This is a genomic window from Parasaccharibacter sp. TMW 2.1888, assembly GCF_023167265.1.
Taxonomy (GTDB): Bacteria; Pseudomonadota; Alphaproteobacteria; order Acetobacterales; family Acetobacteraceae; genus Bombella; species Bombella apis.
The window spans coordinates 1,825,888-1,883,044 of sequence record NZ_CP030979.1 but is presented as its reverse complement, the minus strand read 5'-3'; the positions used below and the strand labels follow the sequence as shown (position 1 = coordinate 1,883,044).

Below are 57,157 nucleotides of genomic sequence, written 5' to 3'. Positions count from 1 at the left end.
GGCCGACGTCTGGAGCGGGCCGGAACCAGTGCCAGAGGACAGGTTCTGGCAGATGGTCTCACGTCCATGGCCAGCGACAGTCCCGGCAATGCCGAGAGCCTGCTGACCATCCATGAGGTCCAGAACGCCAGAGACGAGCTTGACCGTACCATGGCCGGGCATGGTGCGGAGCCTGATGAAACCATGTCTCAGGCTCCCCTGCGGGACAGGGTTGCTGATGACCTCTCCCGGCTCCAGCAGAGCCATGCTGATACGCTGGATGAGGCGGCCCTGTATGAGCGTCCCGATGATGAGCCGGAGCAGCCAGACGCTGCTGCGCCCCAGCCTGCCATGCCGACCGGGAGGCCGCCACAAGCCGCCGACGATGCCGATGAAGCTGCACGGGCAGCAGACATCACCCTCACGCCGGAAGAGCATGCCCATGCCACGGAGGCCATCCTGTCCGGCCTGCACCCAGATGCCGCCATGGAGGATGCACTGCGGGTGTCCCGCCATACCACATGGGAGCGGTATGCGGACATGCTGGACCATGGCCGTGCCACCCACATGGAGCGCATCGGGGCCACGCAGGAGCTTCTCCATGCCCTCACCCGCCAGCGTCTGGGCCTCTATGCCCAGCATCTTGATTCAGGCCTTGAAGGGCTGGACCTCTATGATCTTGCTGGGTCCATCCTGAAGAAGGACAGCCCGGAAGACGCCGTGGAGCAGGCCCTGCGCCTCATCGAGGCAGAACGGGGAAAAGGCCACGAAGCCAGCTGGCAGGGCCATGTGGAAGAGGCCTATCAGGATGCAAGGCGGCGGCTCGATGCCATCCAGCAGGATGCGGCAGAAGCCATCATGAGAAACCTCCATGGTCATGAAGATCATGAGGTCACGCAGAGCCGTGCCGGTCTTGCAGCCCAGAGGGAGGACGCCCCCGATCCAGAGACTGGACATGGAATCACAGAAGCACAGTCCTATTCCGACCAGATCGACCGGCAGCTTGCCGCCCTGGGCGATCAGATCAGTCCCGAAGAGCTGGCAGAGATCCGCCGTGAAAAGGATCTCTCCGATGGCAATGCCGATGCCCTCACCTCCGCCGCCGCCTGCCTTACAAGGAAAGCCCCATGACCCACGAGAACCCGTGCTACAACGAAGCCGAGAAAGCCGCTGGCCGTGAAATGTCCAAGGCAGAGCTTGACGAGATGTTCGGGCGGCTGGAGAAGGAAGCCGGACGCTACATGAAGCAGGGCCTGTCCCCACGGGAGGCACTGGAAAAGGCCGGTGCCCGCCTAGCCGATGAGGAGCGTCTGGCTGCCATCATAGAGGCCAATTCCCGCAAGAAGAACCTCATCGTCCGGGCTGCCCTGCGCCGCCGCATCGTGCCCGGCGATGAAGCAGCATCCCTTGAAGGCATCCTTGCCGGGAAGCAGACCGGGGAGAATGGCGCCGCCCTCTCTGTGGATGCCAGCAGCCACGCCCGCACTGCCCAGCTTCTCGGCCCTCTCATGCATGATCTGGACAAGGCAGGCGTCTTCAAGGCGCTGCTGGAGCGTGATGAACAGTTTGATGCCGATGTGGCCCGTGAGATGTGGCGGCTTGATGACCCGGAAGCCGGGGAACCAACAGGCAACAGGCTGGCTGCCGAGGCCGCCCGCATCCTGTCCGGCTATCAGGACACCGTGCGTCTGATGCAGAACAGGCAGGGCGCATGGATTGGCAAGGCCGACCATTACGTCACCCGCCAGAGCCATGACATGTGGAAGATACGGGGCGACGGATCGGACAGGGCCTACCAGAACTGGCAGGATACCATCCTGCCCCTGCTGGATGACCGTACCTTCGAGATGATGCCCGCCAGGCAGTCGAAGGAAGATTTCCTCCGCAATGTCTGGCTTAACCTCTCCACCGGTGAGCATGATAACGCCAACGGGCGGGACTGGCTTTCCGGCTTCAAAGGAACATCCAACAAAGCCAAGAAGGTCAGCCAGAACCGTGTGCTGCACTTCAGGGATGCTGATGGCTGGCTGGCCTATAACAGGAAGTTTGGCCAGGGCCATGTGGTGGACAGCATCTTCAAGGGCCTCATCAACGGGGCACGCAACGCTGCCGTGATGGGCGATCTGGGCACGAACCCTGAGAACATGTTCCGCAGCATGATCGAGGAAAGCGTGCAGGCCGCCCGTGAGAGGGCTGATGCCAAAATGGTTGATAAGCTCCGCCGGTTGGAAAGAGGTGCCTTGATGGACGTCGTGACAGGCCGGGCCAGACAGCCGGCCAACAAAACGGTTGAAACCATCGGGGCCTACGCCCATGCGTGGAACCAGATTACGAAACTGGGCGGCGTGATGATCTCCTCCCTGCCCGATCTGGCCATCAATGCCGCCGTGCTGAGACACAATGGCGTCCCGCTGCTGGAAAGCTACTGGAACAGCCTGAAAGCCCTTGCTCCGGGCCTGAGCAGCAAAAACCCGGCAGAGCGCAAAGAGATCGCCCGGCTGCTGGGTGTGGGGCTGCAGGGGCATCTTGGATCCGTCATGAGCCGCTTTTCCGCCAATGATGCCCCTCTGGGAAAGATGAGCGACCTCATCAACAAATTCTACCGCATCAACGGGCTGCAATACTGGACGGACAGCCTGTCCGAGGGCATAGGCCTGATGCTCTCCCACAATCTGGGGCGGAATGCCGGTCTGTCCCATGAGGCCCTTGATGGAAAGCTGCGGGCCAGCCTGCAACGCTTCGGCATCACCAGGCCAGAATGGGACGTGATGCGGCAGGCCGTGCGGACAGCCGCTGGAGAAGACCATATCCTGCCCAGCGAGATGGGCCGCCTGTCTGACGATGCCGTGGCTCCCCTCCTCGAGAAAGGACAGACAGCCGATGACGTGCGGGACAGCCTGACCCGAAAGCTCTATGCCTACATCACCGACCAGACCCGGGAGGGCATGACGGAACCCGATGTCCGCACGCAGGCGACCTTCCGGGGCATCAGCAACCGGCTGGATGACGTTAACCCGCTGCTCGGACAGGCCGCACGGCTTATGCTCCAGTTCAAGAGCTTCCCGGCCTCACATATCCGCCGCTTCCATCAGCGTGAGGTGAAACGCAACGGGATGGACCTGCCCGGCATCATCCACATGATCGCCGCCACGACCGTGCTGGGCTACGTCGCCATGCAGGCCAAGGCCATTCTGGCCGGGAAAGAACCACGGGATGCAGGCGATGTCCGCACATGGATGTCGGCCATGGCCCAGGGCGGGGGTGCCGGGATTTATGGTGACTTCCTTTTCGGCCAGATGAGCCGCATGGGGAACACGGTGCTGGAAACACTGGCGGGGCCAACCATTTCCGACATCACGAAACTGGCCGGGATATTCACCGCCACCCGTGACGAGCTGATAGGTAGTCCAGATGCCGAGAAGGCCAGCACCTATCTGGCCGATCTTGTCCGTTTTGCCTCCGGGCAGATACCGTTCGGCAATCTTCCAGGCATCAATGCAGCCCTGAAATATGGCGTGATCTACCGCCTGCAGGACATGATAAATCCCGGCTACACGGCCCGTTATGAAAAGCTTGTCCAGCGCAGTCAGGGGCAGGGCTTCCTCATATCGCCAACATGGAGCCCCTATGGGCGCTGAAGACACGCCCGAATTACAAACGCATGATGATCTGTCCGTCATGATGATGGAGATGGACATTCATGCGCTTCACACTAGCACTTCTTGCATCCCTGATGGCTGGAACGGCTTTTGCAGACAGCATTGCCGTTCCCCCTGCCCAGCACGGGATTTTTGATGGCGGCCAGCTCCCACCGGCGGCTCGGGGTATCATGACATTTGGAGCATCTGGTGGGGTAAGCCTGACAGCCCGCCCCTATTCCGCCCTGCCTCTTTCGGTACCAGTTGGCACGGCCTTCTTCTGCACGGATTGCGCCGGGACGGGTCAGCCCGTCTTCTTCAATGGAAGTGCATGGGTGGATGCCTCCGGGACTGGAGCGAAACATCCATGAATGACCAGTATCTGACCCGTGCCGAAGGGCTGGAGATCAAGAAGGACATTCGAGAGATCGAGACGGATATGGCCGTTGTCAAGGACAGGCAGGCCAGCCAGCAGCAGATGCTGGAACAGATACTGTCCCAGGTCAGGCACGGCAACTCATGGCGCAGCATGTTCATTGCCGGTGGGTCAGGAGCGGGAGGGATTATCCTCGCCATCATCATGAAGATTTTCCACATCGGAGGGTAAAACCCATGGAAGTACGGGGTATCCGAAACAACAATCCGGGCAATCTGAACTATGTCGGACAGGCCGGGGCGCATCTCGAAAAGGGCGTTCATCCACGCTTTGCCGTGTTCGCCACACCTGAAGCCGGGCTGATGGCCCTGCGAGGCCAGCTGCTGCGCTACAACCAGAGGGATGGTCTGGACACGGTGGCGGGCATCATCGGCAAATGGGCGCCTCCCAGCGAGAACGACACGGCCAGCTACATTGAAGGCGTGTCCCATGCCCTCGGCGTCACACCGGACCAGAAGCTCGGACCCTTCACGCCACATCTCGTGGCGGGTCTGATGAGGGCCATCATTCTCATGGAAAACGGGAAAAATCCCTATGGCCCGCTGGTCGACAGGGTGGCCGGAGTGCAGGAGGCCGCAGCATGAAGCCCCTGCACTGGCTGCGCCAGCCGACAACGCTTCAGGGCCTGTCCCTCATCATTGCCGGTCTGGCCGGAGCAAGAACAGGAGCGCTGAGCAGCGGCCTGGCCACAACCCTCATCGGGGCTGCCATCCCGCTGCTGCTGCCAGACAACAGCACGGCACGGGCCATCGCCTCAGCTGCCATTCCAACCGCCGTTGATGCTCTGGAAAAGAGCGCCATGGCCGGGAAGGAGCCTCACAAGCCGGGTTGACTGAACCCGGCCATCCCATCCCTCACAGAAAAGGAAATCACAATGTCTGACACCAACACTGCCTCTTCCGTCATTGACGGCCTGTTCTCCCTCATCGAGGGCGCAATGGGCGACAGCGAGAGCGTGAAAACCAAAACACGGCTGCATCTGGCCTCCACCATTCTTGGCGGTATCTCCGATGAAGCCGCCTCTCTTCTGGCAGACCGCTTTGACACCTCCGCCCTCTTCGCTGGCATCAGCCGTGTCGAGAGCGGCCTGAGCGAAGTGGAAGGGGGCATCCATGATGTGCTGGCTGCTCTGAAAGAGAAGAAGCCTGTGCCGAATGCGGCGCAGGTCAGTTCTGCAGCATGATGTATGTCTATGCTGGGCTGGGGGTGGCGGCAATCGCCGCCCTCACCCTGTTTGGCTGGGTTCTGTACCGGGCTGGCCGCAACGCCGCCCGTGTACGGTCTGAACAGCAGAACGTGACTGAGGCCAATGCCCAGAACGCCACCATGGCCCGCATGAACGAGGCCGCAGCCAGTGCGCCACAGACGGATGACGAGCTGCTGGCAAAGCTGAGGGACGGAAAGGAGGGCCAGTGATGCAGAAGGAAAGTCCGCTCTGGTTATACGTCCCCTGCACTCTGGTTCTGGCCTGTGGCATCGCCCTGCTGGGAGGATGCAGCGAGGTCCGCATCCGCCAGCAATGCCTCAACCTGCGGACGCCCACAGTTGAGCAGCAGCAGGGAGCCTATGCCGAGCTTATCGCCCACCCTGAACTGAAAAACCTCCGTATTCAGGTGGCTGATCTCGATTATGCCCTGCGGGAAAATGCGGCCTGCTGGGGGAAAAATCCCTGAAAACGCTGTGTCAGTTTTGTGCCAATTCTCATGACGACTCGCACGTTTTTACGGTCACTCATGAACGATGACGAACGACGCAGCTGCCGCTACTAACGGTCAAAAACGGCAGTTTTCCGGGAAAGCCATGGTGGATGCGACAGGGATTGAACCTGTGACCCCTGCCGTGTGAAGGCAGTGCTCTACCGCTGAGCTACGCATCCGTCTCTTTGGATGAGCGCTTTATACCGCTCTCCCCCGGCGCTTGCAAGAGCAATAAGGGAGAACGGTACAGATTATTTCAATAACCCTCTCAAAAACCAAACATGTGATCCAGAGAGAAGCTCCCAACGCCATTCTCCAGCCCATGATACCCGAACAGACGGCAGGTCAGGTCCCGTATGAGAACATACCCCCCCTCTCCTGCCTTCTGTAACAGCTCCGCATCAAAAAGCTCATGAGGCTTCAGAAGCCAGGAACCGGAAGGCTGAATACTGATGGTCTCCTGCGCCACTTCAGCCCCATTGGCAGCGTGAAGATGCAGACAGGTCCTGGAAGGCTGACGCCCATCCCGCAGGGACGTGGGATAGATCAGATGGCAGAAGCTTTTCAGGGTAACACCATCAAGCTGCTGCCCCAGCTTCAGGAACAGCCGGGTGGTCAGGCCCGGCGGTGGGCCTGCATAGGACTGCGGCTCATTCCGCCACGTCATCATGGTGTTGAAAATATGTCCGCCAAAACTGGTTTCAGCGGCATGATCTGTCCCGATATGGCGATAACGCATCAGCGCATGAGGCCAGCCATCTCCCTCCCCCCCATCACGGAAATCATAGACCAGCTCCGCATGACCGGGCTGATTCATCAGTTCATGCAGGGCCACGGCTCCCTGATGATTCCGGGGCAGATTACCCAGAAAATGACTGCCACAGCTCTGGCCTGCTTCATCAAACAGATCCAGCCTCATCGGCAGGCTCTCCAGGGCTTCCGACATGGGGGTCGGCTGGACGAAACTCGTATAGATGGCCGGGTCCGGCACCGGAAAAGGCAGAACGAAACCACGCCCAAGCAACGGGGACATCGTGCGGATTGCCGGGTCCGGCAGCAGGTCGGCACGCTCAACATTCATATGGGCAATACGGGTCCGGCCCCTCTGCACAACCTCGTAGCGGGGCCGCACCAGATGCTGCCCGGAACGAAGTTCAAGCTGGGCTGGCCATTCCAGATCAGGAAACAACGCTCCCACATCAACAGCGACCGTCTCATAAGGTCCGATAACCTGCCTTACCGCACGATGCTCTTCCTCGCCCATCGGGTTCAGCGTGATCGCCCCTGACGGAATGGCCGTGCCATGACTGTTCTGTATCCAGAGGCGGACCGTCTCCTCGTCGTCTGGAGCTGGCAATGTGGCAAAGCGCATGGAAGGCCAGGCATTGGCATCATGGGTAACAGACAGGCTGGGATCACCATTCCGGCCAAAACTGTCCAGCGCATATTTCACGACATCATGGCCTTTCGCCCCGATGACATGAATGAAAAGCTGTCCAACAAAATCTGGCAGGCCAAACTGTTTCTTCACCGTGCGGCTGTCAATCACTACACCCGCATCAGCCTCTTCCACCTCCTCAAACCATTCAGCCAGAACGTGACCAGTAACATCAAAGAGCCGCAACCAATAGCGGATTGTTTCTGCACCATAATTCGACCAATAATTCGCCGTAACCAGCCTGGTGCTGAACTGTTCAGTTTCCCGGAAAAAGGCAAAATTGGTCGCAAAATTGCATTTGTCCAGATAAGGCCGCCGGTAAGGCAGAAATTTATCCGGCAACCGTGCATCCCCCAGAGTATGAAGAGGCTTCCCCCCGAGAAATCCCCCAAGACGGGACCGCATCTTGGTATCATCAAAAGACAGGGCCAGGACCGCATCCGCATCAATCTCGGCAATGTGGACGACAGCCTTTTTCTGCCCGCCAAATCCATCAGGCTGCCCGACCTGCTCGCTATCATGCGTCAGGATGACGGAAGGCTGAAGAGCAGGATACAGCCCGCATACTGTCGGCAGGTACCCCTCCGGGTCATAAACGGCAAGAGAGCAGTGCTGAAGCGTCTGCTCCAGCTCTTTCATTCCCTCTACAACCAGAGGGTGAGACAAAGCCTTATAAAGGACGTTCCCCCCCTGCGGGCCAAATGTCTTGATATCCAGCATTGGGTCATCCTTCCTGATTAAACTGAATACGGCGATGTATTTCTTCTGCTGCCAGAGAAGTATCGTCAAGTCTTTTACAAGGAGAAAACGAAACGTTTCTTAAAGAAGACTGCACACGTCCCTCTTTTTCAAGTATCTCGACGAACCTCTCAAGCCTTGAAGACCGACCCTTCAATGGCAGAATACAGACAGGGCGATCCGTCGCCACTGCTTCGGAGATCATGGATACACTATCCTGCGTCACAGCCAGAGCATCAGCGCAGGCCAGCAGTCCCATATAAGGATTCTCATTCCCTTTTCCTTCCATCACGACACCCCCCAGAGGCATCAGGCGCTCCCGCAGCACCTCCAAAGCCTGCCGTGATGTCCGTCTGGATGGTGTCAGCACGCAGCGAACACCAGTTACCTGCATGAAACCGGCCAGCTTCTCCGACAGGACCGCAGCTTCGGCCTCTTCCAACCTGTACCGCCCATTGGAGCCACCCAGAAGCACCCCCAACACCTTTTCTGCCCCTGCCCGGACACGATCCTTCCACAGCTTGCCAGCTTCTTCCAGACGGGCCGGTGTAACATCATGCATGGCTGTACGGACTGAAAGCACATTCGGCCCCTCAAGCCGGTCATGCTGACTGACCACGACAAGAGCAAAGGGGGAGAGTTTCGCTCGTGGGTGCTGTATCTGCACTACTGGCAGACCGTACCGTTTTCCGAGAGCCGCCCCGGCCACGCCGCCCTTTCCACCCACGCTGATGATGAGACGGGTTGCAGAAGAAAGGCTGAATGGGGCAAAAAGACCCAGAGAATGCGGCCAGAAACGGACGGACAGACATGAGACCAGCCTTCCCCTGTTGGTGATGACAGGATGGAACTCCCACGAAAAACCCGTCCGCTCTGCCAGCCCTCGCCCCTGGGATCTCATTCCGGCGAAATCTTCAGCTATGATGGCTGCATGCATTCCTGATCTCCTGCGGGTATGGTCCCGTGCATCACATCGACATCCCTCTTCTGGCAAGAACAGCATTCATGACACAAACAGATTTTACAGACCTCGGCCTTTCAGACGAGCTGGCACAGGCCGCCCGGAAAGCAGGCATGGCCAGACCAACCCCCATACAGCAGCAGGGCATCCCCCCCCTTCTGGCGGGGCGTGACGTTCTCCTGCCCGGCCAGACCGGCACAGGCAAGACGGCAGCTTTCGTCCTGCCCGCCCTCCAGAAACTGGCCAGCCTCAAGCAGGACGGAACTGCCGGGTCCATTCCACGGGTCCTGATCCTAGAGCCAACCCGTGACCTCGCCATGCAGACAGCCGGGGTCTGCCGTCAGCTGGGCCGTCAACTTCCCCTTCGCACGCGTGTCATCTGTGGCGGCGTGCCCCGTGACCAGCAGGCACGCTCACTGGAACAGGGAGCCGACATCATCGTCGCCACGCATGGCCGTCTTCTGGACTTCGTGGAGAAAGGTGAACTGTCACTGGAACACATCATCTATCTGGTGCTGGATGAAGCCGACCGTCTTCTGGATGAAGAATTCTCCGCCAGCATGACGGCTCTCGTGCCCTACATCGCCGATCGGCCCCAGACCATCTTCTGTTCCGCCACGCTGCCGGAACCTGTCATGGCACTGGCAAAACAGGTTACGAAAGACCCCGTGCGGGTGGAACCCGGCGAGGAAGAGGTCACGCCACGGCGCATCCGCCAGCAGGCCCTGTTCATCACCGAGGCGCAGAAAGACACCCTGCTCCTGACACTTCTGGAACGGTCAGGAGCACAGGTAAAAGACGGAACGGGTCGAAGCATCATCTTCACGAAGACGAAGCAGAAAGCCGATTCCGTCGCAAAACTCCTGAGAAAAACCGGATACAGGGCCATTGCCCTGCATGGCGGGCAGACGCAGGGAGACCGCAAAAAGACTCTGGACCGCTACCAGAATCAGACCGGGTCCATCCTCGTGACAACGGACATTGCCGCCCGCGGACTTGATATTGACGACATCCAGCTCGTCGTGAACATGGACCTGCCCCAGACGCCAGAACTCTACATTCACCGCATCGGCCGGACAGCCCGTGCGGGAAAGCAGGGGCGGGCCGTCACGTTCGCCACGCTGGAAGAACGGACCCGCCTGCGGGATATTGAGAAGCACATCCAGTACCGCATCCGCATCATCACGACGGAAACGCTATAGAACGGCCTTCCTGCCGGGGGCTGACTTGCACGCCCTCCCCCGGCAGAACTGAACATGATCAGGCAGACGCACGATCATAGATCGGGAAGCGAGCACACAGCTCCTTCACATCCTTGCGGATACGCTCGAAGGTAGCGTCATCATTCTCATCAGCGCTCAGCACGGCATCAATCATGCGAGCCACCTGACGGAACTCTGCCTCACCGAAACCACGGGCCGTGGCGGCCGGGCTGCCCAAACGCACGCCAGAGGTGACGAACGGCTTTTCAGGATCGAACGGCACGGCATTCTTGTTGGCGGTGATACCAGCACGTTCCATAAGGGCCTCGGCCTTCTTGCCGGTCACCTTCTTGGGACGCAGGTCCACCAGCACAAGATGAGTATCCGTACCACCCGTCACGATATCGAACCCACATTTCAGCAGCTCGTCAGCCAGCGCACGGGCATTCGCCTGCACACGCTGCTGATATTCCTTGAACTCACCCTGTAGGGCCTCACCGAAGGCTACAGCCTTACCGGCGATGACGTGCATCAATGGGCCACCCTGGAGACCAGGGAACACCGCAGAGTTGATCTTCTTGGCAATATCCGCATCGTTGGTCATGATGATACCACCACGGGGGCCACGCAGCGTCTTGTGTGTCGTGGAAGTCGTGATATCAGCGTGAGGAACCGGGCTGGGATAGAGGCCAGCCGCCACAAGCCCGGCGAAATGGGCCATGTCCACCATCAGATAGGCACCGACCTCATCAGCAATCTTGCGGAAACGGGGGAAGTCGATCACGCGGGGATAGGCCGAGCTGCCCGCCACGATGATGCGGGGTTTGTGCTCACGGGCCAGACGCTCCATCTCCTCGTAATCAAGCAGGCCGTCCTCGCCACGCACACCGTACTGCACAGCCTTGAACCATTTGCCGGAATAGTTCGGGGCGGCACCGTGGGTCAGGTGGCCACCGGCGGCAAGGCTCATGCCGAGTATGGTGTCACCCGGCCTTGCCAGTGCCATGAAGGCCGCCTGATTGGCATTGGCACCGGAATGGGGCTGGACATTGACGAATTCAGCACCGAAAAGTTTTTTCAGACGGTCGATGGCAAGATTCTCGACCTTGTCCACATCAACGCAGCCACCATAATAGCGGCGACCCGGCAGACCCTCGGCATATTTGTTGGTCAGGACGGACCCCTGAGCCTCCATTACGGCGAAAGACGCCATGTTCTCAGAAGCGATCAGCTCGATGCCATCCTGCTGGCGTTCAAGCTCGGCATTCAGGATCGCACTGACTTCATGATCCCTCTCCTTGAGGGGGGCATGAAAGAAAGAATGCAGACCGGCCTGATTGGTGCTTTTGGACATTGTCATCCATCTCCCGCAAAAAAACTCTTTTCTTTCTATAGGCGCGAGAGCTAAGCGCGTCTATCGTCGCAGGTTAATTACGTTTAAAAAATGCGAGAGACCCACCAATGACCTTGCCCTTCTGGCAGACCAAACAAGTCCCCCCTCCAGAAAGTCAGAACAGTGGACTGAAAAGGGTGTTCGGCCCCTGGCGTCTCATCGCCATGGGTGTTGGCGTCACCGTTGGCACGGGTCTCTTTTCCCTTACAGGCGTTGCTGCCGGACAGAATGCCGGCCCGGCAGTCATCATCTCTTTCCTCATCGCCGCCATCGCCGCCAGCTTCGCTGGGCTCTGCTATGCCGAGCTGGCCGGGATGCTGCCCTCCGGCGGGTCCGCCTATGCCTACGCCTACGCCGGACTGGGTGAAATTGTCGCCTGGATCATCGGCTGGGACCTGATTCTGGAATATACGGTCGGGGCGGCGGCCGTCGCCTCCAGTGCTTCGGGCTACATCGCCTCCCTGCTGAAGGGATGGAACATCATCATTGACCCGAGACTGCTTGCACCACCAATGACGGATGTCGTCATGCCGGATGGTCACACCGCCCATGCGTGGTGCAACGCACCGGGAATGTTGCTTCTCTTCATCATCACCCTGATGCTGATGCGGGGCACAAACTTCTCCGTCCGTCTCAACTCGCTGGTCGTGCTGGTAAAGATTCTCGTCATCGTCGGCCTGATCATCGTCTGCACGCCTTTTGTCGATACCAGCAATTTCCACCCCTTCATCCCGGCCAATACGGGGAAATTCGGAGAATTCGGGATCAGCGGCATCATGCGGGCTGCTGGCATGGCCTTTTTTGCCTATGTGGGCATCGACATCGTGTCCACCGCCGCACAGGATACGAAGAACCCCCAGCGCAACATGCCGATCGGCATTCTGGGGAGCCTGCTGACCTGTGCTGTCATCTATGTCGTTTTCTCCACCATCCTTCTTGGTGTGGTGGACTATCGTGCCCTCGCCCATGACCCCAGCCCCGTTGCCACGGCCATGGACAAGATTCATATGCCATGGATGGCCGTGCTGGTGAAAATCGGCATCACCTTCGGTTTCATCTCCGTGCTGTTCGGCCTGCTCATCGGGCAGAGCCGGATTGCCATGAACATGGCCGATGACGGCCTTCTGCCCCCCTTCCTTGCCAGACTGCACAAAGGCACCAGCACGCCCTGGACGGCCCATATCATCACTGCGGCAACGGCCGCCGTGCTGACGGGCTGCGTCCCCATCGCCACGTTGGGGGAGATGACCTCCATCGGCACCCTGCTCGCCTTCGTCATCGTCTGTGCCGGCGTGACGGCCCTGCGCTTCCGGGCACCGGAGGCACCACGCAGCTTCCAGGTGCCGGGCGGGCCGTTCGCCGTGCCTCTGCTGGGGATCATTTCCTGCGGGATCGTCATGGGATCCATGAGCCCGCTCACATGGATGCGTCTGATCCTCTGGCTGGCAGTCGGCTTCTGCGTCTATTTCGCTTATGGCATCAGGAAAAGTAGACTACGCAATAATTCTACAAAACAGGGTGGAAATTTATAATATTCTTCCATAGATAGAGAGATTACCCTGGATGCGGTTCCCCGCAAAGGATACCGCATCCGGGGCAGACCAGAAACGACCGGACATGAGATCTTCTTCCCCATGATGTCATCCCTGTGGCGCAAAAAGGCCATCACCTCTTCCACTCCTCCATCCACCGGACTGAAGCGCATCTTCGGGACGTGGCAGCTCATCGCCATTGGAGTGGGTGTAACCATAGGGGCCGGTCTTTTTTCCCTCACAGGTGTGGCAGCAGGACTTTATGCCGGCCCGGCCATTCCGCTCGCCTTCCTCATCGCTGCAGTTGCCGCCAGCTTTGCCGGTCTCTGCTATGCCGAACTGGCAGGCATGATCCCCTCTGGCGGATCGGCCTACTCCTACGCCTATGCCGCCCTCGGTGAATTCGTTGCCTGGGTCATCGGGTGGGACCTGATCCTTGAATATACCGTCAGCACGGCGGCCGTTGCCTCCAGCTGGTCCGGCTACATGACCTCCTTCCTCCGGGATTGGGGCATTGTCATCGATCCACGGCTCCTGAACCCGCCCATGACGCTGGTTGAACTGCCCGACGGCCACAAGGCCCATGCGTGGTTCAATGCTCCCTGCCTGTTCATCCTCTGGCTGGTCACCATCATGCTGACACGGGGCATGAAAGAATCCTCCTGGATGAATGCGCTCATCGTGGGCATCAAAATCTGCGTGCTGGTCGGCCTGACCGTTGCCTGCATCCCCTATGTCCAACTGGCCCATTTTCATCCCTTCATCCCCCCCAACGGAGGACATTATGGGGATTTTGGCTTCAGTGGTGTCATGCGGGCAGCCGGGATGGCCTTTCTCGCCTATATCGGGTTCGACATCGTCTCCACGGCGGCGCAGGACACAAAGAACCCCCAGCGTTCCATGCCCTTCGCCATCCTGGGCAGCCAGATCATCTGTGCAACCGTCTATGTCATCGTATCGGCCGTGCTGGTTGGCGTGGTGGACTACCACCACTTCGCCCATGACCCCAGCCCCGTGGCTACCGTCATGGATGTCGTCAACATCCCGTGGCTCAGCCTGCTCATCAAAGGCGGCATCTGTCTGGGCTATGTGTCTGTCGTCTATGGCCTGCTGATGGGCCAGAGCCGCATCCTGATGAGCATGTCCCAGGATGGCCTGCTGCCCACCTTCTTCCGCCGGATGCACCCGAAAAGCCATACGCCGGTGCCCAGCCACATGCTCAGCTTCCTTGTCAGTGGCGTACTGGCCTGCTGCCTGCCCATCAATGTGCTGGCCAACATGGCATCCATCGGAACCCTGACAGCCTTCGTGATTGTCTGCGCAGGTGTCATCGCCCTGCGTTTCACATCTCCCGATGCGCCCCGCACCTTTCGCCTGCCCGGAGGGCCGCTTCTGATCCCCTGCCTGGGCATCATCTCCTGCGGCAGTGTCATGCTCTCCATGAGCCTGATCACATGGATGCGTCTAATTATCTGGTTGGTCATTGGTGCTGTCATCTATTTCGCTTATAGCATACGGCACAGTCATCTCAGGACGAACGGCTGAACGGCCGTCCTCCTGTTCTGGACGACACCGAAACATCGTGGAGCAAAGTACATGAGACGGCCTTTCTGGCGTACCAAACCAATATCCCAGGCGGCAGCCCCCGAAACAGGGCTACATCGTGTACTGGGGCCGTGGCAGCTGATTGCCCTGGGTGTTGGTGTCACTGTCGGTGCTGGCCTGTTCTCCATGACGGGCGTGGCCGCAGGGCAGTATGCCGGCCCTGCCGTGACGCTTTCCTTCATGATCGCCGCCATTGCCTGCGCTTTTGCCGGTCTCTGCTATGCCGAACTCGCCGGAATGATTCCCGAGGCCGGGTCCGCCTACACCTACGCCTATACCTCCATGGGGGAAGGTATCGCCTGGATCATCGGCTGGGATCTTATCCTAGAATATACAGTAAACGCTTCCACGGTAGCAGCCAGCTGGTCAGGCTATTTTGCCAGCCTGATGCATGAAATCGGCATTTCGCTGGATCCCCGCCTGCTGGCCCCTACCGGTGCCTCCATCATGACGTCGGACGGGCAGTTCGTCCGCGCCTGGTTCAATGCTCCTGCCGTCTTCATCATCTGCGCCGTCACCTGCCTGCTGATGTGTGGCACCAGGGGCTCCAGCAAGATCAACATGGCCATCGTGGCTCTCAAGCTGCTGATTATCGGAAGCGTGACGGTCATCTGCCTGCCACACATCAGCGCTGCCAACCTGCACCCTTTCATTCCGGCCAATACAGGGCAGTTCGGACAGTTCGGCGCAAGTGGCGTAATGCGGGCTGCGGGGCTCATTTTCTTCGCCTATATCGGTTTTGATATTGTCTCCACAGCGGCGCAGGACAGCCACAACCCCCAGCGCAACATCCCCCTGAGCGTATTGGGCAGCCTGGTGCTGGCCGCCGTCATCTACGCCATTTTTTCCTTCGTGATTGTCGGTGTCGTCAATTACCGGGCCATGCTGCATGACCCCAACCCGGTCGCCACGGTCCTGCACAGCCTGCATATCCCCTGGTTCTCTGCCCTGATAACCTTCGGCATAGCCTTGGGGTATATCTCCGTCATCTATGGGCTGCTCATGGGCCAAAGCCGCATCTGTCTCTCCATGGCCAGAGACGGCCTTCTTCCCTCCCTCTTCGAAACCCTGAACAGACGCAGCCGGACACCGTGGTCCTCACATATTATCACAGCCGTGGTGGCGAGCATTCTGGCAGCCTGCCTGCCCATCGACATCCTTGGCAAGATGACCTCCATCGGGACACTGCTCGCCTTCATCATTGTCTGTTTCGGTGTAATGGTCCTGCGCCTCCGTCAACCGAATGCAGTGCGTCGCTTCAAGACACCGGGGGGGCCATTCCTCGTCCCCATCCTCGGTATCCTGTCCTGCGGAACCGTCATGCTTTCCATGGACATCATGACATGGATCAGGCTGGCCCTCTGGCTCTTGGTCGGCCTTGGAATCTACGCCGTTTATGGTCTGCACCGCAGCCGCCTCAAACATACACACCACTGAAAGCCACCATCTCCTCCATGAAGCCACCCTCCTGCGAGGGTGGCTTTTTTTAAGGGGTCTGGTCATACGGGATTTCAACAGGCATCATGCCTGCATGATGATACATTCTTTTCCTCACACCCGCCTGCGTCGCAATCGTCACGACGACGCCACACGCCGCCTTGTCAGCGAAACACACCTGCATGTCGATAATCTGATCTGGCCAATTTTTGTCTGTGAGGGCGAAAAACAGCGTCAGAAAGTACAGGCCATGCCGGGCGTGGAACGTGTGAGTCTCGATCTGCTAGCGGAGCATGTCCGCCCCGCTGTCGAGCTGGGCATACCAGCTGTCGCTCTCTTCCCCGTCACGCCCATGGAAAAACGTGACGAGATGGGAACGGAAGCCCTGAACCCCAGCAACCTGATGTGCCGTGCTGCCCGGATACTGAAAGCCGCCTATCCCGGGCTTGCTCTCGTCGGGGATGTGGCTCTGGACCCCTACACCTCCCACGGGCATGATGGCCTAGTACGGGATGGACAGATTCTGAATGATGAGTCCGTTGAGGTTCTTCGCAAACAGGCCCTCAACCAGGCAGAGGCCGGCATCGACATCATTGCTCCCTCCGACATGATGGATGGGCGCGTCCGGGCCATCCGCTCCACGCTGGATGAAAATGGGTACCAGACAACCCGCATCATGGCCTATGCAGCCAAGTATGCATCTGCATTCTACGGTCCGTTCCGCAACGCTCTGGGCTCCGATGCCCTGCTCGGCGGAGACAAGAAAAGCTACCAGATGGACCCCGCCAATAGTGATGAAGCCCTGCGCGAAGTTGCCATGGACCTTGCAGAAGGGGCCGACATGATCATGGTCAAACCAGGGATGCCTTATCTGGACATCATCCGCCGGGTGCGTGACAGTTTTGCCGCACCGACATTCGCCTACCAGGTCTCCGGTGAATATTCCATGATCATGGCCGCCATTGAGAATGGCTGGCTGGACCGTGAGAAGACCATTCTGGAAAGTCTCATGGCCTTCCGTCGTGCCGGCTGCCACGGCATCCTCACCTATTTTGCTGTCGAAGCAGCCCGTCTGCTGCGTGCCCGCTAAACCATCTTCTCTCACCCCGCCTCCTCACCGCAGGAAGCGGGGTAGCTTGGCCTATCAGGCAGGTAAACAGGCTGAAGATGCTGCTGCAGAATTTCTGGCCAGACAAGGGTATACCCCCTTGGCAAGAAGGCTACGAACTCCCTGCGGAGAAATCGACCTCCTTGTCGCCAATAATGAGTGGCTTCTTGCCATTGAGGTCAAGCAACGCACAACCCTGAGCGAAGCCCGGTACGCTCTTTCGCCCCAACAGAGCCAACGCCTGCTCCGGGCTTTTGCCTTCATTCTCGAGACAAGACCAGACTGGCAGCGCCCCAATACCCGGCTGGATGTGCTGGTCATCGATAAGACGGGACGCATTGAACAGATAGAGGATGCCCTCCGTCTATACTGACCACTTCATCCGAACAAAAAGAAACCCCACAAAGGCCAATTCAGCCTGCGGGGTTTCCCATTTTCATGCTCACAGGGAGACAGGCTCACCCGCGGCGATGATGCGTATTCCGCTGATGCCTGCTGACAACATGGCCATGGAAAGCCACGGTCCGGACAGCAACAGCCCGATGATAATGTGAAGCGGCCAGACGGGGCGGCACAGCGCCACGTGCATGGAACGCTGCCCGACGGGCAACCGTCACATGATGAAAGGCCGATGGCGGGGCGATGAGCGCACTGAATGTCAGCTTGCTCGCCTCATGCTCTGTCAGGATACGATCTGCATGGGCAGAAGAAGCAGACGCCAGCCCCACAAACCCCAGAAGCCCAAAAAGAACCCCTCCCTTAAGGGATTTCACCATGTCATCAACCCTCCACCTTTACCCCAAGCCGCTACAACAGGGATGGACCTCATTCTACAAATAATGGGTAACTCTAATCACAACAGGATGAAGAAAGCAACGTTGGAAGCCTACGCTGACCTTTATTTAATGAGGACTACCCTGCTCTGAAATCAGTCCCCGTTTTTCAGCAGGCCCTTCTCTGCCAGAAGGCTCTCCAGCTCACCGCTCTGGTACATGTCCGTCACGATGTCACACCCGCCAATGAACTCACCCTTCACATAAAGCTGTGGAATTGTCGGCCACTGGGAAAAATCCTTGATACCCTGACGCATCTCCGGACTTTCCAGCACATTCTCCGTTTCAAAATCCACACCCACATGGGTAAGAATCTGCACAACACGAGCAGAGAACCCACATTGCGGAAACTGCTTGTCGCCCTTCATGAAGAGCATGACGGGATTCTTGTCCACCAGGGACTGGATGGTCTGAAAAACAGCCTCATTCATTTGATCATGTCCTCTCGATCAACCAGGAATACGTGTCTTGACGGCCAGAGCATGAAGCTCTGTTCCGACACGGTCCCCGAAAGCTTCATAAACCAGCTTGTGCTGCTTTACCCGTGGCACACCACGAAATGCCTCGCTGACGACCTCACAGGCAAAATGGTCGCCATCACCTGCGAGGTCTTCAACCACAATCTCGGCATCAGGAAAAGCAGCCCGGAGGGTCTTCTCTATCTCTTCTGCTGTCATCATGGTCGAAGCCTCCTTACTCTTCGTTTCCTCAGGATATTTCATCCAGATGCACGACCGGAGCATCCTCCTCTTTCTGCCCCATGAAACGGGGGAAGAAAGAGGCATGCTGCTTACGGAGATGTTCAACCGATACCGCCATGACGCCATCAAGCTTCAACACATCACCGCCGATACGGCCCAAGCGGGATACCGGTACACCAGCCGCCTGTGCAGCCTCCAGCACTGCATCAGCCTGCTTCGTGGCCAATACATACCGGGCCTGATCCTCAGCAAACCAGTAGACATGCTCCGCCAGTCCGGCCGGTCCTTTTTCAAGGATGCATCCCCTGTCACCTGCCATGGCCATCTCAGCCAAAGCAACGATCAGACCGCCGTCTGACACATCATGACAGGCTTCGACAAGACCTTTCTGGATCTGCTCACGCACGAAGTCGCCATTGCGCCGCTCTGCCGTAAAATCAACAGCCGGCGGGGCCCCTTCCTCACGACCCAGGATTTCCTTCAGCCAGATGGACTGACCCAGCTCCCCCCTGGTCTCACCAACCAGAAGAAGCTCACCGTCCTGCGGCATGGCCAGACCAACGGCCTTCCGGACATCATCCAGAACACCGACACCACCAATCACAGGAGCTGGCTGAATGGCCGTCACCGAACCATCATCACCACGGGTCTCATTATACAGGGAGACATTGCCGCTGACGACCGGGAAGTCCAGAGCACGCCCCGCATCGCCAATCCCTTTCACAGCCTCGACGAACTGCGCCATGATACGTGGATTTTCCGGGCTGGCAAAATTGAGATTGTCCGTCATGGCCAATGGTGTGGCACCTGTGGCTGTCAGGTTCCGCCACACTTCCAGCACGGCCTGAGCTCCCCCAACATACGGATCAGCCTGACCGTACCGTGGTGTGCAGTCGGTCGTCATGGCCAGAGCACGGTCAGTCCCTTCCACCCGGACGATGGCCGCATCAGCCCCACCAGGACGCTGGACAGTCTGCCCGCCCACGCCGCTGTCATACTGGTTCCATATCCAGGCACGGGAGGCCCCATTGGCACCCGCCAGAAGGCGGCAGAGTCCTGCCTCTATTCCACATGGATCAGCAGGCGCCACCAGAGCAGGCTGCCGTTCATACACCACCGTAGGCCGGTCATAGATCGGAGCCTCATCGGCCAGCGGACCGAGAGGAATATCCGCTTCAACCTTTCCATTATGCCGCACGATGATGCGTCCACTGTCAGTCAGCTTTCCGACAATGGCAAAATCCAGTTCCCACTTCTCGAAAATCCGGCGAGCTTCTTCCGTTCTGTCAGGACGCAGCACCATGAGCATGCGTTCCTGACTCTCGGAAAGCATCATCTCATAGGCATGCATGTTGGGCTCACGCTGCGGGACATGATCCAGCTCCAGATCAATCCCGACACCACCCTTGCTGGCCATTTCCACGGCAGATGAAGTCAGGCCCGCTGCCCCCATGTCCTGAATGGAAATCACCGCATCGGTGGCCATCAGCTCCAGACACGCCTCCAGCAGAAGTTTCTCGGTGAAGGGGTCCCCCACCTGCACGGTCGGACGTTTGGAGCTTGATTCGGAATCAAACTCCGCTGAAGACATGGTGGCACCATGAATCCCGTCACGCCCCGTCTTGGAGCCGACATAAACAACAGGATTACCCACACCTGCCGCAGCTGAAAGGAAGATACGGTCCTGCCGGGCAATCCCGACCGTCATCGCATTGACCAGCGGATTGCAGTTATAGGAAGAATGGAAGTTCACCTCACCGCCAACGGTCGGTACCCCCATGCAGTTGCCATAACCACCAATACCGCGCACGACACCATCCACCACACGCTTGGTATCCTTGTGGGAGGCATCACCAAAGCGCAGGGCATTCAGGTTGGCTATGGGGCGGGCCCCCATGGTGAACACATCACGCAGGATACCACCAACACCCGTTGCGGCTCCCTGATAGGGTTCAATGAATGACGGATGATTGTGACTTTCCATCTTGAAGACGGCGGCCAAGCCTTCTCCAATATCAATCACACCGGCATTCTCACCCGGACCGTGGATGACCCATGGAGCCTTGGTGGGCAATGTCTTGAGGTGAAGACGGGATGACTTGTAGGAACAGTGCTCCGACCACATGACGGAGAAAATGCCAAGCTCTGTCAGGCTCGGCGTCCGTCCCATGATGTTCAGCACCGTCTCATATTCGTCATCTTTCAGGCCGAAAGAGCGTGCAAGCTCGATATCAACAGGTGCTGCTGTCATCAGCCCAGTGCCTCCATGATCCCGTTAAAGAGCGGCAAGCCGTCCGTGCCGCCAAGGATCTCCTCTGTCAGATTTTCAGGGTGCGGCATGAGACCACAGACACGGCGGTTCTCACTCAGCACACCGGCAATGGACCGGGCACTGCCATTCATGTTTACGTGCTCGTCCCCGTCCTTCACCTGCCCCTCTGCGGTGCAGTAACGGAAAGCGACACGGCCTTCTCCCTCCAGACGGTCCAACACGTCTGGCGCAGCCGTGTAGTTGCCGTCCCCATGGGCCATGGGTGCACGGAAAACATCACCATGCTTCCAGCCAGACGTGAAGATGCTGTCACGGCCTTCAACCTTCAGGTGACAGTCCTGCGAGAGGAAGCGCATCCCCGCATTACGCAGGAGCGCCCCCGGCAACATCTGGGCTTCCGTCAGAATCTGGAAACCATTGCAGACACCAAGGACATAACCACCCTTCTCGGCGAACTGGCGCACGGCTTTCATGATCGGTGAATGAGCCCCCATGGCACCGCTACGGAGATAGTCCCCAAAGCTGAACCCACCGGGGAGGACGATCAGGTCAAACCCTTCGACACTATCCTGCTGATGCCAGAGCATCTGAGGTGTCCGGCCGGATACCACCCGGAAGGCCTGAGCCATGTCGCGCTCCCGATTGGTGCCCGGAAAAACGACGATACCTGTTTTCATTGACTGTCTACTGTCCTCTACTGAGCCGCTGGTGCCGAGGCGATGGGCCGTATCGTGGAAGAGCACGGATAGTTGTCATGCAGGGCCCGGTAGATGCCACGCCCGGCGGGTTCGTTCATGGCATCTTCATGACCAGCATACCACCCGACAACCAAAGCCCGGAGCTGGGCTCCCCGGATTTCCTTCGGGACACAGAAAGCCACCGGTGTATGGACTCCCTCGACCGTGGAATAATTGCGGGCCCAGACCTCACTGTCCATCGTTCCGGCCAGATAGCCGTCACAGGCGAGCAGGCCACTCTCATGCGTGCACATGGAGACGAGGCCACGTCCCGGCAGAGAAGAAATATTCTGCGCTTCAGCCCTCTGTTCAACATACATGCCGGCCATGCCCGTAGGGCAGGCATAGTTGGCATGAAGGGCCTGATAGACGGCCCGTCCGGCAGGCTGGGCGGCCACGCCATCATGACCAGCCAACCAGCCGACAACAAGCGACCGGACCTGAATACCCTTGATCCCCGCAGGCAGACAGAAAGCCGTCGCAGGGCGTGCCCCGACCAGAGCCCCAAAACTCTGCGACCAGGCAGCACCATCGACCACACCGGCCAGATAGGACCCGCAGGCAGCCCGCTTGGACTCTTTCTGGCAGAACTTTTCCAGCTCAGCGCCTGAAAGAGATGAAATACGCTGAGCGTGAGCCGCAGTCCCCAAGAACACGCATGCCATGCTGAAAAACAGGGCAAGCCCTGTCTGCCGAACAGACTTTTTCATCCAACCACCTCTACCCGAAAATCCTCAATCACCTCATTGGCCAGAAGAGCACGAGCCATTTCAGCTCCCTTCTCCTTGGCCGCCTCTGCACTGTCAGTCTTCACGCACAGATCCACCACACGGCTGATCCGCACATCAGATGCCCCCTCGAACCCGAGAGAATGCAACGCATGCTCTACTGCCTTGCCCTGCGGATCCAGCACACCGTCCTTCAGAGAAACAAACACCCTAACCTTCATCACACACTCTCCGCAGCTACGCTTTCAGCCTGGCCATGTTCCGGAAGGATACCCAGACGACGTGCCACTTCCTGATAGGCCTCACCGACGCCACCCATGTCCCGACGGAACCTGTCCTTGTCCATCTTCTCCTGTGTCCGGCTGTCCCACAGACGACAATTGTCTGGTGAAATCTCGTCAGCCAGGACTATCCTCATCTCGTCCCCCTGCCAGAGACGACCGAACTCCAGCTTGAAATCAATCAACGTGATCCCGACACCCGTAAACAGGCCGCACAGGAAGTCGTTCACCCGCAGGGCGAGGCTCTGGATTTCCTCAAGCTCCTGCGGATGCGCCCAGCCGAATGTGGCAATATGCTCTTCGGAAACCAGCGGGTCATTCAGCGCATCATTCTTGTAATAATATTCCACAAGGGTCCGGGACAGACGCTCACCTTCAGGCAGGGCAAAACGCTTGGAAAGGGACCCTGCCACAACATTGCGGACCACGACCTCCAGCGGAATGATCTCCACCTCCCGCACCAGCTGTTCGCGCATGTTCAGGCTGCGGATGAAGTGGGTGGGAATGCCCAGCTCCCCCAGACGCTGCATCAGATATTCGCTGATCCTGTTGTTGAGAACACCCTTGCCCGTAATGACGCCACTCTTGGCCCCATTGCCTGCCGTTGCATCATCCTTGAAGTACTGGACGACCGTTCCCGGCTCCGGCCCTTCAAAAATGATCTTGGCTTTTCCCTCATAAATCTGACGACGGCGAGCCATGTCATTCAATCCTTAATCGATGCACCTACAGGTCGTCCGGGCAGCCTAGCACAGCTGGACGCCCTTAGACGAGCCTGAGATCAGGCCGGCAGCTCCGGCCCTGCTGTTCAGCCAAAAACGCGGGCAAATATCTGGTCCACTGCACGGAGATGCCGTGCGGGATCCAGAGCATCATCAAGCACGGCCTTCTCGACCCGTCCGGCCACCTCGGGATCAGCCTCCAGATTTTCACGGAATGTCCGGCCTTCTGGCGTACCGAGCTTCGTCCATGTTGCCATGGCGGCACGCTGGACGATCCGGTAGGCATCCTCCCGGGAAATGCCAGCACGGGCCAGAACCAGCAGCACCTCGCCAGAATGGACCACGCCACCAAGGCTTTCCACATTGGCAAGCATCTGGTCTGGATAGACCACCAGTTTCTCCATCATCCCGGACAGGCGGGCCAGGGCGAAGTCCAGCGTGACCGTCCCATCCGGGCAGATGTTCCGCTCCACAGAGGAATGGCTGATGTCACGCTCGTGCCACAGGGCCACATTCTCCAGCGCCGGAGTGACATAAGAGCGGATGAGACGGGCCAAGCCCGTCAGGTTTTCGGACAGGACCGGGTTCCGCTTGTGGGGCATGGCCGAGCTGCCCTTTTGCCCGGCATGGAAGAATTCTTCTGCCTCACGCACCTCAGAGCGCTGGAGATGCCGTACTTCCGTTGCCAGACGCTCGATCCCGCTGGCGATCACGCCCAGAGCGCAGAAAAAAGCCGCATGACGGTCACGGGGGATCACCTGCGTGGAGACAGCCTCCGCCTTCAGCCCCAGATGACTGGCCACATATTCTTCCACCTCGGGAGAGATATGGGCATAGGTACCCACCGCACCGGAAATGGCACAGACGGCGATTTCCTCACGGGCCACCTCAAGACGGCGACGGTTGCGGGCAAACTCGGCATAATGCCCGGCCAGCTTCTGACCGAAGCTCATCGGTTCAGCATGGATGCCGTGACTGCGCCCGATGGTGACGGTATGTTTGTGCTCATGGGCACGCTTCTTCAGTGCAGCCAGAAGGATGTCCATGTCCTCCAGGAGAATATCGGCTGCCTGCGTCAGCTGCACGGCCAAACAGGTATCCAGGACATCAGAAGATGTCATGCCCATGTGGACAAAACGGCTCTCCGGTCCGACCTTTTCTGCCAGCCATGTCAGGAAGGCGATGACGTCATGGCGGGTTTCGGCTTCAATCTCATCAATCCGGGCCACATCAGCATCGGAGAATGCCGCCATGGCCTCATCACCCTTCGTGCGGATGATCCTGGCAGCTTCTTCCGGAATCTCCCCTCTCTTGGCAAGCGCCTCACAGGCCAGAGCCTCAATCTCGAACCAGATGCGGTAACGGTTGACCGGTGACCAGATGGCCGTCATCCGAGGACGCGAATAGCGGGGAACCATGACGTAACTCCTGCAGAAAAAGCAATCCAGCCCTGCTTACCCCAAACAGTACCCTCTTGCCAGAGCCGACAGCGAAAAGAGACCGGCTTTTACAGGAAGGGAAGCAGAACCGTCTTTATCAATCTTCTCCGGAGAAATCATTTTACTGCATCAGAAAACATTTCTGGCTATAATGGAGGGCCGACAAAGGCAGGCCGGACACTGCAAATACGATCGTGTGATCATGTCTCTTTTCCATTTCATCGTGATGGTCTGTCTGACCATCCTCCTGAATCTGGCCCTCAGCGGCTATAACGTGATCATCCTCAAGAGGATCATAGACAGCATCAGACCAACCGGAACCGATGAGAATTTCCAGTCCTCCGAGACACAGGCAGAAATACGGCGCTACAGGCGGCAGGCTCTGATCTTCGGCACGGCTCTGGCTGCATTTCTCAGGATCGGGCTGACCCTGATCCTCAGTGATCTCCTCATTTTTTCCTACACGAAACTTGTAGCCAGCGTTCTGCTGTTCTGGACAAGCTGGACACTGTACCGTGCCCTCACGTCCCCCGTCCCGGAAGAGACAAGCAGCCACTCAACCAGCCTGGCCGAGGCCATTCCCAAGATCATCATTGCGGACCTCGCCCTCGGATTGGACAATATTCTCGCCATCGCCTGTGTGTCCATCCATCACCACATCATCCTCATTGTCGGGCTCGTCATTTCCCTCGTGATCATCACGGTCGGCGTCATCCATACGCCCACCCTCCTGTTGCGGATGCGCTGGCTGGGCTGGGTTGGCGTCCTGATCATGCTCGGCCTCAGCCTGCACCTTCTTTACCAAGGCTATCATGATATCCGCTTTCCGAACGTCCATTAAACCGCCAGGCAGACCGGGGCGGACAATCCTCCGATGCGTTCTGGCCCTCGCCTGTTCTGCTCCAACCGTGACAGCATGGGGCGACACTTCCAGATCACTGGAAGCAGAGCTCGGCCTTTCCCCTTCTGTTCCATCCGCATCGTCTCCATCCCGGCTGGATGAATGGAAAGCGCTGACGGCCCCGGGAGGCACGGCCTACCCAGCCCAGCGTTATGCGGCTTTTCTCCGCCAGCAACCCGCCTGGCCGTTGCAGAAACGCATCGAAAGCCGGTATGAACGGGCCATGCTGATGGAAACGTCGGCGCAGGCACGTCAGGCCCTGTGTCCTGCCTTCCCCATCATGCGCAGTGATCTTCTCGCCGCCTGTGCCTCCTTTCTGCCGGACCTCCCAACCCAGGCACGTCGGCTCTGGCGGGAAACAGACATGGGTCCGGCAGAACAGGGGCTTTTCCTTACCCGTTTTTCAGCCCATCTGACAGCCGATGATGAACTGAAACGCTACGAGCGGCTGGAACGCAACGGCCCGGTCACCCTTGCCAGGGAGCAGCTTCGACGAACACCTCCTGCTCTGCGTCCTGTCCTCACAGCACGGCTGGCCAACCGTTTTGCCACGGCTGACGCCGATGCTGCCTTCCAGAATACGGATGCCTCCAGCGATGCCATGCTGGTTTATTATCGACTGAAATATCTGCGCCTTCACGACCGGCTGGATGAAGCCATCCAGCTCTGGCAGCAACCGCTTCCCACAACGTCCGTCGGTGCCCTCTCCCTGCCGACGGTCACACAATGGCAGGACGAACGTACAAATTTTGTCCGGGCCCTGTTACGCTCCGGCAGACATGATGCCGCACTGACGGGTTTTGCCCTGCTGGACACCATACCTGCCTCCAGCCAGACCGAAGACAGCCACATGATGGCCGGATATATCGCCCTCATGCTGCTGCATGACCCCAACCGGGCTGCGCCACATTTCAAGGCGCTGGCAGCAGAAACAGACCTGAACCACCGGGCCGCAGGGCTCTACTGGCAGGCCCGAAGTCTGGAAAGCCAGCACCCGGACCAGGCCGGACCACTCTTCAGGAAAGCAGCAGCCCTGCCGACCACCTTTTACGGCCAAATGGCTCTGGCACGATTGACGCACACAGCATTTCTCTCGGCCACCAACCGAGACATGCGTTTCCTCGCACTTCTGAAACAGCAACTGGCTGCTCTGCCCCCCATGCCACCAGCAGGAAAGTCGCCACGACCTGATCTGATGGCGGCAGCAACACGGCTGCAACAGGCTGGTGACAACCAGAATGCTACCCTGTTCCTGACCTATCTTCAGGGCAGGACACAGGATGACCGGGCGGGACAGCCAGCCATAGCACGCCTTTCAACCAGACTTGGCCTGCCCAAGCCCGCCATCCTCGTGGCCCGACAGCTGGCCCGACAGGGTATCGCCTTCTATCCGGGAGGCTATCCGTCACCTCGTGTCATGGTCCCCACTTCCCTGCCCCCGAGCCTCATGCCAGCCCTGATCCGCCAGGAAAGCAGCATGGATGAATACGCTGTCAGCCCCCGCCATGCACTTGGCCTCACGCAGCTTCTCCTGCCAACAGCCATCCGGACAGCAAAACGCCATGCTCTACCGTATCAGCTGACATCCCCTGCCGACCTGCTGGCCCCCAACATCAACACGACGATCGGCAGCCTTTTCATGGAGGACCTTCAGGCCCAGTTCGGTCAGGTTTTGCCCTACGCACTGGCCGCCTACAATGCCGGGCCTGGCCGCTCCAGGCGGTGGCAGGACGAAATAGGCAGCCCCACGTCTCCAACACTTGAAGATGAAGACAGTCTGCTGCGCTGGATTCTCCTCATCCCCTATAAGGAAACACGGGTTTATATCGAGCACATCATGACAGACATGTCCCTTTATGCACTTCTCCTGACCCATTGATCTTTTAGGGACGAATCATAAAAAAAAAGCGGTCCCAGACGGGACCGCTTTTCCACTGCCAGAAACAGGCCTGGATCAGTTGGCCGGAGCAGCTTCCGGAGCCGGAGCAGCAGGCTGGGCCGGAGTGGCTTCCAGAGCCGGAGCAGCAGGCTGGGACTTCTGCAGGGAAGATGCGTTCAGATCTTCAGTAGCCTGCGGAGCCTTGCCGTCTTCCTTCTTCTGGCCATGCTTCATGTTGCACTTCTTGCCATGATGATGGTGATGGCGAGCATGATGGGCATCAGCAGCAAAAGCCGGAGCAGCAGCAGCTGTCAGGCCGATCAGAGCGACAGCAGAGAGAGACAGTTTCTTCATAAAATCCTCCTCAATCGTCCTTCCATGTGACGATGGGGGCAGTGTAGGACGAATACTTCTGCAAAACAATCCACACAGTACTAAAAGAAATATTACATAAAAAACAGGTCTGTAAGTCCACCCCATCCAGACCGGGCAACAGATCTTTCGTCTGCTGGTCCTGTCAGCCTGCATTCCCTCCGGGAGGCCCATAGATTGCCCCAGCCCGGGTAATAAAAGCCTTGACCATCAAGCGGACCCCCTCATTGAAGACCATGCCGATGGCATTCCTCAGAAGGCGGGACCGGAACTCAAAATCCACAAAGAAATCGACACGGCAGCCCTGCCCCTCCGGTGTGAAGGTCCAGACATTCTTGAGATGTTTGAAAGGACCACGCTCATACCCCACGACGATACGATGGGGACGCTCCAGCCGCACACGGCTCGTATAGCTTTCCCTGAACGGCCCGAAGCCGATTGTCAGGTCGGCCAGCAGCTCGTCTTCCGTACGTGACCGAACGACCGATCGCACGCACCAGGGCAGAAACTCGGGATACTTGCCAACATCAGCTACCAGATCAAAAAGCTGCTCAGCAGAATAGGGAATCACTCTCTGTTCAGCGTGTGTCGGCATCAGCCCTGACCCTTTTTCAAACGACGTTCCCGGGCCTCACGCAGCTCGGCAAAGTCCCGGTCCGCATGATAGGAGGACCGGGTCAGCGGAGACGAGCTGACCTGAAGGAACCCCTTCGCCCGGGCCATGGCACCGTAATCAGCAAATTCATCAGGCGTGACGAAGGCTTTCACTGCCGCATGTTTGACAGTGGGCTGGAGATACTGACCCAGTGTCAGAAAATCGACATCGGCAATCCGGAAATCATCCATCACCTGCGCCACCTCCATCTTCTCTTCACCCAACCCCAGCATCATGCCGGACTTCGTGAAGATGGACGGATCAAGCTTCTTGGCCTCATCCAGAAGACGGACTGACTGATAATAACGGGCCCCCGGGCGTATCCCCGGATAGAGCCGGGGCACCGTCTCGATATTGTGGTTGAACACATCCGGCCGGGCTTCCACGACCACCTCCAGCGCACCCGGCTTCCGCAGGAAATCGGGTGTCAGGATTTCTATGGTCGTACCGGGCGACGCAGCCCTGATGGCAGCGATCACATCGGCAAAATGCTGCGCCCCGCCATCAGGCAGGTCATCACGGTCCACCGATGTGATGACCACATGCTTCAGCCCCAGCTTGGCCACAGCCTCCGCCACATGGGCAGGTTCATCAGGGTCCAGCCGGTTGGGAAGGCCCGTCGTGACATTGCAGAAGGCACAGGCCCTCGTGCATATCTCACCCATGATCATCATGGTCGCATGGCGCTGGGACCAGCACTCCCCGATATTCGGGCAGGCTGCTTCCTCGCAGACGGTCGCCAGGCCATGCGTGCGCATCAGCTCTCTTGTCTCATCATAGACGGGATTGCTCCCTGGAGCCTTCACCCTGATCCATGAAGGTTTCTTCTGGATGGGGTTGTCCGGCCGGTGAGCCTTCTCAGGATGCCGTATGGCCGCCATACGCTCCCGCTGATGATTGATGACGATACGCTGGACCATGAATCAGATGTGCAGAGCACCCTCATAAGCGGTAAGAACGGCCTCGTGCATCGTCTCCGAGATGGTCGGATGCGGGAAGACCGTTTCCATAAGCTCGGCATCGGTCAGCTCGCCCGTACGGGCAATGACATACCCCTGGATCATCTCCGTAACTTCGGAGCCGATCATATGGGCACCGAGCAGCTCGCCCGTCTCGGCGTCAAAGACCGTCTTGGTCATGCCTTCAGGCTCACCCATGGCCACGGCCTTGCCGTTGGCCAGGAAGGGGAACCGCCCGACACGGACCTTGTAACCCTCTGCCTTGGCCTTCTCCTCGCTCAGCCCCACGGAAGCCACCTGCGGACGAGCATAGATGCAGCCCGGAATGTTGCGGGCATGGAGAGGCTCCGGAGAGCGTCCGCTGATCTTCTCGACGCAGATCACACCTTCATGGCTTGCCTTGTGGGCCAGCCACGGCGGAGCCGCCACGTCACCGATGGCATAGATGCCCGGCTCACCCGTGCGGCAGAACTCGTCCGTCTGGATGTGCGAACGGTCCACCTTGACCTTCGTCCCCTCGAGGCCGAGGTCTTCCACGTTACCGACGATGCCCACGGCGCAGATCACACGATCCACCGTCAGGTCAACCTTGCCTTTTGCCGTCTCGATCGTGGTGGAGACCTCATTGGCCCCCTTCTTCAGCGGACCAACCTTCGCACCCGTATGGATGGTCATGCCACGCTTCTCGAACGCCTTGTGCGCCTGTGCGCTGATCTCGGCATCCTCGGTCATGAGGATACGGTCAGCCACTTCAGCAATCGTGACCTCACAGCCAAGATCACGATAGAAAGAGGCAAACTCGATGCCAATGGCACCAGAACCGATGACCAGAAGCCGCTTGGGCAGCGTATCCGGCGTCATGGCCTCACGGGCACCCCAGACAAGCTTGCCGTCCGTCTCAAGCCCGGGAAGCTGACGCCCCCGTGCCCCGGTGGCCAGAATGACATGAGGCGCACGGATCTGGGCCGTTTCCTTGCCATCCTTCGTGATGGAGACCTTATGCGCCTCACCAGCACGACCGGCCAGCCTGCCACGACCATCAAAGGTCGTGACCTTGGCTTTCTTCAGAAGATGGGCCACGCCCTTCCCCATCCGCTCCGCCACGCCACGGGACCGTTTCACGATGGCTGCGAGGTCAAAGGACGGCTGGTTGGCAGAAAGACCGTACTCCTGGAGATGGCCGAGCGTATGATACACCTCGGCGGAGCGCAGCAGGGCCTTGGTGGGGATGCAGCCCCAGTTGAGGCACACGCCACCCATGTGGGTGCTCTCCACCAGAGCCACATTCATGCCAAGCTGGCTGGCCCGCAGTGCGGCCACATAGCCCCCCGGGCCACCACCGATCACAACAAGATCAAAAAGGTCGGACATGATCAAAGCACCAGAGAATAAGGGTTCTGAATGAGGTCACGCAGCGTATTGAGCCACTGCGCACCAAGAGCACCATCCACGGCACGATGATCCACCGAGAGCGTGGCCGTCATGACGGTTGCCACGGCCAGCTCACCATCCCGCACCACGGGGCGTTTCTCACCCGAAGCAACCGCAAGGATGGCAGCCTGCGGCGGATTGATGATGGCAGCGAAGTCCTTCACGCCAAACATGCCCATGTTGGAAATGGAGAACGTTCCACCCTGATAGTCCTCAGGCGAGAGCTTGCCATCACGGGCACGGGTCGCAAGACTGCGGGCCTCCTGACTGATCTCCCTGAGGCTCTTGCGGTCAGCCTGCCGGATGACCGGCGTCACCAGCCCATCCGGCACGGAGACGGCCATGGAAATGTCCACATCCTCGAAATGCAGCATCTCGGTCTCGGTGAACTGGACGTTCAGGCCCGGCAGCTTCTTCAGGGCAAGAGCCACAGCCTTGATCATCATGTCATTGACAGAGATCTTGCAGCCCTCGGCCTCCAGAGCCTTGTTCAGGCGGCTGCGCAGGGACAGCAGGGCATCCAGCTCGATATCGACAGAGACATAGAAATGCGGCACCTGTGTCTTGGATTCCGTCAGGCGGCGGGCAATCACCTTCCGCATCCCGGAATGCTTCACATGCTCCACATGACCAGCTGCCGGAGCGGCCGCAGACGACGCAACCGGAGCAGGCTTCTGCCCCTTCGCCTTCTCCACGTCACGCCGCAGGATGCGGCCATTGGGGCCTGTCCCTGCCAGGCTGGCAATATCAACCCCATGCTCCTTGGCAATGCGACGGGCCAGAGGAGAAATGAAGATGCGCTCCCCTTTGCCTTTTCCAAGTGCAGCCGGCTTCTTGTCCGGGTCGAAAGAGGAAATCTCAATCGGGGCGGGAGTCTCGTCCTTTACCCCGGCCTTCTTTTCCGGTTCCGGCTTTGTCCCGGCAGCCGGAGCCTCCGGAACATCTTCCCCCTCATCCACCAGAATGGCGATCGGGGTTTTCACGGCCACATGCTCGGTCCCTTCCGGAATGAGGATCTTCCCAAGAATCCCCTCATCCGCCGCTTCCACTTCCATGGTCGCCTTGTCGGTCTCGATCTCGGCGATCACATCGCCGGACTGGACCATGTCACCCTCTTTTTTAAGCCAACGGGCGACAGTGCCTTCCGTCATGGTCGGAGACAGGGCCGGCATTAAAATATTGATTGCCATCGGTTTCAGTCTCCAAACTGCTTGCGCACAGCCTCAACAATCCATTCCGGCTTGGGCAGGGCCAGCTTCTCCAGATTTGCTGCATAAGGGAGAGGAATATCCAGCCCGCAGACACGGGCCGGAGGGGCATCCAGCCAGTCAAAGGCCTGCTCGACGGCAACCGTGCAGATTTCGGACCCGATGCCCGCAACCGGCCAGCCTTCTTCCACCGACACGATGCGGTTCGTCTTCTTCACGCTCTTGATGATCGTTTCCGTATCGAGCGGACGCAGGGTCCGCAGGTTGATCACCTCGGCCTCGATGCCCTGCTCGGCCAGAAGCTCGGCAGCTTCCAGAGCCACGCCAACCATGATGGAGAAAGCGACCAGCGTCACATCCTTGCCTTCACGCTCGATCTTGGCCTTGCCGATCGGCAGGATGAAATCCTCATCCACCGGGCATGGGAACTTCTTGCCGTACATGATCTCGTTTTCCAGAACCACGACCGGGTTCGGATCACGGATGGCCGCACGGAGCAGGCCCTTGGCATCTGCCGCAGACCACGGGGCCACGACCTTCAGGCCCGGAATGTGGGCATACCAGCTGCCAAAACACTGGGAATGCTGCGCCCCGACACGGGCCGCTGCTCCGTTGGGACCACGGAACACGATCGGACAGGACATCTGACCACCGGACATGTAACGTGTCTTGGCGGCAGAGTTGATGATGTGGTCCACAGCCTGAAGGGAGAAGTTCATCGTCATGAATTCGACGATCGGCTTCACACCGGACAGGGCGGCACCAACGGCCATGCCGGTGAAGCCATGCTCCGTGATGGGCATGTCCATGACACGCTTTGCACCGAATTCATCCAGAAGGCCCTGACTGACCTTGTAGGCACCCTGATACTGGGCCACTTCCTCACCGAGCAGGAATACGTCCTCATCACGACGCATCTCGGCAGCCATGGCATCACGCAGAGCCTCACGCACGGTGATCTCGGCCGTCTCCCCCCATTCAGGCTCGACCAGATCGGTCGTGGAGGTGCTGGCCGGAGCCTGTGGTGCGGGCGTCTGGGCAGGAACGTTCTTTTCCACCTTGGAAGCAGAGCCAGCCTTGGGACCGAGGTCCAGCCCGTCCGCTGCAGAAGCGTCCTCACCTTCCTCCAGCAGGACGGCGATGGGCGTGTTCACCGCCACGTGGTCCGTTCCCTCGGTGACGAGGATGCGCCCCAGAACGCCTTCCTCGACGGCTTCCATTTCCATGGTGGCCTTGTCGGTCTCGATCTCGGCGATCACTTCGCCGGGCTTGACCACATCACCTTCTTTCTTGACCCAGCGGGCCAGTGTTCCCTCCTCCATCGTCGGGGAGAGAGCAGGCATGAGAATAGGAGAGGCCATGAGTTATTCCCCCACCAGAACATCGGTCCAGAGCTCGGATGCATCCGGCTCAGGGCTGGTTTCTGCAAATTCGGCAGCATCCTTCACAGTGGCCTTCACATCCTGTTCCACTGCCTTGAAGAAGGCTTCATCAATCCCGTGCTTGATCATTTCTGCTTTCAGCGTTTCGATCGGGTCACGTGTCCGGCGCATCTCGTCCACCTCGGACCGCTGGCGGTACTTCGCCGGGTCGGACATAGAATGGCCACGATAGCGGTAAGTTTCCATCTCCAGCAGGAACGGCCCCTTGCCGGAGCGGCAATGCTCCATGGCTTCCTTGGCGGCCTGATAAACGGCGGCCACATCCATGCCATCCACCTTACGGGATGGAATTCCCCACGGAGCGGCATTCTTCGAGAGGTCCTTGGAGGCGGAGGAGCGCTCAATGGAAGTCCCCATGCCGTAACGGTTGTTCTCGATCACATAAAGGCAGGGAAGCTTGTGCAGGGCGGCGAGATTGAAGCTCTCATAAACCTGCCCCTGATTGGACGCACCCTCACCGAAATACACGATGGAAACGGCACCATCCTTCTTGTAGGCACTCGTCAGGGCAAGGCCGGTCCCGATGGCCACCTGCGCTCCGACAATACCATGCCCTCCGTAGAACTCCTGTTCCTTTGAAAACATGTGCATGGAGCCACCCTTGCCGTGGGAATACCCCCCTGAACGGCCTGTGAGCTCCGCCATGACGCCACGGGCCGTCATGCCAGCCACCAGCATCTGCCCGTGATCACGATAGGAGGTGATGGAACGGTCGCCCTTCTTCATGGCGAGACCGATACCGGCCACAACAGCTTCCTGACCGATATAAAGATGGCAGAAGCCACCGATCAGCCCCATGCCGTACAGCTGGCCGGCCTTTTCCTCGAAGCGACGCACAAGGAGCATTTCCCTGTAGGCACGCTCCATTTCCTCCCGTGATAGCGCCGGGCCATTCTGCCGGTTCGGCGCGTCCGTCATAGAACCCATGACACTCTCCCGCGGTTGACGATTTCAGATAGGGCGGACTTGTAACAACAGTCCCTTCCAAAAGCTAGCTATCCGAGACCCCCTCCAACCATTTTTTATACCGGACCGGTACTCTTTTCAGAAACCGAGCAGCCTGCGGGCTGCAAGCCCCGGATCTTCCTCACGCAACAGTGATTCTCCGACCAGAACGGCACTGCACCCTGCCTCGCCAACCTTGGCCAGATCATCCGGCGTGGCAATGCCACTCTCGGACACGACAAGACGATCTGGCGGAACCTGCGGAGCAAGGTCCAGCGTCGTCTGAATGTCCGTCTTCAATGTCTTGAGGTTCCTGTTGTTGATGCCGATCAGGAAACTGTCATAAGCAAGCGCCCGATTCAGCTCTTCTTCGTTGTGCACCTCAAGCAGCACATCCATGTCCAGACCACGGGCCAGAGCGATCAGCTCAACAGCCTCATCTTCCTTCAGGGCGGCCATGATAAGCAGGATGCAGTCCGCCCCGATGAGGCGGCTCTCATGAACCTGCCATGGCTCAAGGATGAAATCCTTCCGCAGGATCGGAAGGCTGCATGCAGCACGGACGGCCTGAAGGTCTTCCGCACTCCCGTGGAAACAGGACCCTTCCGTCAAAACGGAAATACAGCTTGCCCCAGCATTCTGATAGGACCGGGCGATCTGCGCCGGATCATACTCAGGCCGCAGGATTCCTGCCGATGGAGATGCTTTTTTCACCTCTGCGATGAGTCCCACACGCCTGTCAGCCGTAATATGCTGAAGGGCCTGACCAAACCCACGGGTCGGCATGGAGACTTCCTTTGCCTTGGCAGCAATCTCCTTCAGCGGCATCACCTGCATCCGCTGCTCGACATCAAGGCGGGTCCGGGCACAGATGCGCTCCAGCACATCACCGCCGCTCTCCCCGCTACCTGATGTGGCAGGCTGGGGGACTTCCGACGCTACCGCCTCCTGTGCATCACCATTTGAAGGGACATCAGAAGCCGGAACCTGTCCACCATCCTCTGCAGGGGCAAAAGCAGCCATCGACCGCTGTGGCAAAAAAATCATGATCGTCCTGAATCTTTACCTTGGAACATTACCGAACGGTTCTAGCGTTCAGTCCTGAGCACTTACACCCGTTTGAGCCCGGATTAAAGCCTTCCGGGCCAGCCCTTCATCAAGGGAGCGGGCTGCCTCGGCCACGTTGCGCCTCAGAGCGGGAACAGAGAGACGGCCACTCTCAAGCAGATTCCCCCGCCCGGCAACATGCAGGCCAACAGCTGCATTCAACAGCACCGTATCCCGATAACAGCCTGTTTCTCCTGCAAAAAGAGCCCTCATGCGCTGGGCATTGCAGATGGGGTCTCCCCCCTTCAGGGCGGCAATGCCGTAATGCGGCAGACCGGCCATTTCCGGTGTCAGGTCAAAAGAAATGATCTCCCCATTCTCCCACACATCATTGTGTGTTGGGCCGGCGAGAGTCAGTTCATCAATTCCGCCTTCATCCGTATGACCATGCACAACCCAAGCGGAAACAGCCCCCAGCTCACCCAGCACCCGGGCCACTGGCCGGCACCAGACTTCATCAAACACGCCCACCAGCTGCCGCCGGACCCGCGCCGGATTGCAGAGCGGCCCCAGAAGGTTGAAGAGTGTCCTGAAACCAAGCTGTTTGCGAACAGGTGCAGCCACACGCATGGCCGGGTGATGGAACGGCGCTGCCAGAAAAGCGAGATTTTCCTGCCTCAGACGTTTTTCCTGCCGGGCATGGTCCGCATCGGCAGGAATCCCCAGAGCTTCCAGAACATCCGTTGCCCCGGCCCTGGAAGACAGGGCCCGCCCCCCGTGCTTGGCCACGGGCACGCCCAGCCCAGCCAGAACAAAGGCCGTGGCTGTGGAGACATTCAATGTTCCCAGGCCATCGCCCCCTGTGCCGCAGACATCCACCGTGTCATCCGGCACGTTCTGCAAGGCCTGCATACTCTGCCGCACGGCCTGCACAGCACCTGAAAGCTCCTCAACGGTCTCTCCTCGCATCTGAAGGGCCATCAGGAAAGCGGCAAGTTCAATATCCGAAACGGCTCCCTGCATGATGAGCCTGAAAGCCTGCTCCGCCTCAGAAACATCCAGCTCCTTTCTGGCGGCGACTTTCCTGAGAAAAGACGCAAATGGCTTCTCCTGCCCGCCCATCAGCCAGTTGCACCCTCTTTCTGCGGAAGAACATTGGCCAGTCGCAAAAAGTTGGCCAGAAGGTCACGCCCGGAATTGGAGGCAATGCTTTCAGGGTGGAACTGCACACCATGGATCGGATGCTCCCGGTGACGGACCCCCATGATAACACCATCCTCCGTCCTTGCATTGACGATGAGCGAATCCGGTATGCTGTCCGGGTCCAGCGTCAGGCTGTGATAGCGCACCATATCCACCGGGTCGGGCAGTCCGGCAAAGACCCCGCTGCCATCGTGATGGATGGCATTGATCTTGCCATGCATCGGCACGGCAGACCGGACGACCTTCGCCCCGAAGACCTGCCCAATGGACTGGTGGCCCAGACAGACACCCAGCACGGGGACCTTCCCCGCTGCTTTTTCAATCAGCTCACAGCAGATACCCGCTTCATCGGGAGAACAGGGGCCGGGAGACAGCACAATGGCAGAAGGATTCATCTCCAGCGCCCGGTCTGCGGTCAGCGCATCATTCCGTTTCACCGCACATTCCACACCCAGTGCTCCGAAATGATGCACCAGATTGAAAGTGAAACTGTCATAGTTATCAATCAGCAGGATCATCTGACTCTCTCCTCACATCCAGAGGTCATATCTGCTTTCTCAGATGATGTGCGGGATGAGGAATTACACCCCCCTTCCCCAGAAAACGCCTGCTGCCCATTATGAACAGCCTGACCAATGGCCGCCTCCGCAGCAGTGAAGAGCGCCCGGGCCTTGGCTCTCGTCTCCTGATATTCCGCCTCAGGGTCAGATTCCGCCACGACACCGCAACCGGCCTGCACATGCATCTGGCCATCCTTCAGCAGGGCCATGCGCAGACCGATGCAGGTATCCATGTCACCATCCGCTCCGAAATAGCCGACACACCCGGCATAAGGGCCACGCCGGGTGGGCTCCAGCTCGTCAATGATTTCCATGGTGCGTATCTTCGGCGCCCCGGTCAGCGTTCCCGCCGGGAAAGCAGCCGAGAGAGCATCCAGCGCCCCGCACCCCGGCTTCACCCGGCCCGTCACGGTCGATGAAATATGCATGACATGGCTGTAGCGCTCCACCACGAAACGGTCGGGCACCTCCACGGTCCCGAGCTGGGACACACGCCCCACGTCGTTCCTGCCCAGGTCGATCAACATGAGATGCTCGGCAAGCTCCTTGCCATCAGCGAGCAGCTCTTTCTCCAGTGCTAGATCATGGGCCCGATCCCGCCCGCGGGGCCGGGTTCCGGCCAGAGGACGGACCGTTACGATACCATCCCGCATCCGCACCAGAATCTCCGGGGACGACCCTACGAGGGTGAATTCACCCAGCTCCATCAAAAACAGGAACGGTGCCGGATTGATGCGCCGCAAACTGCGATACAGGGCCAGTGACGACAGGGGAAACGCTGTCGTGAAACGCTGGCTCGGAACAATCTGGAAGGCATCACCCGCTGCAATATAATCCTGCGCCGTCCTCACCTTCTGGAGGAAAGCCTCATGCGTGATGTTGGAAACAGGCTCCGCCAGCCGGGTTCCCTCTGGCAGGGTCTCTGCCGGGTCAGCAACGGGCTGCCGCAGAGCGGCCACAGCCTTCTCCAGCAGCGCCTCCCCTTCTGCCCTGGCCATGCCATCACGCAACGGGGTGGCCAGAATCAGCTCGTCCCGCACCGTATCGAACACAGCAAACAGCCGGGGACGGATCATCACCCCTTCTGGCAGGTCCAGGTCATTCGGCGGCGGGTTGGGAAGGTCTTCCATCTGCCGGACCATGTCATAGCCCAGCACGCCAAAGACACCCCCAATCATCGGGGGCAACCCCTCCGGCAGGTCCATACGGCTCTCATCAAGCAGAGCCTTCAGCGACACCAATGGAGCCGCCTCTTCCGGCCTTCCATCACGGAATGCCTGACCATCCTTGCAGCGCCAGATCGTATCCGGCAGCAGGGCTATGATGGAATACCGCCCTCTGGCAGCGCCTCCCTCCACACTCTCGAAAAAGAGGCGGTACGGATCATCCACCAGACGGGAAAGACGGAGAAAAACCGAGAGCGGTGTCAGCAGATCGGCTGCTTCTACCCTATGTAATATCCTGCTCACTGCTGGCCCAACCTTCCTGAAATCATGCTCAGCACCCTCTCATTCACATCACTGAACAGAGCTGCATTGAAATGACGAGGAGGAGCCTCCCGGGTATAGGACATGCCCAGCGTCTCCTGAAGATCATTGCGGTAAGCCCCGGCTATCAGGCTTGCCTGACGCTGCCGGATGGCCTGCATCATGGTCGGTGATTCCGCATACTGCCCTGTCACATTGACAAGCCAGTAGCCATCTCCCTCCTGGAGCATGGCTGTCTGTCCCTGTTTCTGCTCAAGCGCCGCCCTGAGAATGAGGGCGGGCACATCGTTCCGCAGCTGGAGGCGAGAAAAATGCTCATCCTTCTGGAGCATGGCTTCCTCTTTCTGTCCTGCCAGAGCCTGACGCAGCCCCTCTTTTTTCGCCTGCTGATACAGGGCGGTGACCCTCTGCTCAGTGGCGTGTTTCCGGGCATCCGCCAGCCAGGCATCCTTGACGGCCTGCTGCACGGCCTCGTACGGCTCCTGCCTGCCCGGCGTGACACCATCCACCAGCACGGCAAAAGCACTGCCATCCGGTCCGGTCACGACATGCGGCGGCTCATCTTTCTTCTGACTGAAGACCTGCTCTATCAGAGCCTGACGCAGGGCGGCATCACCCGGCAAAGGAGCAGGCTCCCCGCCCGGCAGATTGCCATGGGAATCCAGACTGCCTTCCAGAGGGAAAGCACCAATGTCTGCCGGAACCTTGTCCAGCGTGACAGACCCGGCCACGGCCTCCTCAAAGGCTCTCTGACGGTCCTTCAGCATGGCCGCCGCCCGTTCATTGGCCAGATCCTCACGGAGACTGTCCTTCAGGCTTTCAAAACTGGCATGTCTCGCAGACTTGACGGACAGCACATGTACCACGCTCCAGCCAGCGGCCGTATGAACAGGCGCAGAAACATGACCCTCCGGCGTGGCAAACGCTGCCTTGCCCAAGGCCTCATCAGGCAGATCGGTCAGACGGGCGTCATTCAACGTGGCAGGAATGGCTTTGGGGTGCTGCTTCTGCAAAGCCGCCCAAGACTGCCCTCCCCGCCATGCTGCCGCCAGACTCTTTGCCGTAGCCTCATCCGTCACGGCCAGCACCTCAATGGAGCGCAGTTCCGGACTGTTATGCCGGGCCGCCTCGGCGGGGTCCTGCATCTTCATCCTGTATGCCGCCTGAAGGTCCTCATCAGAAATCTGGATCGTCTTTGCGACACTGCCTGCCGTCATGATCACGATCCGGGCATGACGGTACTCCGGCTGCCGGAACTGCCAGAGATGGTTCTGATAATAACGCTTCAGCTGCCCATCAGTCGGTTGGGCAGACACCTCTCCCAGAGAGAACGGCAGACGCACCATATCCACCACGGCGCCATGACCGATATAGTTCATCAGCCAATCCAGCTCCTGCGCCGGGGGCTGCACGGTTTTACCGAATGCAAGCAGAGTGGCACTACCATAAAGCATGCGCCGTACTTCCTGCGTCAGATCCTGATGACTCATATTGTTACGCCCGAGCACCGCCTCCATCTTCTGCGGGTCAAAGCGGCCACGGGGATCCTGGAAATCCGGCATGGTAAAAACAACCCCACGAATCGTTTCATCCCCAGGATTGAGGCCATTCCGCCTGCCAGCCAGTTCTCCCTCATGCACCAGAATGAGACTGCGCAGGGCCGTATGGCCGATCTCCTGCCGTCCCTGCGGGGTCTTCAGGAATTCAGCCGAACCACCCGTCTGCTGAAGGACAGAGGCAACCTGATTCTGGATGGCTTTCTGAAACTCGGCAGGGGTGATCTTGTGTGCTCCGACCTGCACCACAGTATCACCGCCCAGACCGGCCATGCCGCCGCCCAGCCCAAAAAAGGTGCCTCCCAGTACAACAAAAGACACGAAAACCATTAAGGCGATCACCCGGCCGAGCCAGGAGTCAACCAGGAAATGACGCAGGGCAGTAATCATCGAAGACGCATATCACTTTACTGATGGCAGAATAGCATTAGCCGGGAAAACCCGCTAAGCTGCCCCAGCATAGAGATGCCGACACAGATTGACCAGCACGGCGTGTCCCTTCTCTGCTCATGCGCAGTGGATGCATCGTGCCGACCGGGGAGAGCAGAATGACCACCGTACCCAAATTCGTCATTGGGAACTGGAAAATGCAGGCTCGCCACGAGCACGGCCTACAGCTCGCACGGGACATTGCCCATGGCATGAAAGAAGCCCCGCCGCCAGCCCACCTTCACACCATCATCTGTCCGCCTTTCACGCAGCTCGATGGTGTCCATCAGGCCCTGAAGGAAGTCTGCCTGCCCCACGAGCAGCTGGCCCTGGGGGCACAGGACTGTTACCCGGCCTCCTCCGGGCCCTTCACGGGGGATATTTCCGCCCCGATGATCCGGGACATGGGAGCACGCTATGTCATCCTGGGGCATTCCGAACGGCGCCAGAACCATGGGGAGACGGACGCAGTCATCCGTCAGAAGGTCAAGGCCGCCACGGCAGCCGGACTGACGCCAATCGTCTGCATTGGCGAACATCTGGCTGAACGGAACGAAGGTCGGGCCGCCAGCGTACTTTCCACACAGATTGAGGGCTCCCTGACACGAGGCTTCCGTGGAATCGTGGCCTATGAGCCTGTCTGGGCCATCGGCAGTGGTATCACACCCTCCCGGGAAGAGCTCCAGAGAAAGCTCCAGCTGATCCGTGCCCTGCTGCCAATGAGACTCATGACGGATGACATTCGTGTTCCGGTCCTGTATGGCGGGTCTGTAACTTCCGTGCAGGCTCCCTCCATCATGTCCATAGAGGCAGTGGATGGGGTGCTTGTCGGCAGTGCCAGCCTCGAGGCACGAAGCTTCCTGGACATCATTGGCGCTGCGGCTGAAGCAACAACGCCTCAGCCTTCCCCATAACCTGTTGGACCTGACTGCATGACCACATTACTGCTTATCCTCACTGTTCTGGTTGCCCTGGCCCTCATCGGCATTATCCTGATCCAGCGTAGCGAAGGCGGTGGTCTCGGCGTTGGCAGCAGTCAGGGACTTGGCTCCTTCATGTCCGGCCGGGGGACAGCCACCCTGCTGACCCGCGGTACGGCCGTTCTGGCTGCCATTTTCATGATTCTCTGCCTATGTCTGGCCGTGCTGAACCGTGGGGCCTCCAGCGGTGGCAACACGCGGGACATTCTGGCCCATCCTCCTGCCAGCCAACCAGCAGCTCCAGCGGCTCCGACAGCGCCGTCCCAGCCACAGCATCCCTGAGGCCATTTTTGGGGGAAGCGGAGCACATAATCTGCTTCCCCTTCCCCCCCTCTTCACTATATAAGGGCCTCCCATGACGCGCTTTGTTTTTGTGACGGGTGGGGTTGTATCCTCCCTCGGTAAAGGTATCGCTTCGGCGGCTCTGGCTGCCCTCCTCCAGGCTCGTGGGCACAAGGTCCGCATCAGGAAGCTGGACCCTTATCTGAATGTTGATCCGGGAACGATGAGCCCGTATCAGCATGGTGAGGTGTTCATCACTGATGACGGTGCCGAGACCGACCTCGATCTCGGTCATTACGAGCGTTTTACGGGTGTTCATGCCCGTCGCTCCGACAACACCACGACGGGCCGCATTTACTCCGATGTCATCGCCCGGGAACGCCGGGGCGATTACCTCGGGGCTACGGTCCAGGTCATTCCGCACATCACGGATGCCATCAAGGAAGCCGTGGTTACCGATACGGATGGCTACGATTTTGTCCTGGTTGAAATCGGCGGCACGGTTGGCGACATTGAGAGTCTTCCTTTCCTGGAAGCCATCCGCCAGCTCCGCAATGATCTGGGGCATGAGAACACCATGTGTGTTCACCTGACCCTCCTGCCTTACATTCCCTCCGCTGGTGAGCTGAAAACCAAGCCGACCCAGCATTCCGTCAAGGAACTCCAGAATGTCGGCCTCCAGCCGCAGATTCTGCTCTGCCGCTCCGACCGTCCCATTCCGCAGACAGAGCGGCAGAAAATTGCCAGCTTCTGCAATGTCCGTCCCGAAGCCGTAATTGCAGCGCTGGATGTCGATACAATCTACGCCTGCCCTATCGCCTATCACGAGCAGGGCATGGATCGTGAAGTTCTGCGTTATTTCGGCCTGCCGTTCGAAACAGCGCCAGACCTCTCCCGCTGGGAGAAAATCGTCCGTGGCGTTCGGGAGCCGAAAGGCGAAGTCCGCATCGGCATCGTCGGCAAATATACGGCCCTGCTGGACAGCTACAAGTCCCTTGCCGAGGCCCTTCTGCATGGTGGCATCTCGCAGGATGTCCGTGTCCATATGAACTGGATTGATGCAGAAGAACTGGAAGACCCCTCCAGTCTTGAAGAGCAGCTGCGTGGCATGGATGGCATCCTCGTGCCGGGCGGCTTTGGCGAACGTGGGTCTGAAGGCAAGATCAATGCTGTCCGTTATGCCCGTGAAAACCGGATTCCGTTCCTTGGAATCTGCTTCGGGATGCAGATGGCCGTTATTGAATGTGCCCGCTCCCTCGCAGGCCTGAAGAAGGCCTCCTCCACGGAGTTCGGCCCGACAGATGAGCCACTGGTCGGCCTGATGACCGAATGGGCCCGTGGCACGGAACTGCTGCGCCGCCGTGAAGGAGGCGACCTTGGCGGAACCATGCGTGTCGGTGCCTATCCGGCCAAACTGGTTGAAGGCTCCCGTGTTGCAGAGGTCTACGGCCGGACGGACATCCGTGAGCGCCACCGCCATCGCTGGGAAGTCAACGTCCATTACCGTGACGTGCTGGAAAAAACGTCCCTGCGCTTCTCTGGCATGTCTCCCGATGGCGTTCTGCCCGAGGTGGTGGAATATCCAGACCATCCCTGGTTTATCGGTGTGCAGTACCATCCAGAGCTGCTTTCCAAGCCGTTCGACCCGCACCCGCTTTTCGTAGGGTTTGTCGGCGCTGCAAAAAAAGAACATCTGTCACGGGAACAGGATGTATGAGCGTCCCTCTGGGCAAATTTATCATTGGTCAGGATCAGCCCTTCCGGCTGATCGCTGGCCCGTGCCAGATCGAATCCCGTGATCACGCCTTCTTCATGGCCGAAGCCCTGCATGGGCTCTGTCAGGAGCTGGATATCAAGCTGATTTACAAAAGCAGTTTCGACAAGGCCAACCGCAGTTCCGTCCATGCTGCCCGTGGTGTCGGTATGGAGGAAGGGTTGAAAATCCTCTCCGACATCCGGTCCCGCTTCAATATTCCTGTGCTGACGGATGTTCACGCACCGGAACAGTGTGCTCCTGCAGCTGAAGCTGTGGATGTTCTCCAGATTCCGGCTTTTCTCTGCCGTCAGACAGACCTTCTTCTGGCCGCTGGACGGACAGGACGGGCCATCAATGTCAAAAAAGGGCAGTTCCTCGCTCCGCAGGACATGCAGAACATTGTCGACAAGCTGAAATCTACCGGCAATGAGCGTATCCTGCTCTGCGAACGTGGCACCTGCTTCGGCTACAATACACTCATCAACGACATGCGGGCCCTCCCCATCATGGCGCGCACCGGCTATCCCGTCGTCTTCGATGCCACCCACTCCGTGCAGCAACCGGGCGGATTGGGTACAGCCACCGGAGGGCAGCGTGAATTCGTTGCTCCGTTGGCCCGGGCCGCCCTGGCGACAGGTGTCAGCGCCCTGTTTATCGAGACCCATCAGGAACCGGATACGGCCCCCAGTGATGGCCCGACCATGATCCCCCTTGCTGAAATGCGGTCATTGCTGACCCCACTCAAAAAGATTGACGAACTCGTGAAAGCTGAGGGCCTCTGATCAGAGGCCCTTCCTCCCTCTCAAAACTGGCCTTGCGGTGAGAGAAGGGCAAACAGGAAGCCAATCACGCACAGACCGGTGCTGATGGCCCGGACCATGATATATCCCTGCGGCAGGTCACCATGCCGGTTGGCGATTCGTTCCAGAGCAAAAATTCCTGCAAAGCCGATTGCCTCCAGCCCGAAGCCTGTGCGCAGATTTCCCAGCAGGCCTACGCAGAGGGCAAGCCACCCCCAGAGAAACGCAAACGTCCCTGAAAGAAGCGCCCGCCTGTCCCGCAGGCTCTCTCCCTTTGGCGGAATGATCGTGGGTTTGCTGGCCAGCAAACCCCACTGTACAGCCCCATAAAAAGGCAGGAGGCATCCCCCATAGGCCAGAAGGATCTGGCTGAGATGTGGCAGGGATGTCAGCACACCCGCCAGAAACAGCCAGCCCCCCACCAGAAAGGGAAAAACGCCGCCAAGCGCAACAAGCATGGCAGCCGTGACAGGAAATTGTCGCATCTTAATTGACCTCGGGCGCGGATTTTGAGACTGAAATAGAGCGAAAGCGGATCCGGTCTGCGAGCTGATAATAGGCCGTTCGGGGTCCGCCGCATAGAGTCAGGAGAAGTCCCTTGAGCGCTATTGTTGATATTATTGCCCGCGAAATTCTGGACAGCCGTGGTAACCCGACTGTTGAGGTAGATGTTGAACTGGCCTCCGGTGTGACCGGCCGTGCCGCTGTTCCTTCCGGTGCCTCCACCGGTGCCCACGAAGCTGTAGAACTGCGTGATGGCGACAAAAAACGCTTCCACGGCAAGGGTGTCCTGAAGGCCGTCAACGCCGTGAACACGGAGATCGCCGACAAGCTGCGTGGCATGGAATCTGAAGACCAGATCGCCATCGACCAGGCCATGATCGACCTTGATGGTACACCGAACAAAGGCCGCCTTGGCGCCAATGCCATTCTCGGTGTGTCCCTCGCCGTGGCCCGTGCTACAGCTGAAGAGCTGGACCTGCCGCTGTATCGCTATGTTGGCGGCACATTCGCCCATGTTCTGCCGGTCCCGATGATGAACATCATCAACGGTGGTGAGCATGCGGACAACGCCATCGACTTCCAGGAATTCATGATCCAGCCGGTCGGGGCTTCTTCCGTTGCTGAAGCCATCCGCATGGGCTCCGAAATCTTCGCCTGTCTGAAGAAAGAGCTGCACAAGAACGGCCTGAACACCAACGTTGGTGATGAAGGTGGTTTTGCTCCGAACCTGAAGTCCACAGAGGAAGGCCTGAAGTACATCGAGAAGGCCGTTGCCGATGCCGGCTACAAGTTCGGTACGGACATCACCATCGCTCTCGACTGTGCCTCCACCGAGTTCTACAAGAACGGCCGTTACGAGATGAAGGGCGAAGGCAAGAGCTTCTCCTCCAGCGAGATGGTCTCCTACCTTGAGGAACTGACCAAGAAATTCCCGATCGTCTCCATCGAGGATGGTCTGGCTGAAGATGACTGGGAAGGCTGGAAAGAGCTGACAGAGCGTCTGGGTGACCGCATCCAGCTGGTCGGTGACGATCTCTTCGTGACCAACCCGGCCCGCCTGAAGGAAGGCATCGAGAAGGGTGTTGCCAACTCCCTGCTCGTGAAGGTGAACCAGATCGGCTCCCTGACAGAGACACTGCACGCTGTGGAAATGGCCCAGCGCGCTGGCTATACCACTGTCATGAGCCACCGTTCTGGTGAGACAGAGGACAGCACCATTGCCGACCTCGCCGTCGCCGTGAACACGGGGCAGATCAAGACCGGGTCCCTCTCCCGCTCCGATCGCATGGCCAAGTACAACCAGCTGATCCGCATTGAGCAGCAGCTGGGCAAGAGCGCCAAGTATGCTGGTCACAGCATCCTGAAAAAAGCCCGCAAGTAATTACGGGAGCAAGTCAGCCGGTTCTCCCGCTGAACTTGCAGAAAGGCCTCCACCTGGAAATGGGTGGGGGCTTTTTTTATACCTCCCTTCAGATTTTCTCTCTGGCATGGCCGGCAGATACCTTGCCTCTCCCGCCAACCGCTTATAAGGTGATAACCGTTTCAACCTGATCAACATGAAGACCGAGGAGCCATTGCATGATCGCTCTGCTACGGCGTGGACTGGGTGCTGTATTCGCTCCGCTCCTCTTTCTGCTTCTGACAGCCTATTTCATCTGGAATGCCCTGCATGGGACTCTTGGTATTGAGGCCTATCAACGACAGAAGAAACTTCAGGCAGAGGCACAGTCCGCCCTGCTGGATGCCCATAAGGAGCAGGACATCTGGCGTCGGCGCGTCATGGCGCTGAATGAAAGAGCCCTGGACCCGGACATGCTGGATGAACGGAGCCGAGTGATGCTCAACAGCAGCCGCAAGGGCGATCTGGTCATTCCCTACGGTGAGAAAAATTCTCTTTATTGACAGACAGGATAAGCGGGCTCTGCCCCCGCTCACCTCACGTTTCCCTGCAAACCATCAAGGCGTTTCTACACGCTTGGGGGCAATGACACATAAAAAAAAGCGGCCCCAAAAGGCCGCCTTTCTTTTTCGTCAAATGGAATGACGATTACTTGATCTTCGCTTCACGGAAAACAACGTGCTTGCGCACGACCGGGTCGTACTTGCGTACTTCCATCTTCCCCGTTGCCGTACGGGCATTCTTCTTCGTGACATAGAAATAACCCGTATCTGCAGAAGAAACGAGACGGATCATGATTACGTTTGTCTTGGCCATACTACCCTCGGACTGCTGCCGCATGATGGGACGCTGCTTCATCAGTGCTCGGAGCAGCACATCCCCTATACCTGAGCGGGACAATGATACCTTGAGCCTTTCAGGTCAAGCCCTTTCCAGCCCACGATACCCTCATTGAGACAGATTATGCTCTTTTTCTCACAAGATTGGTCTCATTTGTCCCAGTCAAACTGATAAACCCTTTCACTCTTATGAGAATGATGGGACCTCGCAGGAGCCTCAAAGCCCAGAGCATCCACGTAATCATCATCACGTTTTCTGCTCGGATGATGACGCCCCTTCTGGGCATGTGCTTCCACATGCCGCCCGGCGACCGTGTGATGCTCCTTCTCGGTAACCACCACCTCATGCTGACGGGCCTGCGTGCGCCTATGCGTCCAGTGCGGCTCCACAACCGGCTGTGCTGCATCCACCACTGCAGCCTCATGCCTGTGATGTGCTCCAGCCTTGCCCTTGGACCTGTGCTGTCTGCCCATCTCTTCATCAGCTCCAGACTGTTGTGGAAGAGGAGCCGCTACGACACCAGTCTCAGGCTGCTGACGGGGTGCTTCCGTAACGGCTGGTACCTGACGTACAGGACGCTGCGGTTCGGAAGGAACCTCAACCCTGGGCTGCGGACGGGGCACTTCCGTAACGGCTGGCGCCTGACGTACAGGACGCTGCGGTTCGGAAGGAACCTCAACCCTGGGCTGCGGACGGGGCACTTCCGTAACGGCTGGTGCCTGACGTACAGGACGCTGCGGTTCGGAAGGAACCTCGACCCTGGGCTGCGGACGGGGCGCTTCCGTAACGGCTGGCGCCTGACGTACAGGACGCTGCGGTTCGGGAAGAACCTCGACCCTGGGCTGCGGACGGGGCGCTTCCGTAATCGTCGGCTCCCTGTAGGCTGGCTGCCGGGATACGGCACCCCCGCCAGCCCTGCGCTCCAGATGGGAAAGCGGTTCTGCCGGCGGTGCCTTCTGGAGCTCGGCCTGAGCCTCCTGCCGCGATTCCTCAGAAGAATGAACATGCCCGAATGTTCTGGCATGTGCGTACAGGGACGCCTTGCCCGCACTGACAACCTTCACACTGCCATCAGGAGCAATGAGCGTATCCGTTCCATCACCATTGGGAATGGTAACCACACCCCGCCCTGCGGGCTCCATGTAAGGCCGCGCATTATCCTTGACATGGGATGGAATGGGTTTGCCTATGGGCATCACGCCCTTACCGGACCCATAACGCTGCCCGACATCTTCCCCGACACTCATGCCCTGGCCATCATTGAGCTGCTGCCGGAGATCCGCATCAAGCTGTGGTCGCGCCTTCTGCCATTTCTCAACAAAATTCCTGTCAGACCGGCTGACATCCTGGAGACTGGGCACAGGCTCCGGCTGACCCGGCCAGACATCCCCCTCCTCGGGAAGAACAGGCATTGTGCTCAGCTTCACTCCCCGGACACGCTGCGCCGTCTCGCTCCGGGCATCTGGCATGTTCGGATTGCCAAAAGGATTGATCGTACTGCCCAGATGCCTGTCCAGACCCGTGCAGCTGACCGAAAAACTGGTACACCCCACCGCAAAGAAGGACATGACAGCGCCTACCCTCTTTAGCTTTCCTTCCCTGCTTTTCATTCCCTACCCTTTACAACCATCGCAACCTGTCCCCAGGAAGGCTCAGCCCACCTTCTGCCACCATCATCTCGAGCTGCCAGATACCTCACACCAAGTCTATCTCCGCATCTGCGCCACGGTCGCCTTGAGGTAGCCTGTCCCCGTCAGAAGCGTCGGAATGACAGACAGCCAGAGCAGCGCAGCGCCAATTACGCCAAAGCACCATGTCACGTCATGAAAGGAGGTAGAAGCCCCCTCCCCCAGAATCAGGAAACCGATGGCCACCATCTGTGTGCCTGTCTTCCATTTGGCCAGACGGGTGGACGGAATCGTCTCATTGCGGGAGGCCATATACTCCCGCAGCCCGCTGATCATGATTTCCCGAAGCATGATGAGAATGGCTGCATACAACGAGCAGAACCGCAGCCCTCCCATCCCTGCAAGTGCCAGGAGAAGCCCCCCGACAAGGAGCTTGTCTGCGATCGGATCCATCATCCTGCCAAGGTCTGATGTCAGGCCTTGCCGACGGGCCAGAGCCCCATCGAGATAGTCGGTCACACAGGCGCCAACATACAGCAGAAACGCCATATCAGCCCACAGGCCACCACCTGCCAGACACCCGATCAGCACCGGGATGACAAGGATACGGAACAGAGTGAGAAGATTGGGAAGATTGATCACCTGATATCCCTAATATGGAAGGCCACCCCCCAACACGGTGCTCAGTCAGGGTTTTTTGAGGACGTCACTCTGTTCTCTTACCCATTCTGGATGGAAATATCCATAAATGACCTGTGCCATTTCGCGATTAATTCCCGGTACATGCTCCAGCTCTTCCAGAGCCGCCTGCCCGACATGGCGTGCAGAGCCGAAACGGGTCAGCAGAGCCTTCTTGCGAGCTGGGCCAACACCGGGAATCTCGTCGAGGCCGGAACGGGTCAACGCTCTGGAACGTCCTGCCCTGTGTGTCGTGATGACAAAACGGTGGACCTCATCCCGCAACCGCTGAAGATAGTAGAGGACAGCATCATTGACGGGCAGCTGGAACGGTTCCTTCCCCTCCACAAAGAACCATTCCCTCCCTGCATTGCGGTCCACCCCCTTGGCAATACCCACTACAGGAATGGAGGACAGGCCCCTCTCCGCCAGAATCTCCCGGACGACTCGTACCTGCCCTTTACCGCCGTCAATCAGCAGCAGGTCCGGCCAGTTTTCACTCCCTGAATCATCCGGTGTCAGCTGGGCAAAGCGACGGGTCATGACCTCCTTCATCATGCCAAAATCATCACCCGGAGCGACAGGACCACGGATGGCAAATTTCCTGTAAGCCCGCTTCACGAAACCTTCCGGGCCGCCCACAATCATGGCGCCATAGGGAGCCTGTCCCATCAGATGGGAATTGTCATAAACTTCAATACGTTTCGGTGGCTCGGGCAGGTCGAAAAGCTCGGCCACCTTTTCCAGCAGAACGGCCTGCCCGGCCGTTTCTGCAAGCCGACGCTCCAGAGCTTCACGAGCATTGAGAATGGCGTGGTCCAACACCGCCTTCTTTTCACCCCGCTGCGGCTGGAGAATCTGCACCTTCTGCCCCCGTTGCAGGCTCAGCGCTTCAGTCAACAGAGGCTGTTCAGCAGGCTCAGAACTTGTCAGCACCTGTAAAGGAGGCTGCTTGTCCTCGTAGAACTGGAGGAGAAACGCCGCAAGAACATCAGCCGCAGGCTCATCTGCCTCATGCCGGGGATAGAAAGCCCTGTTGCCATTGTTGCGACCGCCACGGATGAAAAAGACCTGGATGCAGCTCTGCCCCGCCTGCTGCCAGAGTGCAACGACATCCGCCTCCTGGATGCTGACCGGATTGATGGCTCCTGAGGCCCGTAGATTGGCAAACCCCCGGATACGGTCACGGATGAGAGCAGCCCGTTCGAAAGCCAGCTCCTCGGAAGCCTGTTCCATTTCCAGGGTCAGGCGCTGTTGCAGCTCCCGGCCGCCTCCACTCAGGAATTCCTTCGTCTGTTCCACCAGCCTCTGATACTCCAGCGGGCTGATGCGCTCCACGCAGGGAGCAGAGCAACGCTTGATCTGGTGCAGCAGGCAGGGGCGGGTCCGGGATTCGAAAACGCTGTCCGTACAGGTCCGCAACATGAAGGCCCGCTGAATGACCTGAATTGTCTGGTCCACTGCTCTGGATGACGCAAAAGGCCCCCAATAGGTTGCCCCTTTGACGGGCTTCCCCCGTTGGCGCATCAGGCGGGGATAGGCGTGATCCCCGCTCAGCAGAAGCCACGGATAACTCTTGTCATCCCGCAGAAGGATGTTGAAGCGGGGCTTCATCCGCTTGATGTAGTTGGCCTCCAGCAGCAGGGCCTCGGCCTCGGTTCGTGTCACGACAATTTCCATGCTGGCCGTCAGGGAGACCATGAGCTTCAACCGGTCCGGCAGACGGGCGACATGCGTGTAAGACGTGACCCGCTTCTTCAGGTTCAGCGCCTTGCCGACATACAGCACCTCCCCCTTCACACCGATCATGCGATACACGCCGGGACTTTCAGGAATCGTCTTCAGGGCTTTCCGAATCGTAGGGGCACCGTGGGGTCTTTCAGGCATATGTCCTAGTTTTCCGCCAGTTTTTCATGATCATGCTGCGCCTTTCATACTCATCCACCATTCCTGTGGACAAAGCTGTGAATACTCCAAGGGTAAAAGCACACAGCATAGGGTTTCTCTTCTTTTTTCATAGATTGCCCATTTTTTAGGCAAAGAATATAACCATCTGAAAAATAAGTAATTATAAAAGATTTTATCCCTGCATCCTCCCCTTTCCTGCCCCCTGATGGCGGTGTGGGCTGTCAATCCCGTTTCTGAAAAAATTACTGTGCAAAAAATACCACGAATTTTCTCAAAAAGTAAAAATCAGGTTTGACATTTCGAAATTTTATCTTCTGCCCTCTGCAACAGGCGCAGCATGTTTTCTCCACATATGGCCCGAATCTCCCCGGCATCCAGACCAGCAACAGCCAGCGCTTTGGACACATGGTGAGTCTCACTGGCATCCTGCCAGCCCTCTATCCCGCCTCCGCCATCAAAGTCGGACGAAATTCCCACATGTTCGACACCAATCCTGCGGGCCACATACAGCACATGCTCCACAAAATCTTTCAGCGTTCCACCACCACCCCGGCACAGGAATGGCCCCATGGCTGTAATCTGGATCAGGCCACCACTGGCCTTCAGTGCATCAAGCTGTCCGTCATCCAGATTGCGGGGATGATCACACAAAGCCCGCACACAGGAATGGCTGGCAAAAACAGGAACTGAGGATGCATCCACCGCCTGCATCATGGTCTTGCGGGATGCATGGGAAACATCCACCAGCACACCATGCCGGTTCATCTCACCAATAACCTCCCGCCCCAGAGCGGACAGACCGCCATGCACTTCTGCCGGCCCCTGCCGGACAACCGCCGAATCCGCCAGAAGGTTATGGCCATTATGGGTCAGGGTCATGTAACGCACGCCATGCCGCCGGGCGAGATAGCCGATCCGGGCCGGGTCATCCGCCAAGGGGTAGCCATTTTCCATGACAGGCACCAAAGCCACCTGCCCGGCCTCCGTAGCCCGCCGGATATCCGGAACTCTCCGGCACAGCACAGCCTGCCCGGAAAGATGAAGCGGAACCATCTCTTCCATCGCCTCCAGCATGGCCCGTGCTCTTTGCCACGCTGCCTCATGCCCTGCGTCATCCAGACCAGCCTGCGGTGTATAGGCAGCCAGACAGGCCACCCCCATCCTACCGGCCTGCGCCTTCGGAACGGTAAACCGGCGTTCCACATCCCGCATGGCAACATCCGCCTGGTCCCGCTTATGCCAGCAGGGCAGACCTTCCGCCGTTTTTTCGTTCCATGGAATATCAATATGGCTGTCGATCATCAGGATGGGCATATGCGGGAGACTTTCCTTATTCATTCCCCCCAGATTGGGGTAAACCCTGTTCATCGCAAGATCATCCGTTGAAATTTCCCGCTCCAGAGGAGATCAGAAAACATGCGTCTCATTACATGGAACATCAATTCACTCCGCCTCCGGCTACCCCTGCTCCAGCGTCTGATTGAGGAACAGGCCCCTGATGTCATCTGCCTTCAGGAAACCAAAGTGCCGGACCCTCTCTACCCCCGTGATGCACTGGCAGAGCTGGGTTTTCCCCATCAGCTCTATCGTGGAATGAAGAGCTATAATGGGGTCACCATTCTCTCCCGCACACCGCTGGAGCCCATTACCGGCACGCCGGACTGGTGTGGCCGGGAGGATTGCCGCCATGTGGCTGCCAGCATCCAGACAGAAACCGGGCCGGTGACGCTCCACAATTTCTACGTGCCCGCCGGTGGCGATATTCCCGACCCGCAGGAAAATGAAAAATTCGCCCATAAACTCGCCTTCCTTGAGGAGGCTACAGCATGGTTCCGGGCCAATCCGCCACAGCGGAGCATTCTGGTCGGTGATCTCAACATCGCTCCGCTGGAGCATGATGTCTGGAGCCACCGTCAGCTTCTGAAAATCGTCAGCCATACGCCACCGGAAACGACACGCCTGACCGAATGGCTTCATGCCGGATTTGAAGACGCCATGCGGAAGGCCATTCCAGAACCGGAAAAGCTCTTCACATGGTGGTCATACCGCAATCGTGACTGGAAAAAATCCAACCGGGGGCGCCGTCTGGACCATATCTGGACAACACCGGACCTTCTCCCCGGCCTGAAGACAATCAATGTCCTCAGCCCCATGCGGGACTGGACCTCCCCTTCCGACCACGTTCCCGTCATGATGGATCTGGCCGTCTGACCAGACTGGACCAGATGGCAGAAAGGCTGGCAGGACTTCCTCCTGCCAGCCTTTCTTCTGTCCGCCCTCAGGGCACCATCCGTCAGAGATCAGGATTCAGGCAGTACCCACCACCTTCCGTCAGCAGAATCCCGGCCCGGCCATGATCAGGCTCGATCTTCTGCCGCAGACGGTAGATGTGCGTTTCCAGCGTGTGGGTCGTCACCGAGGCGTGATAGCCCCAGACCTCATGCAGCAGCACGTCCCGCTCCACTGGCTGCCCACCGGCACGGTAGAGATATTTCAGGATTGCCGTTTCCTTTTCCGTCAGATGGATGCGCTGCCCCTTTTTCTGGTCCACCAGCTGTTTCCTGGCCGGATGGAAAACATAGGGACCGATATCGAAAACAACATCCTCACTGTTCTCGAAAAGACGCAGCTGCGCCCGCAGACGGGCCTTCAGCTCGCCCATGCGAAACGGTTTGGCCACATAGTCATTCGCTCCAGCATCCAGACCACGAATCACGTCATCTTCATCATGCGACCCCGTCATCATGATGATGGGGATATGAATGCCCCTCTCCCGCAGCCCGGCACAGAAATCCCGCCCGTCACCATCTGGCAGGTTCACATCCAGCAGAAGAATGTCTGTCCTGCCTCCAGAAGAGTGATCCATCACCTCCCGTGCAGCCGCAATGGTGGCAGCCTGTTCAACGCGGTACGCTTCCTCCTCTCCCAGCTGTTCAGCCAGCAGAAGGCGCAAGGCATCATCATCGTCAACAATCAGTATTGAGTGATGAGCATTCATATCCCAAAAATCCCGTCCGTAATGCACTCAAAACCCCGCCTCTCCGCCCATGCCGGATGGGCAGACAGGGAGGACCTGTCTTTCTGATAGGGCACTACACTAGCCCGAATGACGGCCAAGCACTACGCCCCTGCACGCAGTTCTGCTTCCTCTTTTACATCTGCCCCCTCATCACGGCTTTCCGGCGCCCTCATGGAAATGACAAGATCCCCCATGCTAGGCATGGTCCAGGCCCGATCTTCTGCCGAGCGAATGAAGATGCCCGTACCCCGGCGAACGATGAGCAGATCCAACCGGTTTTCTTCTTTCCCGAAAAGATCCACCGTGGCATCCGTCACGCTCTGACAGACAAAACGCCAGCCACGACTGAACAGGGTATCAAAGAACGTATAGTTCCAGCCCGGTTCTCCCAGCACCTTCCCCCGGGCATCACGTGAGAGGCCACGATACAGGTCCAGCCGGGCCACACCGGGACTGACCTGATAGACCCTCTCCCGCCCCATATGCGGAGCCATGTGCCCGCAGACCATCCCGTTATAGATGGCATCCCCGGTCGTGGCGATCAGGTAGTCCGCCGGGCGCTCCTCCAGAGCCTCCTGCCCCGCTGCGGAGAGAAGTTCCGCCTTGAGGACCGGCACCCCACGCCGGGCTGCGGGCATGAGTTCCTGCGCTGTCGTATCCACCAGCAGAACAGGTACCTTCTCCTCATTCAGGCAGGCCGCCAGATCGGTCGACCAGGCATTACCACCAAGAATGACCAGAGCAGGCTCATTGGAGAGAGTCAGATGCAGCCTTCGTGCCAGCGGGCCGAGTGAAAAACCGTGGCAGATCATCGTCACGGCAATCACGCAGAACACGGCCGGCATGACAAGATCGGCAGAGGCGTACCCCGCCTCCGAAAGCTTGATCCCCGCCGCACCAGCCACAGCCGCCGCAACAATCCCTCGTGGAGCGATCCATCCGACAAAAATCCGTTCCTGCCAGCTGATGCTTGTCCCCAGCGTGGCCAGGAAAATGCACAGGGGGCGAACGACAAACAGCACAACCAGCGTGAGAAGCAGGATGGGAATGGACAGTCTGGCCAGCACGGCACGGTGCAGGTCGGCCGTCAGCAGGATGAACAGAACGGATACCATAAGGACCACCAGAGATTCCTTGGTCCGTTTCAGTTCATTCAGGCCCGGGATATGCAGGTTGGTCAGCATCATGCCGAAGACTGTCACGGCAATCAGGCCGGCCCCTTCCATCACCAGCGTGCAGGCCTCGAAAATGATCAGCGCCAGCGTGACCATGATGGGTACCTTCAACAGCTCCGGCATCAGGTCCCGGGTAAAAAGGTAACGCAGCAGATAGGCAGGCAAAATGCCCGCCGCCACGGAAACAGCCCCAGCCAGAAGCATGTCCGGCAGGGTATGGACGAAGAAAATCTGCTTGTGCAGGTCCACATGCAACAGCATGATCTGCATGACGACGGCAGCCAGAATGGCCCCCAGCGGGTCGTTGACGATAGCCTCCCACCGCAGGAAGGCCGCCACACGGGGCTGGAGTTTGGCACTCCGCAACAGGGGCAGGATGACCGTCGGCCCCGTCACCACGATGATGGCCCCGAAGAGAAAGGATGTTCCCCATTCCAGATGGGCAACATAATGGGCTGCCAGAGCTCCCAGTATCCAGTTGATTGGCAGGGCCACCATCGTCAGGCGGGCAACGCCCTGCCCGGCCTCCCGGAGCTGGCGGATATCCAGCACCATTCCACCCTCAAAGACGATCAGGGCCACCAGCATGGAGACCAGTGGACGGAATGCATGACCCAATGTTTCTGATGGATGCAACCACCCCAGAACAGGGCCAAAAAGCAGCCCCATGGCAAAGAGCAGAACAATGGCTGGGAGCCGCAGGCGCCAGGAAACCCATTGTGCCAGCATCCCTGCCCCGAATGTCAGCACCACACCAAAGAGAACATCATAGGCCATAGGGGATATGTTTCCTCCAGTCAGACAGGACCACCCGGCCCCGTAGCAGGAACAGGCTGGCCATTGTCCAAATATTAGCCATTTTCATGACAGATGCACAAATCCGCCGCAGGGACAGACAGGAGACCGGATAGCCCGTCCCTGCATGCGTCTCAGCCCTGGGACATTTTTTCCATGGCCGCCACGAAGAAACCATCCGTCCCGAAACCATGAGGCGTCAGGGAGAAAAGTGCCTCCTGCCGCAGTTCTTCCGGCAGAAGGATGGAACGTTTCTCCGCAGGCAGCAGGGTGTAAGCCTCCTGCCTCTTCAGGAAGGCTTCAATCTGCTTTCCGTTCTCCGCCCCCAGAAGGGAACAGGTGGCATAGACCAGCTTCCCGCCCGGCCGGACGAGACAGGCTGCAATGTCCAGAATGGCTGCCTGCTTGGCGCAGAGTTCCTTGATGTCCTCCTCTGTCAAAC

The 57,157-nt window shown here is 58.7% G+C and carries 57 protein-coding genes and 1 tRNA gene (2 of these 58 running past the window's edge); 24 read left to right on the top strand and 34 right to left on the bottom strand.

Annotated elements, in window-relative coordinates:
• From DTQ13_RS08535 to DTQ13_RS08495, 9 genes are all read left to right on the top strand, one after another.
• Window positions 1–1,110: the 3' portion of a hypothetical protein gene (locus DTQ13_RS08535; RefSeq protein ID WP_248460563.1), read on the top strand. It extends 738 nt beyond the left edge of the window; only the last 1,110 of its 1,848 coding nucleotides appear in the window; the start codon falls outside the window, past its left edge; it ends in the stop codon at window positions 1,108–1,110.
• Window positions 1,107–3,617, top strand: a complete 2,511-nt coding sequence (locus tag DTQ13_RS08530) for a hypothetical protein (protein WP_248460562.1) — start codon at window positions 1,107–1,109, stop codon at window positions 3,615–3,617. The genes DTQ13_RS08535 and DTQ13_RS08530 overlap by 4 nt, the downstream gene beginning before the upstream one ends.
• Before the next feature lie 62 nt (window positions 3,618–3,679).
• Complete coding sequence (locus DTQ13_RS08525) at window positions 3,680–3,988, top strand: hypothetical protein (protein WP_248460561.1); 309 nt, start codon at window positions 3,680–3,682, stop codon at window positions 3,986–3,988.
• Window positions 3,985–4,224 carry a hypothetical protein gene (locus DTQ13_RS08520; RefSeq protein WP_086441135.1) on the top strand — a complete coding sequence of 80 codons (240 nt, stop codon included), beginning with the start codon at window positions 3,985–3,987 and terminating at the stop codon, window positions 4,222–4,224. The genes DTQ13_RS08525 and DTQ13_RS08520 overlap by 4 nt, the downstream gene beginning before the upstream one ends.
• 5 nt (window positions 4,225–4,229) lie before the next feature.
• Window positions 4,230–4,637, top strand: coding sequence for a structural protein P5 (locus tag DTQ13_RS08515; RefSeq protein WP_248460560.1), 408 nt, complete (start codon window positions 4,230–4,232; stop codon window positions 4,635–4,637).
• A complete protein-coding gene (locus tag DTQ13_RS08510) occupies window positions 4,634–4,885 on the top strand; it encodes a hypothetical protein (protein ID WP_086441137.1) in 252 nt (83 codons plus the stop codon). The genes DTQ13_RS08515 and DTQ13_RS08510 overlap by 4 nt, the downstream gene beginning before the upstream one ends.
• Before the next feature lie 42 nt (window positions 4,886–4,927).
• Entirely contained in the window at window positions 4,928–5,236 is a 309-nt protein-coding gene (locus tag DTQ13_RS08505; protein ID WP_248460559.1) for a hypothetical protein, read from the top strand.
• A complete protein-coding gene (locus DTQ13_RS08500; RefSeq protein ID WP_248460558.1) occupies window positions 5,233–5,469 on the top strand; it encodes a hypothetical protein in 237 nt (78 codons plus the stop codon). Before DTQ13_RS08505 ends, DTQ13_RS08500 begins: the two co-directional genes overlap by 4 nt.
• The gene (locus DTQ13_RS08495; RefSeq protein WP_248460557.1) at window positions 5,469–5,726 is read left to right on the top strand and encodes a hypothetical protein; all 258 of its coding nucleotides are present in this window, start codon (window positions 5,469–5,471) and stop codon (window positions 5,724–5,726) included. Before DTQ13_RS08500 ends, DTQ13_RS08495 begins: the two co-directional genes overlap by 1 nt.
• 128 nt (window positions 5,727–5,854) lie before the next feature.
• Here the strand turns inward: DTQ13_RS08495 and DTQ13_RS08490 are convergent.
• The 3 genes from DTQ13_RS08490 to DTQ13_RS08480 form a co-directional block, all read right to left on the bottom strand.
• Window positions 5,855–5,929, bottom strand: a tRNA-Val gene (locus DTQ13_RS08490).
• Window positions 5,930–6,018: 89 nt separating this feature from the next.
• Entirely contained in the window at window positions 6,019–7,908 is a 1,890-nt protein-coding gene (locus DTQ13_RS08485) for a hypothetical protein (RefSeq protein WP_248460556.1), read from the bottom strand.
• A gap of 4 nt (window positions 7,909–7,912) precedes the next feature.
• The gene (locus DTQ13_RS08480; protein WP_248460555.1) at window positions 7,913–8,863 is read right to left on the bottom strand and encodes a mitochondrial fission ELM1 family protein; all 951 of its coding nucleotides are present in this window, start codon (window positions 8,861–8,863) and stop codon (window positions 7,913–7,915) included.
• A gap of 68 nt (window positions 8,864–8,931) precedes the next feature.
• Between DTQ13_RS08480 and DTQ13_RS08475 the strand changes: the two genes are divergently transcribed.
• Window positions 8,932–10,089, top strand: a complete 1,158-nt coding sequence (locus tag DTQ13_RS08475; protein ID WP_192848107.1) for a DEAD/DEAH box helicase — start codon at window positions 8,932–8,934, stop codon at window positions 10,087–10,089.
• Window positions 10,090–10,147: 58 nt separating this feature from the next.
• Here the strand turns inward: DTQ13_RS08475 and glyA are convergent, their stop codons facing one another.
• Window positions 10,148–11,443 (bottom strand): serine hydroxymethyltransferase, encoded by a 1,296-nt coding sequence (gene glyA, locus DTQ13_RS08470; protein WP_248461249.1) that lies wholly within the window; start codon window positions 11,441–11,443, stop codon window positions 10,148–10,150.
• Between the two features lie 107 nt (window positions 11,444–11,550).
• Between glyA and DTQ13_RS08465 the strand changes: the two genes are divergently transcribed.
• The 5 genes from DTQ13_RS08465 (at window position 11,551) to DTQ13_RS08445 (ending at window position 17,537) form a co-directional block, all read left to right on the top strand.
• On the top strand, window positions 11,551–13,014 hold the full coding sequence (locus tag DTQ13_RS08465) for an APC family permease (RefSeq protein WP_086431021.1): 1,464 nt from the start codon (window positions 11,551–11,553) through the stop codon (window positions 13,012–13,014).
• Window positions 13,015–13,116: 102 nt separating this feature from the next.
• Window positions 13,117–14,559, top strand: a complete 1,443-nt coding sequence (locus tag DTQ13_RS08460; protein ID WP_043560304.1) for an APC family permease — start codon at window positions 13,117–13,119, stop codon at window positions 14,557–14,559.
• 51 nt (window positions 14,560–14,610) lie between these two features.
• On the top strand, window positions 14,611–16,056 hold the full coding sequence (locus tag DTQ13_RS08455; RefSeq protein ID WP_081563106.1) for an amino acid permease: 1,446 nt from the start codon (window positions 14,611–14,613) through the stop codon (window positions 16,054–16,056).
• A 94-nt stretch (window positions 16,057–16,150) separates the two neighbouring features.
• Window positions 16,151–17,146: a porphobilinogen synthase gene (gene hemB / locus DTQ13_RS08450; RefSeq protein WP_043560310.1), complete on the top strand. Its 996-nt coding sequence runs from the start codon at window positions 16,151–16,153 to the stop codon at window positions 17,144–17,146.
• 118 nt (window positions 17,147–17,264) lie between these two features.
• Window positions 17,265–17,537, top strand: coding sequence for a YraN family protein (locus tag DTQ13_RS08445; protein ID WP_248460554.1), 273 nt, complete (start codon window positions 17,265–17,267; stop codon window positions 17,535–17,537).
• 85 nt (window positions 17,538–17,622) lie between these two features.
• Here the strand turns inward: DTQ13_RS08445 and DTQ13_RS08440 are convergent, their stop codons facing one another.
• The 9 genes from DTQ13_RS08440 to purB form a co-directional block, all read right to left on the bottom strand.
• Window positions 17,623–17,940 carry a hypothetical protein gene (locus tag DTQ13_RS08440; protein WP_248460553.1) on the bottom strand — a complete coding sequence of 106 codons (318 nt, stop codon included), beginning with the start codon at window positions 17,938–17,940 and terminating at the stop codon, window positions 17,623–17,625.
• 152 nt (window positions 17,941–18,092) lie between these two features.
• Window positions 18,093–18,428 (bottom strand): Grx4 family monothiol glutaredoxin, encoded by a 336-nt coding sequence (grxD, locus tag DTQ13_RS08435; RefSeq protein WP_043560315.1) that lies wholly within the window; start codon window positions 18,426–18,428, stop codon window positions 18,093–18,095.
• A gap of 18 nt (window positions 18,429–18,446) precedes the next feature.
• Window positions 18,447–18,674: a BolA/IbaG family iron-sulfur metabolism protein gene (locus DTQ13_RS08430; protein ID WP_081563465.1), complete on the bottom strand. Its 228-nt coding sequence runs from the start codon at window positions 18,672–18,674 to the stop codon at window positions 18,447–18,449.
• Between the two features lie 31 nt (window positions 18,675–18,705).
• Window positions 18,706–20,949, bottom strand: a complete 2,244-nt coding sequence (gene purL, locus DTQ13_RS08425; RefSeq protein WP_248460552.1) for a phosphoribosylformylglycinamidine synthase subunit PurL — start codon at window positions 20,947–20,949, stop codon at window positions 18,706–18,708.
• Window positions 20,949–21,647 (bottom strand): phosphoribosylformylglycinamidine synthase subunit PurQ, encoded by a 699-nt coding sequence (gene purQ, locus DTQ13_RS08420; RefSeq protein WP_043560318.1) that lies wholly within the window; start codon window positions 21,645–21,647, stop codon window positions 20,949–20,951. The genes purL and purQ overlap by 1 nt, the downstream gene beginning before the upstream one ends.
• A 17-nt stretch (window positions 21,648–21,664) precedes the next feature.
• The gene (locus tag DTQ13_RS08415) at window positions 21,665–22,417 is read right to left on the bottom strand and encodes a Rap1a/Tai family immunity protein (protein WP_052349075.1); all 753 of its coding nucleotides are present in this window, start codon (window positions 22,415–22,417) and stop codon (window positions 21,665–21,667) included.
• Window positions 22,414–22,656 carry a phosphoribosylformylglycinamidine synthase subunit PurS gene (gene purS, locus DTQ13_RS08410; protein WP_043560321.1) on the bottom strand — a complete coding sequence of 81 codons (243 nt, stop codon included), beginning with the start codon at window positions 22,654–22,656 and terminating at the stop codon, window positions 22,414–22,416. The genes DTQ13_RS08415 and purS overlap by 4 nt, the downstream gene beginning before the upstream one ends.
• Window positions 22,656–23,417, bottom strand: coding sequence for a phosphoribosylaminoimidazolesuccinocarboxamide synthase (gene purC, locus DTQ13_RS08405; RefSeq protein ID WP_043560324.1), 762 nt, complete (start codon window positions 23,415–23,417; stop codon window positions 22,656–22,658). Before purC ends, purS begins: the two co-directional genes overlap by 1 nt.
• 107 nt (window positions 23,418–23,524) lie before the next feature.
• Window positions 23,525–24,856, bottom strand: a complete 1,332-nt coding sequence (purB, locus tag DTQ13_RS08400; protein WP_081563103.1) for an adenylosuccinate lyase — start codon at window positions 24,854–24,856, stop codon at window positions 23,525–23,527.
• Between the two features lie 223 nt (window positions 24,857–25,079).
• Between purB and DTQ13_RS08395 the strand changes: the two genes are divergently transcribed.
• Both DTQ13_RS08395 and DTQ13_RS08390 read left to right on the top strand, forming a co-directional pair.
• On the top strand, window positions 25,080–25,718 hold the full coding sequence (locus DTQ13_RS08395; RefSeq protein ID WP_227449634.1) for a TerC family protein: 639 nt from the start codon (window positions 25,080–25,082) through the stop codon (window positions 25,716–25,718).
• Between the two features lie 67 nt (window positions 25,719–25,785).
• Entirely contained in the window at window positions 25,786–27,657 is a 1,872-nt protein-coding gene (locus DTQ13_RS08390) for a transglycosylase SLT domain-containing protein (protein WP_248460551.1), read from the top strand.
• A 75-nt stretch (window positions 27,658–27,732) separates the two neighbouring features.
• On the opposite strand, the gene DTQ13_RS08385 is transcribed toward DTQ13_RS08390, so the two are convergent.
• The 12 genes from DTQ13_RS08385 to DTQ13_RS08330 form a co-directional block, all read right to left on the bottom strand.
• Entirely contained in the window at window positions 27,733–28,011 is a 279-nt protein-coding gene (locus DTQ13_RS08385; RefSeq protein ID WP_192848101.1) for a hypothetical protein, read from the bottom strand.
• 163 nt (window positions 28,012–28,174) lie between these two features.
• Window positions 28,175–28,624: a type II toxin-antitoxin system RatA family toxin gene (locus DTQ13_RS08380; protein WP_043560335.1), complete on the bottom strand. Its 450-nt coding sequence runs from the start codon at window positions 28,622–28,624 to the stop codon at window positions 28,175–28,177.
• Window positions 28,624–29,604 (bottom strand): lipoyl synthase, encoded by a 981-nt coding sequence (lipA, locus tag DTQ13_RS08375; protein WP_043560338.1) that lies wholly within the window; start codon window positions 29,602–29,604, stop codon window positions 28,624–28,626. The genes DTQ13_RS08380 and lipA overlap by 1 nt, the downstream gene beginning before the upstream one ends.
• Before the next feature lie 3 nt (window positions 29,605–29,607).
• Entirely contained in the window at window positions 29,608–31,014 is a 1,407-nt protein-coding gene (lpdA, locus tag DTQ13_RS08370; protein WP_248460550.1) for a dihydrolipoyl dehydrogenase, read from the bottom strand.
• Window positions 31,015–31,016: 2 nt separating this feature from the next.
• Window positions 31,017–32,264 carry a pyruvate dehydrogenase complex dihydrolipoamide acetyltransferase gene (locus DTQ13_RS08365; RefSeq protein WP_248460549.1) on the bottom strand — a complete coding sequence of 416 codons (1,248 nt, stop codon included), beginning with the start codon at window positions 32,262–32,264 and terminating at the stop codon, window positions 31,017–31,019.
• A gap of 5 nt (window positions 32,265–32,269) precedes the next feature.
• Entirely contained in the window at window positions 32,270–33,643 is a 1,374-nt protein-coding gene (locus DTQ13_RS08360) for a pyruvate dehydrogenase complex E1 component subunit beta (protein ID WP_043560347.1), read from the bottom strand.
• A 3-nt stretch (window positions 33,644–33,646) separates the two neighbouring features.
• Entirely contained in the window at window positions 33,647–34,651 is a 1,005-nt protein-coding gene (gene pdhA, locus DTQ13_RS08355) for a pyruvate dehydrogenase (acetyl-transferring) E1 component subunit alpha (RefSeq protein WP_192848099.1), read from the bottom strand.
• A 117-nt stretch (window positions 34,652–34,768) separates the two neighbouring features.
• Window positions 34,769–35,716, bottom strand: coding sequence for an indole-3-glycerol phosphate synthase TrpC (gene trpC / locus DTQ13_RS08350; RefSeq protein WP_043560355.1), 948 nt, complete (start codon window positions 35,714–35,716; stop codon window positions 34,769–34,771).
• 48 nt (window positions 35,717–35,764) lie between these two features.
• Window positions 35,765–36,838, bottom strand: a complete 1,074-nt coding sequence (gene trpD / locus DTQ13_RS08345; protein WP_248460548.1) for an anthranilate phosphoribosyltransferase — start codon at window positions 36,836–36,838, stop codon at window positions 35,765–35,767.
• Window positions 36,838–37,437, bottom strand: a complete 600-nt coding sequence (locus tag DTQ13_RS08340; protein WP_043560360.1) for an aminodeoxychorismate/anthranilate synthase component II — start codon at window positions 37,435–37,437, stop codon at window positions 36,838–36,840. Before DTQ13_RS08340 ends, trpD begins: the two co-directional genes overlap by 1 nt.
• The gene (locus DTQ13_RS08335) at window positions 37,434–38,948 is read right to left on the bottom strand and encodes an anthranilate synthase component I family protein (protein WP_081563095.1); all 1,515 of its coding nucleotides are present in this window, start codon (window positions 38,946–38,948) and stop codon (window positions 37,434–37,436) included. Before DTQ13_RS08335 ends, DTQ13_RS08340 begins: the two co-directional genes overlap by 4 nt.
• On the bottom strand, window positions 38,945–40,912 hold the full coding sequence (locus DTQ13_RS08330; RefSeq protein WP_256462230.1) for a peptidylprolyl isomerase: 1,968 nt from the start codon (window positions 40,910–40,912) through the stop codon (window positions 38,945–38,947). Before DTQ13_RS08330 ends, DTQ13_RS08335 begins: the two co-directional genes overlap by 4 nt.
• 158 nt (window positions 40,913–41,070) lie before the next feature.
• Between DTQ13_RS08330 and tpiA the strand changes: the two genes are divergently transcribed.
• The 4 genes from tpiA (at window position 41,071) to kdsA (ending at window position 44,751) form a co-directional block, all read left to right on the top strand.
• A complete protein-coding gene (tpiA, locus tag DTQ13_RS08325; protein WP_043560363.1) occupies window positions 41,071–41,865 on the top strand; it encodes a triose-phosphate isomerase in 795 nt (264 codons plus the stop codon).
• Between the two features lie 18 nt (window positions 41,866–41,883).
• Entirely contained in the window at window positions 41,884–42,213 is a 330-nt protein-coding gene (gene secG / locus DTQ13_RS08320) for a preprotein translocase subunit SecG (RefSeq protein WP_043560365.1), read from the top strand.
• Between the two features lie 73 nt (window positions 42,214–42,286).
• The gene (locus DTQ13_RS08315; protein ID WP_043560366.1) at window positions 42,287–43,930 is read left to right on the top strand and encodes a CTP synthase; all 1,644 of its coding nucleotides are present in this window, start codon (window positions 42,287–42,289) and stop codon (window positions 43,928–43,930) included.
• Window positions 43,927–44,751, top strand: coding sequence for a 3-deoxy-8-phosphooctulonate synthase (gene kdsA, locus DTQ13_RS08310; RefSeq protein WP_103765486.1), 825 nt, complete (start codon window positions 43,927–43,929; stop codon window positions 44,749–44,751). Before DTQ13_RS08315 ends, kdsA begins: the two co-directional genes overlap by 4 nt.
• A 20-nt stretch (window positions 44,752–44,771) precedes the next feature.
• On the opposite strand, the gene DTQ13_RS08305 is transcribed toward kdsA, so the two are convergent.
• Window positions 44,772–45,254 carry a DUF3429 domain-containing protein gene (locus DTQ13_RS08305; RefSeq protein WP_086431032.1) on the bottom strand — a complete coding sequence of 161 codons (483 nt, stop codon included), beginning with the start codon at window positions 45,252–45,254 and terminating at the stop codon, window positions 44,772–44,774.
• Window positions 45,255–45,367: 113 nt separating this feature from the next.
• On the opposite strand from DTQ13_RS08305, the gene eno reads away from it, so the two are divergent.
• Window positions 45,368–46,654: a phosphopyruvate hydratase gene (gene eno / locus DTQ13_RS08300; protein ID WP_043560384.1), complete on the top strand. Its 1,287-nt coding sequence runs from the start codon at window positions 45,368–45,370 to the stop codon at window positions 46,652–46,654.
• A 197-nt stretch (window positions 46,655–46,851) separates the two neighbouring features.
• Window positions 46,852–47,175 (top strand): septum formation initiator family protein, encoded by a 324-nt coding sequence (locus DTQ13_RS08295; RefSeq protein ID WP_043560387.1) that lies wholly within the window; start codon window positions 46,852–46,854, stop codon window positions 47,173–47,175.
• A gap of 145 nt (window positions 47,176–47,320) precedes the next feature.
• Here DTQ13_RS08295 and rpmG read toward each other — a convergent pair whose 3' ends face one another.
• The 5 genes from rpmG to DTQ13_RS08270 form a co-directional block, all read right to left on the bottom strand.
• A complete protein-coding gene (rpmG, locus tag DTQ13_RS08290) occupies window positions 47,321–47,488 on the bottom strand; it encodes a 50S ribosomal protein L33 (protein WP_043561310.1) in 168 nt (55 codons plus the stop codon).
• A 173-nt stretch (window positions 47,489–47,661) separates the two neighbouring features.
• Entirely contained in the window at window positions 47,662–49,080 is a 1,419-nt protein-coding gene (locus DTQ13_RS08285) for a hypothetical protein (protein WP_248460546.1), read from the bottom strand.
• A gap of 138 nt (window positions 49,081–49,218) precedes the next feature.
• A complete protein-coding gene (gene pgsA / locus DTQ13_RS08280; RefSeq protein ID WP_043560391.1) occupies window positions 49,219–49,782 on the bottom strand; it encodes a CDP-diacylglycerol--glycerol-3-phosphate 3-phosphatidyltransferase in 564 nt (187 codons plus the stop codon).
• A gap of 45 nt (window positions 49,783–49,827) precedes the next feature.
• The gene (uvrC, locus tag DTQ13_RS08275; protein ID WP_248460545.1) at window positions 49,828–51,705 is read right to left on the bottom strand and encodes an excinuclease ABC subunit UvrC; all 1,878 of its coding nucleotides are present in this window, start codon (window positions 51,703–51,705) and stop codon (window positions 49,828–49,830) included.
• Between the two features lie 306 nt (window positions 51,706–52,011).
• The gene (locus DTQ13_RS08270) at window positions 52,012–53,040 is read right to left on the bottom strand and encodes a dipeptidase (RefSeq protein WP_248460544.1); all 1,029 of its coding nucleotides are present in this window, start codon (window positions 53,038–53,040) and stop codon (window positions 52,012–52,014) included.
• A gap of 102 nt (window positions 53,041–53,142) precedes the next feature.
• Between DTQ13_RS08270 and DTQ13_RS08265 the strand changes: the two genes are divergently transcribed.
• Entirely contained in the window at window positions 53,143–53,937 is a 795-nt protein-coding gene (locus DTQ13_RS08265; RefSeq protein ID WP_081563089.1) for an exodeoxyribonuclease III, read from the top strand.
• 82 nt (window positions 53,938–54,019) lie between these two features.
• On the opposite strand, the gene DTQ13_RS08260 is transcribed toward DTQ13_RS08265, so the two are convergent.
• The 3 genes from DTQ13_RS08260 to DTQ13_RS08250 all read right to left on the bottom strand — a co-directional run.
• Complete coding sequence (locus DTQ13_RS08260; protein WP_043560399.1) at window positions 54,020–54,724, bottom strand: response regulator transcription factor; 705 nt, start codon at window positions 54,722–54,724, stop codon at window positions 54,020–54,022.
• Between the two features lie 122 nt (window positions 54,725–54,846).
• Window positions 54,847–56,697: a sodium:proton antiporter gene (locus DTQ13_RS08255; protein ID WP_086431035.1), complete on the bottom strand. Its 1,851-nt coding sequence runs from the start codon at window positions 56,695–56,697 to the stop codon at window positions 54,847–54,849.
• 152 nt (window positions 56,698–56,849) lie between these two features.
• Window positions 56,850–57,157, bottom strand: the end of a protein-coding gene (locus tag DTQ13_RS08250; RefSeq protein WP_248460543.1) for an RsmB/NOP family class I SAM-dependent RNA methyltransferase. The gene runs 1,006 nt beyond the window's last position; the window shows 308 of its 1,314 coding nt (coding positions 1,007–1,314); its start codon lies beyond the right edge, outside the window; the stop codon is at window positions 56,850–56,852.

Coding starts and splice junctions, on each gene's coding strand:
- DTQ13_RS08530 (WP_248460562.1), top strand. CDS start 1,107: ATGACCCACGAGAACCCGTGCTACAACGAAGCCGAGAAAGCCGCTGGC.
- DTQ13_RS08525 (WP_248460561.1), top strand. CDS start 3,680: ATGCGCTTCACACTAGCACTTCTTGCATCCCTGATGGCTGGAACGGCT.
- DTQ13_RS08520 (WP_086441135.1), top strand. CDS start 3,985: ATGAATGACCAGTATCTGACCCGTGCCGAAGGGCTGGAGATCAAGAAG.
- DTQ13_RS08515 (WP_248460560.1), top strand. CDS start 4,230: ATGGAAGTACGGGGTATCCGAAACAACAATCCGGGCAATCTGAACTAT.
- DTQ13_RS08510 (WP_086441137.1), top strand. CDS start 4,634: ATGAAGCCCCTGCACTGGCTGCGCCAGCCGACAACGCTTCAGGGCCTG.
- DTQ13_RS08505 (WP_248460559.1), top strand. CDS start 4,928: ATGTCTGACACCAACACTGCCTCTTCCGTCATTGACGGCCTGTTCTCC.
- DTQ13_RS08500 (WP_248460558.1), top strand. CDS start 5,233: ATGATGTATGTCTATGCTGGGCTGGGGGTGGCGGCAATCGCCGCCCTC.
- DTQ13_RS08495 (WP_248460557.1), top strand. CDS start 5,469: ATGCAGAAGGAAAGTCCGCTCTGGTTATACGTCCCCTGCACTCTGGTT.
- DTQ13_RS08485 (WP_248460556.1), bottom strand. CDS start 7,908: ATGCTGGATATCAAGACATTTGGCCCGCAGGGGGGGAACGTCCTTTAT.
- DTQ13_RS08480 (WP_248460555.1), bottom strand. CDS start 8,863: ATGCATGCAGCCATCATAGCTGAAGATTTCGCCGGAATGAGATCCCAG.
- DTQ13_RS08475 (WP_192848107.1), top strand. CDS start 8,932: ATGACACAAACAGATTTTACAGACCTCGGCCTTTCAGACGAGCTGGCA.
- glyA (WP_248461249.1), bottom strand. CDS start 11,443: ATGTCCAAAAGCACCAATCAGGCCGGTCTGCATTCTTTCTTTCATGCC.
- DTQ13_RS08465 (WP_086431021.1), top strand. CDS start 11,551: ATGACCTTGCCCTTCTGGCAGACCAAACAAGTCCCCCCTCCAGAAAGT.
- DTQ13_RS08460 (WP_043560304.1), top strand. CDS start 13,117: ATGATGTCATCCCTGTGGCGCAAAAAGGCCATCACCTCTTCCACTCCT.
- DTQ13_RS08455 (WP_081563106.1), top strand. CDS start 14,611: ATGAGACGGCCTTTCTGGCGTACCAAACCAATATCCCAGGCGGCAGCC.
- hemB (WP_043560310.1), top strand. CDS start 16,151: ATGATGATACATTCTTTTCCTCACACCCGCCTGCGTCGCAATCGTCAC.
- DTQ13_RS08440 (WP_248460553.1), bottom strand. CDS start 17,940: ATGGTGAAATCCCTTAAGGGAGGGGTTCTTTTTGGGCTTCTGGGGTTT.
- grxD (WP_043560315.1), bottom strand. CDS start 18,428: ATGAATGAGGCTGTTTTTCAGACCATCCAGTCCCTGGTGGACAAGAAT.
- DTQ13_RS08430 (WP_081563465.1), bottom strand. CDS start 18,674: ATGACAGCAGAAGAGATAGAGAAGACCCTCCGGGCTGCTTTTCCTGAT.
- purL (WP_248460552.1), bottom strand. CDS start 20,949: ATGACAGCAGCACCTGTTGATATCGAGCTTGCACGCTCTTTCGGCCTG.
- purQ (WP_043560318.1), bottom strand. CDS start 21,647: ATGAAAACAGGTATCGTCGTTTTTCCGGGCACCAATCGGGAGCGCGAC.
- DTQ13_RS08415 (WP_052349075.1), bottom strand. CDS start 22,417: ATGAAAAAGTCTGTTCGGCAGACAGGGCTTGCCCTGTTTTTCAGCATG.
- purS (WP_043560321.1), bottom strand. CDS start 22,656: ATGAAGGTTAGGGTGTTTGTTTCTCTGAAGGACGGTGTGCTGGATCCG.
- purC (WP_043560324.1), bottom strand. CDS start 23,417: ATGGCTCGCCGTCGTCAGATTTATGAGGGAAAAGCCAAGATCATTTTT.
- purB (WP_081563103.1), bottom strand. CDS start 24,856: ATGGTTCCCCGCTATTCGCGTCCTCGGATGACGGCCATCTGGTCACCG.
- DTQ13_RS08395 (WP_227449634.1), top strand. CDS start 25,080: ATGTCTCTTTTCCATTTCATCGTGATGGTCTGTCTGACCATCCTCCTG.
- DTQ13_RS08385 (WP_192848101.1), bottom strand. CDS start 28,011: ATGAAGAAACTGTCTCTCTCTGCTGTCGCTCTGATCGGCCTGACAGCT.
- DTQ13_RS08380 (WP_043560335.1), bottom strand. CDS start 28,624: ATGCCGACACACGCTGAACAGAGAGTGATTCCCTATTCTGCTGAGCAG.
- lipA (WP_043560338.1), bottom strand. CDS start 29,604: ATGGTCCAGCGTATCGTCATCAATCATCAGCGGGAGCGTATGGCGGCC.
- lpdA (WP_248460550.1), bottom strand. CDS start 31,014: ATGTCCGACCTTTTTGATCTTGTTGTGATCGGTGGTGGCCCGGGGGGC.
- DTQ13_RS08365 (WP_248460549.1), bottom strand. CDS start 32,264: ATGGCAATCAATATTTTAATGCCGGCCCTGTCTCCGACCATGACGGAA.
- DTQ13_RS08360 (WP_043560347.1), bottom strand. CDS start 33,643: ATGGCCTCTCCTATTCTCATGCCTGCTCTCTCCCCGACGATGGAGGAG.
- pdhA (WP_192848099.1), bottom strand. CDS start 34,651: ATGGGTTCTATGACGGACGCGCCGAACCGGCAGAATGGCCCGGCGCTA.
- trpC (WP_043560355.1), bottom strand. CDS start 35,716: ATGATTTTTTTGCCACAGCGGTCGATGGCTGCTTTTGCCCCTGCAGAG.
- trpD (WP_248460548.1), bottom strand. CDS start 36,838: ATGGGCGGGCAGGAGAAGCCATTTGCGTCTTTTCTCAGGAAAGTCGCC.
- DTQ13_RS08340 (WP_043560360.1), bottom strand. CDS start 37,437: ATGATCCTGCTGATTGATAACTATGACAGTTTCACTTTCAATCTGGTG.
- DTQ13_RS08330 (WP_256462230.1), bottom strand. CDS start 40,912: ATGATTACTGCCCTGCGTCATTTCCTGGTTGACTCCTGGCTCGGCCGG.
- tpiA (WP_043560363.1), top strand. CDS start 41,071: ATGACCACCGTACCCAAATTCGTCATTGGGAACTGGAAAATGCAGGCT.
- secG (WP_043560365.1), top strand. CDS start 41,884: ATGACCACATTACTGCTTATCCTCACTGTTCTGGTTGCCCTGGCCCTC.
- DTQ13_RS08315 (WP_043560366.1), top strand. CDS start 42,287: ATGACGCGCTTTGTTTTTGTGACGGGTGGGGTTGTATCCTCCCTCGGT.
- kdsA (WP_103765486.1), top strand. CDS start 43,927: ATGAGCGTCCCTCTGGGCAAATTTATCATTGGTCAGGATCAGCCCTTC.
- DTQ13_RS08305 (WP_086431032.1), bottom strand. CDS start 45,254: ATGCGACAATTTCCTGTCACGGCTGCCATGCTTGTTGCGCTTGGCGGC.
- DTQ13_RS08295 (WP_043560387.1), top strand. CDS start 46,852: ATGATCGCTCTGCTACGGCGTGGACTGGGTGCTGTATTCGCTCCGCTC.
- rpmG (WP_043561310.1), bottom strand. CDS start 47,488: ATGGCCAAGACAAACGTAATCATGATCCGTCTCGTTTCTTCTGCAGAT.
- DTQ13_RS08285 (WP_248460546.1), bottom strand. CDS start 49,080: ATGTCCTTCTTTGCGGTGGGGTGTACCAGTTTTTCGGTCAGCTGCACG.
- uvrC (WP_248460545.1), bottom strand. CDS start 51,705: ATGCCTGAAAGACCCCACGGTGCCCCTACGATTCGGAAAGCCCTGAAG.
- DTQ13_RS08270 (WP_248460544.1), bottom strand. CDS start 53,040: ATGCCCATCCTGATGATCGACAGCCATATTGATATTCCATGGAACGAA.
- DTQ13_RS08265 (WP_081563089.1), top strand. CDS start 53,143: ATGCGTCTCATTACATGGAACATCAATTCACTCCGCCTCCGGCTACCC.
- DTQ13_RS08260 (WP_043560399.1), bottom strand. CDS start 54,724: ATGAATGCTCATCACTCAATACTGATTGTTGACGATGATGATGCCTTG.
- DTQ13_RS08255 (WP_086431035.1), bottom strand. CDS start 56,697: ATGGCCTATGATGTTCTCTTTGGTGTGGTGCTGACATTCGGGGCAGGG.